Below are 56,724 nucleotides of genomic sequence, written 5' to 3'. Positions count from 1 at the left end.
CGTTTTGCTTACTTTTGCGCTCAAAAGTGAGGCGCCGTAAGGGCGCAACCAATATTAGCCCTTACCGCTGCAACGGATATGTACCCAAACCTTCAAATCAACGATATGTAATACCTATGCCGATGGCGGGGTAGAAGCAGTCAGCGCATACCGAACCCGCCCTCACGCACATCCTTGCTGTTCTCTTTGGTCACCAACACACAATCCACCGATTGCTTCTCGGGTTTATCAGTCTTACCCGTGCGCAGAAACTGATCGGCCTGTTCTACAGCCATGGCCGCCATTTGCGTCGCCTGCTGCAGTCCGGTCGCAACGATCGGGCCATCCGCAGCGATCTGACGTACCACATCCGGATTGCCGTCGATGCCAACCACGATCACCTCACTCTTGCCCGCGTTTTTCAACGCGGCCGCAGCCCCCAGCGCCATGGTGTCGTTACCCGCCAGGACACCGACGATATTCGGATTGCCCTGAATGATGGTTTGCATCACGTTGTAGCCTTGAGTCTGGTCCCAGTTAGCCGATTGCTGCGAGACCATTTTCAGGTCCGGTATCTGGTCCAGCACCCGGTGAAACCCTTCGGAACGTACGTGAGCGTTGACGTCCGAAGTGCGGCCGGTCAACTCCACATACTCACCCTTGAAGCCCACCTGATCGGCAAAAAACTCGGCCACCGACGTCGCACATTGAGAATTGTTGGAGACGATCTGCGCGGTGGCAACGCCATTGGCGTTGATCTCACGGTCGATCAGAAACGTCGGGATTTTTGCCTCTTGGGCACGTTTCACCGCCGCAATGGACGCGTCGGAGCCAGCGTTATCGAGGATGATCGCGCTGGCGTTATCACCGATGGCGGTTTGCACAAGCCGCAGCTGGATGTCCGGGTCATCCTGATGCACCAGGGCTTTGGTCCGATAGCCGAGTTTTTTCGCGGCGGCCTCCGCCGTGTCCGACTCCGCTTTGTAAAACGCGTTGCTGGGCGAGGGGGTGATGATCACGATCAAATGATCGGCAGGCTTGAAGTCGGCGGCAGTAGCGTGGGCGGCGCAGATCGAAAGCGACAGCGCGGCCAGTGAAAAAATATGACGAGAGAAGCGGATTTTCATTGTTATTGTCATCCCTTGCTGATTAAAGGTTAGCGACTGCCTTCCCCCTGTCTTCCTGGGCCTTGGCCTCGCGTTCAGCGCTGGATTTCTCCACGCGCCGCTGCAACTGGTCGACAACCACCGCCAGCACAATGACCGCGCCGGTGATGACCGTTTGCCAGAAATCGGAAATCCCTACCAACACCATGCCGTTGCTCAGCACCCCGAGCACGAAGGCACCGATGATCGTGCCGCCGATGGTGCCGACTCCGCCGAACAGCGACGCTCCGCCCAGCACTACCACCGCAATGGCGTTGAGTTCATAAGAAGTGGCGATGGCCGGGTTGGCTGCACCGAGACGCGAAGCAATGATCAGACCGGCCAGCGCGGCGCAGAAACCGGAGATTGCGTAGGTGTCCAGTTTGACCCGGTTGACCCGCACGCCAGATAACTCGGCAGTGCGCTCATTGCCGCCAATGGCGAACACCTGGCGACCGAATACTGTTTTGCGGCTGACGTAAACAGCGACCAGTCAGGATGATCATGAGCCAGATCGATACCGGTACCGACAGTACCCGAGCCGTGCCCAGCAGCAGAAAGCCTGTGTTGTTTAGTTCGGCCTGACCACCCAGATCGCCGTAAGTCGCGCCGCCGGACACCAGTTGTGCGGCACCGCGTGCCATGTAGAGCATGCCCAGGGTCATGATGAACGGCGTGACTTTGAGGCGGGTGATGAACCAGCCATTGACGGCACCTACCAACGTGCCAAGCGCGAGAGTCACCATGCACACCACCGGGATGCTGCCGAACACGGCGACTCCCAGCCATGGCAAATGCAAGCCCTCGGCGATCAGGCTACCGGCAACCATCGCCGCCAACCCGGCAATTGCACCTACTGACAGGTCGATACCGGCGGCCAGAATGACGAAGGTCATACCGATACCGAGGATGGCAAACACTGCGACCTGTTCGGCAACAATCACCAGGTTGCGCGCGGAAAGAAACGACGGCGCAATCGAGGCGAACAGAATCACCAGGAGCATCAGTGCCAGATAGGCGCGTAGCTTGAGCAGCAGCAATGGCAGCGAACGCAGACTCAGCGCGTGAGGTTTGCGGGCCTGCAGTGACAGTGACTCGGCCATCAGGCGATCTCCTTCTTATTCTGGTTGGGCGCCGCCGCCGAGTCTTTGCGTACCACTTGCGAGAAAGCGACAAGGCTTGCTTCGCACAGTTGCCCGCGGGGCAGGTTGGCGGTGATCCGTCCCTGGCACATCACCAGAACACGGTCGGCACCGCCGAGGATTTCTTTCAGATCACTGGAAGCGTAGAGAATCGTCAGACCGCTTTTTGCCAGCCGGTCCAGTACGTCGAACAACTCGCGGCGGGCCTTGATATCAATGCCGCGGGTTGGCTCATCAAGCAGCAGCACATGCGGTTCGGTCAGCAGATTCTTGCCCACCACAACCTTCTGCTGGTTACCACCGGACAGTGAAGAAATGGCAATGCCAGCGTTCTCGGTCTTGATGTGCAGCTCGCTGATCATGCGGGCGACGTCAGCATCCATGGGCGGGTTGGCCAAACCGTCGAAGCGGCTATATCTGGAGAGATTGGCCAGCAACAGGTTATCGCGCACAGAAGCGCCGCTGACCAGGCCCAGTTTCTGGCGGTCTTCCGGGACCAGAGCAATCCCGGCCTTGATCCGCCCGGCAATGTCCTGAACCAGCGGCAGGCTGTGACCGTTGACCTGAATCTGGCCACCAATGGCCTTGCGCAAGCCGATCAGGGTTTCAAACAATTCCGTACGCCCGGCACCCATCAGTCCATAAAACGCGACGATTTCGCCGCGTTTGACGCTGAATGAAACCTTGTTGAGCAGCAATGAACCTCGTTCGCTTGCCACCTCAAGGTCGCTGACCCTCAGCATTTCCGGCTGATTTTCGTGAACCTCGGGCCCACAACCTGCGCGTAATTCTGTGGTCATCTGGCGGCCAATCATGCGCTCCACCAACCAGTCAACGGTGACCTCGTCGCGGGTGCCCGTGCCGACCAGCGCGCCGTCACGCAGCACGGTGAAGTAATCGCCGATTTCGATCAGCTCTTCGAGGCGGTGCGAGATGTAGATGATCGACACGCCTTGCTGCTTCAGCTCACCGATCAGCGAAAACAGAATTTCGACCTCGGCTTCGCTCAACGAAGAAGTCGGCTCATCCAGAATCAACACACGGACGTCACTGACCAGCACCTTGGCGATCTCGACGATCTGCCGTTTGCCGATACTCAGGTTCTGCACCAGCGCATCGACATCAATGTCCTGACCCATCCGTTTCAGCGTGGTGTGGGCCAGCCGCCGCTGTTCGTTATGGCGAACCCGGCCAAAGCTGGCCCGCAGCTCTTTGCCGATAAACATGTTTTCCGCCACGCTAAGGTTCGGGCACAGGTTCAGTTCCTGATGCACGATGCCGATGCCCAGCGCCATGGCCTGGCGTGGATCGCTCAGTGTCAGCGGCTGATCACCACTGAACAGTTGGCCTGAGGTGGGTTTTTCGATACCGGCCAGAATCTTCATCAGCGTTGACTTGCCCGCTCCGTTTTCGCCGATCAGCACATTGACTGCGCCATGCACCACGTCGAAGTCCACAGCCTTGAGCGCGGTCGTGCCTTGATAGACCTTGCTGATTTGCCGGGCGCGCATTTCCAGACGCGACGTCGAGGCAGATTGAGCCTGGGAAGCGATCAGCATGATCTATTCCTCCACCTTGAGGCTGATCGGCACAATGCGTACCGAAGAGGGCGACTGCAGGTTGAACACGCCGGTGAATTCGATGGTTTTACCCGCCAGCCCGGCGACGGGGGCTGCAGCATAAGCCTGTGCCAGAGCCTTCTTGTTGAGTGCCGCGGCCACATCCGCATACTGCGTCTGATTGGTGAAGTTGTTCAGCGACATATTATTGGCCACATCGCGCAACACCGTGCTGATGACCAGAGGCCCGGTCAGCAACTGGATTTTTGCCGTGCTGGTCAGCGAGCTATCGAGTAACTCCAGACTCAGCAGCCCCATCGGCGACTTGGTGTTCACCTCTGTAACGCGAGCGCGGCCACTGACGATGTAATTTTTTGATTGAGTCTGGTGAGGCACTGCATAGCGATTGCTGGCCTCGCTGGCGTTCTGATTGATCGCGTTAAGTACCTGAGCCAGATCTGCGGTGTTTTTTGCCACGACACTTTCGACATCAGGCGACCACTGCTCAGCCACAAAGTGTTCGGCGTCAAAACTTGCGAGGGCGAATTTCTGGTTTTGTCCCTGCGCGTTGGCAGAGCGGGCATCGTTAAAGATGACTTTGCCGGTGAGGGGGTCAAGAGGGCGGACGCTTAACAGCGGGCCGTTGAGGACCGACGTCGTCAGCAATAAGGCTACCGCCGTAACCAACAGAATGATGGCCGACAGGTTGCGCGTAGATACAGTCGGGTTTTTGCCAGACGACACTAAGCTCATGCAACGCTCCTCGCTTTATAGCGATTTTTTTGTATTTGTCAGGAGGTTCTGTCATCACTATATATCATCATCATACCAGTGCTGCTAGTCTAATTTGAGTGTCACCGATCACCGTGAATCTGCCGGTGTTTACCTATAACAAGAACAATGGAGCGCCCCCGATGGCAGCATCAAGTTCGCTCTCCAGGCGTCTGTACGGCACTGATCAGCCTGATGTCGAGAGCGTGGAAACGTCAGCGGGAGCTTTTCGCTTTCGCGTACAAGGCCCTCAATTACGTGGCGTGATGCTGGGTGATACGGAAGTTTTGCGCAGCGTCGGCCTGGTGATTCGCGATGAGTTCTGGGGCACCCATCAATTGCATCAACGTGCCTGCGAAACCTTTGCCGACGATCAGGACTGGCGACAAATCGTCGACGGATACGTAGCGGGTATCGACGGCGTTCCCTTGCTGGAGTGGTGGGTCGATATGCATATCGGCTTGCGGGGCATATCGGTTTGCGCGCGCTTGCGAGCCTTGGAGGATTTCGTGACGTGTCGCGCAGGTCTGATGCTGCTGCACCCGCTGAAGGGCGTGGTTAACTCCCCGGTCAGCGTGACCCATAGCGACGGGAGCATTGAGCGCGGTACGTTCCCCGACCTGATCGCGCCCGCGCAGCCGTTCCTTGATATCCGGCGGCTGGTTCACTCACCCACGCCTGGTTTGACCCTGCAATGGGATTTCAGCGGTGACGTGTTCGAGATGGAGGATCAGCGCAATTGGTGTGACGCCTCTTTCAAGACCTACAACCGGCCGCTGGCCTGGCCTTGTCCTTATCGATTAGGTAAAGGCGAGCACATTGAACAAAGCATGAGCCTGTCATTGCTTGACGACTCCGGGGTGTGCGCATGAACCTGGTTTCTGTTCGTTATACAGGCCCCGCCGACTCCCCGTTCCCCGCGTTAGGGCAGGGGTTGTGGGTCAACAATCTTCTGGACGATGCAGACGCCGCAATAAAGCTGATCGAGCAACTGCACAGCGCGCATCTGGAGTTGCTGGTTGACCTGCGCAGTGCGGCTGCTTTTGATCAACTGCGCAGTGCCTTGCAGTTGTGCGCCAATGCAGCCACAGATGTGTGGCTATTGGCGGTGGTTGACGATCAATGGCCGCAGGCGCAGCTTTCGAAGCTGGCTGAACTGATGCGCGACAGCTCGGCAGCGGTGCGCGGCATTCTGCTCACGCCTGCGGCGTATCTTGAGAGTTATCAACCTGGCGGATGCTGGCCAGAGGGCCTGACGCCGACTCAGGTCGCGGTACTGGCGCGGGAGTATTTGCCGGAGATGCTGATCGGTGGTGGCTTCCCGACGTTCTTCACAGAGCTCAACCGCTGCAGACCGGCCAGCGACAGTTTTGATTACCTGACCCACTCCACGTCGCCGTTGGTACATGCTGCTGACGACTATTCACTGATGCAGTCACTGGAGGCATTGCCCGACGTATTCCGCTCCGGTTTGCAACTGGCATCAGGCAAGCCCTATCGCATCACCACCAGTGCTATCGGTGCCTGGCGTAATCCCTACGGCGGGCAACTCACCCCTAACCCGAAGCGCGAACGATTGACCCTGAGCAATCAGGATCCCCGACAAACCAGCTTGCTCGCTGCGGCCTGGACCCTGGCGCATTATCAGGCCGCACACCTCGGCGCAGTGAACGCAATTGCCTTGTGGGCGGTCAATGAGCCATTCGCGGTCGCACACGCGCATCAATACTGGCCGGTGTTTCACGTGCTCAAAGGTCTCGCTCGGGCGCGGGGCAAACAGGCCCTGAGCTTTCACACATCCGTTGCGCAGGTCATTGCCTTCGGCTGGTTGGAGGGCGCGCAGGGTAACGTGCGACTATGGCTGGCCAATCTGAGCGCAAAACCTCAGAAGGTTACGCTGGACGCGATGCGAGTGACGGGTTCAAGGTTGCTGGATGAACAGACCTGCCAGCAGGCACTGTCCGATCCCGATTTTTTCAGTGCGTTGCAACCGATCGATAACGAAGCAGCGTTGGTGCTGAGGCCATGGACGGTGGCGTTAATCGACTGCCACCTCGGCCGCGAGCCTGGATTATAATCGCGTCATCGTTGCCGTTTTTTTTATGCATTTCACGTGATGCATTCCATGGAGCCACCTTCAGTAATGCCAGAGATCAAGAAACGCCTGATTCAACGCAAGAAGCTTTCCGACATCGTCTTTGAGCAACTGATCGATCTCATTGAAGAGGAAAACCTTCAGCCGGGCGATCAGATGCCTGCTGAGCGCGAACTGATGGAAACCTTCGGCGTGGGCCGCCCGGTCGTTCGCGAAGCCATGCAGCGCCTGGCTGGCATGGGCATGATCAGTATTCAGCATGGCGAGCGAGCCAAAGTCGGGCGGGTGGACATGCATTCGATGATCAGCCAGATTGATCTGGCTGCGCGTCACTTATTATCGAGTTCGGCGAAAAACGTCGATCATCTCCGACAGGCGCGTACTTTCTTCGAGACCGGGTTGGTCAAAATGGCGGCTGAAAAAGCCACGCCTGCTGATGTCGCCCGGCTGGAGTCGGCGCTGGCAAAAATGCACAAGCACCGTGAGACCGATGAGTTCATTCCGGCCGACATGGAATTCCACGGCGAAATCGCGAAAATTTCCGGCAACCCGATTTACGTCGCCATCTCTCGGGCGATTCTCGAATGGATGGCGGATTACCGTCAGGACATGCTGCGATTCAAAGGCCGGGAAATGACCATCAAAGAACACGAAGTCATTCTCGGTTTCATCAAAGCCAATGACCCGGCAGGCGCCGAGCGCGCCATGCATGATCATCTGGTCAAGCGCGCCGAAGAGTAACTCTCTCCCGGGATGCGGTTTCTTCAGGCGTCCCGGTCCGCCCCCCCCAATCAAATCCAGCTTTCGACCCACATCCAGATCGGCATGGTCACTGCTGAAACCAGCGTCGACAGGCAAATGGCCGAGCTGGTTTTTTGCACATCCTCCTGGGTGCGTGAAAAGCCCAGCACGTTCAAACCGCAAGGCGTCGCCGCCATCAGCATCAACACCGCTCGCGGCGTACCACTGATGCCGATGATCATGCAGGTCGCCAGTACCAGCACCGGCATGATCAGCAACTTGGCAAAGGTAATACCGACGGCCTCGATACTGGGGCGCAGGCGGTAACCCGCAAGATTGCCGCCGAGCACGATCAGTGCGCAGGGCAGGGCGGCCTGGGCCAGCCAGGTGGTCAGGTGATCGGCCCACAACGGCATCGTCAGGCCCGAGAGATTGAGCAGCACGCCGAGCAATAAACCGATGATCATTGGGTTGGCCAGACTGCCAACCAGGGTTTTGATGCTGAAAGGCTCATCACCAGCGAGGCTGTTGTATAGGCTCTGGAAGCTGAACAGCAACAGGCTGTGCACCGCCAGGATCGTGAATAGCAGCACCAGACCCGCGTTGCCAAACAGACTGGCCACCAACGCAATGCCCATCAGCCCGTTATTGCCGAACGCGGCGGTCAGACCAAAGGGCGTCGGATGCCCGATGCGCCAGTGAGCAACCAGATTGACCCCGGCAAAGACGATCAGCGCCGGTATGAAATAGGCCGCCAGAATCGTGGTGTTCAACCCGTCATGCAATGGCGCCTTGGCCATGCCGATGAACAGCACCATAGGCATGAAAAGCTTGAATGCCAGTTCGCCAAAGGCCTTGTTGCTCTCCGCCGACAATGTGCCGCGACGGCGCAGGAAGTAGCCCAGAACAATCAACAGAAAAATCGGCAAAATAGCTTGCGGAACAGCCACGGCAGAAGGCTCCGGCAGAAAGTGTGCGGGCATTATTACCGCGGATGGTCTGGTTTCCTACCTTGAGGGTGCGATTGATCCTGTCACCACGTTTTCGCGCGGCAAACGCAGGCACTGTAGGAGCTGCCGAAGGCTGCGATCGCGGTAGTCGAGGATGAAATACTTCGCAGCCTTCGGCAGCTCCTACAGAAATGCGGCCCGCATAAGGCTTTGTCTGCTGTTCGAGTCCGGCATAAGGCATGGACAGTCGCGATCTTTTTGGTTTTTATTATAAAATCTTCTATTTAGTTTATTTGTTATTCATTTTTGTTCTATCTATAAAACCATTTCCATTACTCTTTCGCCGAGCCGATTTCCATGAGCAAGCAAGATCGACACATGCGTCTGGGCCTGTTCATTCAGGCTGCCGGTCACCATTCCGCTGGCTGGCGATACCCTGGCGCGCAGGCGGGTAGTGAGAACTTCCCGTTGATCCGTCAACTGACCCTGGCGGCTGAACGAGCCAAATTCGACATGGTGTTTTTTGGCGACAAACTGGTCACCAACGGCAAGGAACATCCGTCGATGATCGTGCGCCTGGAGCCGGTAGCTCTGCTTGGCGCGCTGGCGTCGATTACCGAGAAAATCGGTTTGGCGGCGACGGCCTCCACCACTTACAGCGAGCCTTACACCATCGCCCGGCAGTTCGCCACGCTCGATCATTTATCCGCCGGGCGATCTGCCTGGAACGTCGTGACCACTGGCTACGACAGTGCCGCCAACTTCACCCGCGCTACCCATCCGGATCATGCTCAGCGCTACGCCGTCGCCGAAGAATTTGTCGATGTGGTGCGGGGGCTGTGGGACAGCTGGGAGGATGATGCCTATGTACAGGACCGGGATTCCGGCGTCTTTCTTGATCCCGCGAAACTGCACGGGCTTGATCACAAGGGCGAGTACTTCTCCATCGCCGGGCCGCTGAACGTAACGCGCGGGCCACAAGGTCATCCGGTATTGATTCAGGCCGGTTCGTCCGGGCCCGGCATGGCGTTGGCCGCACGGATCGGTGAAGTGGTCTTCACCGCTCAGCAGGGCTTGGCAGAGGCTCAGGAGTTCTATCGGGACCTCAAAGGCCAGGTCGTCGCTCATGGTCGCAGGCCGGAGCATTGTCTGGTGATGCCGGGCGTGATGCCGATCCTTGGCGCGACGGCCTCTGAGGCGCAGGCGCGCTTTGATCAACTGCAAAGCTGGACGGATCAGGAGGCCGCACTGTTGATGGTTGCTGATCGTCTTGGCCACGACCTGTCCGGTTTCGACCTTGATCAGCCGTTACCTGACTTGCCGCTGCCGCAGAACATGAAAAGTCGTGCTCAGTTGCTGCTGGATCTCTCCCATCGCGATGGCCTGACCCTGAGGCAGATCTGCAATTTGGCGGCGGGTGCCCGCGGGCACAAAATTGTGGTCGGTACGCCGCAAACCGTCGCCGATGAATTGATTGCCTGGTTTGAAGGCGAGGCCGCTGACGGTTTCAATCTGATGCCGGCTTACTTCCCTGAAGGCCTGGAGCATTTCATCGACGGCGTGCTGCCGATCCTGCGCAAGCACAAGTTGTTTCGCGAGGAATACACCGGCAGCACCCTGCGCGAACACCTTGGTTTGCCAGTTCCGGCTAATCGGCACGGGTAGTGGTTGCCGGTTGCTTGCCGCTGTCGTGAAGCAACCAATGGACTTTGTAGGAGCGCACGAGCAACGCGAGGCCGCGATAGCGGTGTATCAGACAGTCCGCCATCGCGGCCTCGCGTTGCTCGTGCGCTCCTACAGAAAAGCATTCCAGATCAGTTACGCGGTTTGTCTGACACTCCGCTATCGCTGGCCTCGTAACCTCGTTGAGCGCCTACAGGAATGAGGTCAGGTCTGAAGATAATTCTATGCTTTAAGCTGATATAAGATTCGGTAGTAATAATAAAAAATAATATTAGGTTAGATCGCATTGGCATTTCACAGGCCTGCATTCAACGCTTATGTTCATGCTCAATCCGGCCTCATGGCCGTCGACCATGAACGGGTGGCCATGCGTGCCACCCTGCGTTTAAGTCACGAGGTCTTCATGACACAAATCGTAATCGCCACTCAGCATGACGAAGAGGTCAACGAGCTGATGCGCCAGCGTCTGCATGAGTACATATTTGTGCCGATTGGCACCGGTACGCCCGACTCTATTCCTGCCGAAGCGACTATTTTGCTGGCGCGCCCGGTGTTCCGCGCGGGCAGCGGCGAGAAACCACCACGTCCTGAGGGCTGGCCATTCAATCTGCAATGGATTCATCTGTCTTCGTCCGGCATCGACACTTACCCGGAGTGGCTATTTGAAGTACCGCAGGTCACGTCGGCCCGTGGCACGTCTGCAGTGGCGGTAGCGGAGTTTGCATTGGCGGCGATTCTTGCCAGTGCCAAGCGTTTTCCCGAGGTCTGGATCTCCGAGGCAGCGCAGTGGCAGCGACATTCCTTGCAGTTGGTCAGCGGCAGCGTATTGGGGATTGTCGGCTTTGGTGCGATTGGCAGTGCGCTCGCTATTCGAGCCCAGGCATTGGGCGTGAAGGTGATTGCGACCAATCATTCAGGCAAGCCGTTTTATGTGCCGGGTGTTGAGCGTACGAAGACTCTGCAGGCACTGTTTGCGGCGTCTGATCATGTGGTCGTTGCTGCACCGGCTACGGAGCAGACCCGACACCTGATCAACGCCGAGCTGTTGAGTCACGCCAAGCCGGGCCTGCATCTGATCAACATCGCGCGGGGTAGCCTGGTGGACGAGGAGGCTCTGGTGGCTGCACTGGATGCGGGGCAGTTAAGCCGGGCAACGCTGGATGTCGCGCAGAGGGAACCATCGCCAGCTGATCATCCGTTCTACAGCCATCCGAAGATTCGCCTGTCGCCACACGTTTCTCCTGCCACCGGCGACCTGTGGGGCAATGTGATTGATCAGTTCGTAAGTAATCTGTTGCGCTTCCACAAGGGCGAGCCATTGGCTGAGCAAGTGGATTTCAAGCGGGGGTATTGAGGAGGACTACCGGACACTTGTATCGCAGGTGTGTTTTTTGTATTGCCTGCAAGATCGCCATCGCGAGCAAGCTCACTCCTACAGTTGGAACGCGGTCCTGTAGGAGTGAGCTTGCTCGCGATAGCGTCGGTTCAGCCACCTCAAACCGCGATCTGTACCTCGCGTTCACCCAGTACTTCGCTGACCGCCTGTACGATCACTTCAGCCTCGGTACGCACCAGCCAGTCCGGGCTGACTTCAGCGAAGATCACTTCGCCGTGCTGACCAATCACCACCACCGCCGGTTGCGGCAGTTCCCAGGTGCCTGTCCCCGTGACTTCACCGATACCGCCACCGCCCTTGCTCAATGCTGCCTTGCGCGAAGCTTCGTCGAAGCTGTAGAGAATGCCCAGCTGTCGCGCCAGGGTATTGTCTTTGTCGGTGGCGACAAGAAACTGCAAATCATGACGCTGCTTCATATCGATCAGCCGCGCCGGTATTTGCGGGCTGACGGCTACGAGCGGCACACCCAAGGCTTGCAGTTTCGGGAACAACTGGCGCTGGTAATACGGCAGGGCAATGTTGCACGCCGGGCACCCCGCGAAGCGAAAGAAAATCAGCACTGCGGGGCCGTAGGCGCTGAGCTTTTCACGCGTCAGGGTGCCGCCCTCGACGTCCAGTAGCTGAAAATCCGGAACCGGATCGCCGCGTTGCACAAAGCGTGCATGCTGTGCGGCATCCACCAGGGTCTGACGCTGGTTGATGTTGATCTGCAAGGCTTCCGGCGCCCAGCTGGCGAGGCGTTCGGCATGCAGGTCTGCCAGCAGTTGGTTCAATGATTCGCTCATGGTCGATGCTCCTGATGTCAGTTTATTTAGTGGGGAGAGGGTTCGCTTTTATGCATGACAACGGCTTCCTTGGGACATGCGGGTGTTGCCTGCGCGCACGTCTGTGGGAGCATGGCTTGCCAGCGATAAATTCACCGCAGTCTGAAGTGAACCGCGTCCAGCCTTATCGCCGGCAAGCCGCGCTCCCACAGGGAGTCACCTGGCTTGAATGTTTGGTTCAGGCGTTAACCGCACGCCGCACCCGATGCGGGATGTCATCGTCGGCAATCAGCACGCGCTCCATGCGTCGCGGATAGTCGCCGTAGTTGTAGACCGGGTAATGCAGGGTCGAGCGGTTGTCCCAGAAGGCGATGGAATGTTCGCGCCATTTGAAGCGCACGTGATGCTCGGGCTTGTTGAATTCCTGATGCAGGCGTTCAATCAGCCGCTTGCTGCGCTCAGGTTCCCAGCCGATCACCGAAGGGTTTTGCGAGAAGTTGATGAACAGGCTGTCTTCGCCCGTTTCCGGGTGGGTACGCACCAGTGGATGGGCGAGGATCGGATAGTCGTAGCCCACGGCGTCCAGAGATTTCTTGAAGTCATGAACCACGAACAACGTATCGATTTCTTCGCGCAGCGCGTCCGGCAGCGCCCGATATACCGCACCCGCATCGGCCCAAACCGTATCGCCACCGACCTCTGGCAGATCCACCGCCCGCAGTACCGCACCGAATGTAGGTTTCAGTAGCCAACTGGTGTCGGTGTGCCAACGCCCCGTGGTTTTTGGCCCGTACAACTCACGTGCATCCTGAGCCTGAATCAGGTGTGCATAGGGTTTGCTGGCATCGTTCTTTTCCGTGGTCGGGTGCTCGTACAGCTCGCCGAAGGCCTTGGCAAAGGCGATTTGTTGCTCGGTGCTGATGTTCTGATCACGGAAGAAAATCACCTTGTGTTCCAGCAGCAGCGCGCGAATTTCGTCGCGTTGTGCAGCAGTGAGCGGCTGGGTCAGGTCGACTCCGCTAATCTCGGCACCGATGGTCGGTTCCAGGCGGGTGACTTGCAGTGATCTTACTATCTGGAGCGGAGGTTGCTGACGAGTTGGGGCTGGGGTCTGCTGTTCAAGAGTCGCGGACATGGCGGGTGGGACCTCTCTTTTGTTGTTAAGGGTTAACCTCCGCCTGGAGAGGGGTCGGGTAAGGACGTTGCTGGGAATGTCAAAACAGCTTGGGGCTATGTAAGCATAATGATTATTTTTAATATGCTACTTTTTTATGATTAACATAGAACAAAAATGCATTTGCTGATTTCAGTCGACCGACTCGATGTGCGTTTAAAAATCAGTAAATTTAATAATTAGCTTAGATTAAAATGTGCTTTTTAAATGCTTTCTTATGCGTTTAGGCTGCTCCCACACGTACCACATCTGTCGGTCCCGCCTTTTTACGGAGCAGCCCCATGAGCAATGTCAGTTCCTTGCCTCTTCAACCCCAACAGTCTGGCTCCGGCAGTGTCCGTGAGCGCGTATCGCCGGAGGAGTGGGAGGTACGGGTCAAGCTGGCAGCCGCTTACCGGCTAGCCGCGCAGAAGCGCTGGACTGACCATATCTACACGCACTTTTCTGCTCGTGTACCGGGTAAGGAGGAGCACTTTCTGATCAACGCTTTCGGTCTGTTATTTGACGAAATCAGTGCATCGAATTTGGTCAAGGTCGATATCGACGGGACTATCGTCGATGACCCGACCGGCCTGGGCATCAACTACGCCGGTTATGTGATCCACAGTGCGATTCACGCCGCCCGCCACGATCTGGTCGCGGTTTTGCACACTCATACCCGCGACGGCATTGCTGTTTCTGCACAAAAGGGCGGTTTGCTGCCCATCTCTCAACACTCGCTGGGCTTCTCGGGTCGTATCGCTTATCACGGTTATGAGGGCGTGGCGCTGGACCTGGATGAGCGCGAAAGACTGGTGGCGGATCTGGGAGACAAGAGCGTGATGATCTTGCGTAACCACGGGCTGCTGACCGGCGGTGTGAGTGTCGAGCACGCTTTCCAGCAACTGCATCGTCTCGAATACGCCTGCAATATTCAGGTGGCGGCGCAATCGGCGGGCAATGATGAACTGATCTATCCACCGGCTGAAGTAGTGGCCCGGGTCGAAGAGCAGGCCAAGGTCTTCGCGGATGGCCATGGCCCAGGCGTTGCCCGTCACTGGAATGCCCTGATTCGTGAGCTGGAGCGCAGCGATACGTCTTACAAGGAGTGATACGCGCGGTATCTCTCGGCAAATATTGAACCTCATGCGCACCGACGTGATCGTGATCTGCCTGTTGATCTACAGCATTCTGGGGCTGGTTATCGATGCAATCATCCGCACGCTGGAGCGCTATGCGCTGGCCTGGCGTCCCACTTTCGCAAGGAATTGACCATGGCTGCTCTGGACGTTTTACACCCTTATTCGAACCCCGCGTCGTCAGCGGAAGCTGCGCCGGTGCAACTGCGAAATGTGATTCGCCAGTTTGGTCGGCATAAGGTGATCGATGAGCTGAACCTGGACAGCGCAGCGGCTCACGACGCTGTAGAAGCGCCTGCGGTGCAGGATAATCTGCGCCGGTTTGCGAATGTGCGTTGAGCCTATTCCAGACTGTGCTTGTGAATACATGACCTCTGTGGGAGCGAGGCTTGCCCGCGATTGGGTTTGCAGATTATCGCGGGCAAGCCTCGCTCCCACAGGGGATTGCAGCTCAGCGGGAAACCGCATTCCTCAAATCACATGCGCCTGCTGCAATTCTGTCAGCGACAGAGCCTTGAGGCTCGCCAATACGGTGTCCCGTCGATCCCTCGGATGGGCGAGTTCCACGGCCAGCTCCTGACGGATGTTGCTCGGCCGGTTGCCCATTACCAGCACCCGATCACTCAGATACAGTGCCTCGTCCACGTCATGGGTCACCAGCAACAAGGCGATGGCATGCCGCTGGGCGAGCTGCAGCAGCAGGTCCTGCAGCTTCATGCGGGTGAAGGCGTCTACCGCGCTGAACGGCTCGTCCAGCAGCAAGACTTTGGGATGTGAGTACAGCCCGCGAGCAATGGCCACCCGTTGCGCCATGCCACCGGACAGCGCCTTGGGCAACGCGTCAGCAAACCCCGCAAGACCGACCTCTTCGATCAACTGCGCGACCCAGTCCTTGTCGTAGTGCTTGTCGTCGCTGAAACCGATGTTCTGCTCCACCGTCAGCCATGGCATCAGGCGCGGCTCCTGGAACACAAACGCGACTTCGTCAGCGGTTCGATGCAACTCACCCTGATAGTCTTTTTCCAGCCCGGCGACGATCCGTAAAAGTGTGCTCTTGCCGCAGCCACTCGGTCCCAGCAGGCTGATGACTTCCCGGTCGTGCAGCTTTACATGCACGTTGTGCAGCACCGTAGTGCTGCCGAACGATTTGCGTTGAACGTTGATATCCAAAAGCACTTCAGTCATCTCTCAATCTCCGGTGCCCTGGCCACTGAACGTGTCGCGCCAGGCCAGGAAGCGTTTTTCAAGACCTGCCAGAACGCCGTCGCTGATTTTGCCGAATACTGCCAATACGATGATGGCTGCCAGTACGATGTCTGGTCGCGAGGTTTCCCGGCCGTCACTGAGCAGATAGCCGAGGCCTTTGGTGGCGGCGATCAACTCTGCGGCAACGAGGAACATCCATGCCAGGCTCATGCCGCTGCGTAAGCCGGTAAACAGTCCGGGCAGTGCGGCCGGTAAAAGAATGCGGCGGGTCAGGCGACCACGGCTGAAGCCATACATTTGGCCGACTTCGACCAGCTTGCGGTCGATATTGCGAATCGCGGCCACGCCGTTGAGGTACACCGGAAAGAACGCGCCGATTGCGATCAGGACAATTTTCGAGGTTTCGTCGATACCCAGCCATAACAGCAGCAGCGGCACCCAGGCCAGACTCGGGATTGATCGCAGGCCGGCGAACGTTGGCTCCAGATAGGCTTCAGCCTCACGGCTCAAGCCGACCCACGCGGCGAAAATCAACGCCAGGCTCGTGCCGATGGCGAAGCCGATCAATACCCGCAACAGGCTGGCGCTGATGTGTTTCCACAACGGCCCGTCAGCAAGGTCGCCAAGGGTCAGAGCGATCTCGCTGGGCGCTGGCATCTGGTACGACGGCAGCCAGCCGATGCGCACGATTATCTCCAGAAAAACGATGATCAGGAGCGGCAGCACCAGGCCTTTGCCACGTCGCTTCCATGCAGCGCCGGATGTCGGATTAGGCAGCGCGAGCGGCGCTGGCAGGTCTTTGCTTTTGCTGTTCATGGGGGTTCTCTAGCTAAACATAACCATCTGAACTGGAATGCATTCGCCCTGTGGGAGCCGGGCTTGCCCGCGATAAGGCTGGACGCGATCTAAAGTGAATCGCGTGCAGCTTTATCGCGGGCAAGCCCGGCTCCCACAAGGGGGAATGAAGCAGCTCTGGGTTTTACTGACTCGCCGTCAAGGTCTTGCTGAAACCCGGATCGATCAGTTGATCAATTACCTGGTCAACATTCACACCACGGCGAACCAGTTCTTCAGACACCAGAATTGGCGCTGCACCCTTGGAAGACGCGACGTCCTTGCCGCTCAATTGCGGAGTGCTCAGGTCGGTGCGGGTCAGTTGCAGCTTGGCAACGTCCAGCGGCAGGCCGGATTCCTTGGCCAGCAATTCGGCCAGTTCATCCGGGTGCTTGACCGACCATTCACGGGCTTTTTCGTAAGCGCTCAGCACCGTTTCGATGGTCTGCGGATGTTCCTTGGCAAATTTCTCGGTAACGCTCAGCACACCGTAGCTGTTGAAGTCCTTGTTGCGATACAGCAGGCGCGAACCGGCCTGGACTTCGCTGGCAGCCATGTGTGGATCAAGGCCGGCCCACGCGTCGACATCACCTTTCTCCAATGCGGTGCGGCCATCCGGATGCTGCAAGTGCACCAGTTCCACGTCGTCTTTTTTCAGACCTGCCTGTTGCAGGGCGCGCAAGGTGAACAGATACGGATCAGTGCCCTTGGTGGCGGCGATTTTCTTGCCTTTAAGATCGGCGATGGTTTTGTACGGTGAGTCCTTGCGCACCAGCAATGCGGTCCATTCGGCGCGGCTATAGACATACACCGACTTGATCGGGCTGCCGTTGGCGCGGCTGAGTACTGCTGCCAGGCTGGCCGAGGAGGCGAAATCCACGCCGCCGCTGTTCAGGTATTCAAGCGAGCGATTACTGCCCTGACTTAACACCCAACCCACTTTGCTATCCGGCAGGGCCTTTTCCAGCCAGCCGAAATGCTTGAGCACCAGGCTTACTGGCGAGTAATAGGCGTAATCCAGCTTCACTTCCGCCGGGGCGGTTTCTGCTGCGAAGGCCAAGGGATTCATGCCCAGAGCCAGCACACCGGCGCCGATCAACAGCTTTACGCGAGTAAAGGACAACAGGGTTTTAGCGTTCATTTGGAACAGCTCCAGGCAAGGCGATATCAGAGATTTTTCTTATTCACAAAAATGGCAGTAGGCTTATTGCTTTCCTGCTTAAAAGGAATATTGCAGGCTCTGTGCCAAATGGCCGGGAGTTGAAATACGGGGGCTGGGAAGGGGCGGGACAAGGTTTTGCTGTCGGTGGGGAAACAGTCTGTTGAGCGACTGTTGCTGGGGCAACAGTTGTCAGGCGGACCATCGAAAATCTATGGGCTGGCGTAGGACCTGTGGGAGCGGTGCTTGCCCGCGATGCATGAGACGCGGTCATAAGACACACCGCGTTATCGTTTATCGCGGGCAAGCACCGCTCCCACACAAGCACTGCTCCTGCATGAGTTTGGTATTTAAGGCTTCCAGATTTCCACGTCTTTGGCATCCACCGCTTTGGGCAGCAAGCCTGCAGCAAAGAACGCGTCGGCGATTTTCTGTTGTTCGCCGAGTTGATCCGCTTTCACCGGACGCACTTCATACGTGCGGTGGCTGTTGGCGATTTCAACGGTGGCCGGATCAAGGTTGCCCCACAGCGGGCCGAGCAGGGCAGCGGCTTCTTTGGGGTTGCCTTTGACCCAGTGGCCGGCTTTCTGCAACTGATCGAACACCAGCTTGAGCACCTCCGGATGGGCCTTGGCGTAAGGCGTGCTGGTCAGGTAATAGCGCTTGTAACTGGCCAGGCCCGTGCCGTCCGCCAGAGTGCGGGTGGGCAACTGGCGCTGCACGCTGGTCAGGAAAGGTTCCCAGGTCACCCAGGCGTCAACCTTGTTGTTTTCGAACGCAGCACGCCCATCAGCAGGTGTCAGATAAGCAGGCTGGATGTCAGAGAACTTCAGACCGCCCTTGGCCAAGGCTGCGATCAGCAAGTAATGCGTGCCGGCTGCTTTGGTCACGGCGACTTTCTTGCCCTTCAGATCGGCCAGTTCCTTGATAGGCGAATCCTTGGGCACCACGATGGCCTGCGCAGAGGGCGACGGGGTTTCTTCGGCGAAGTAGGTCAGCCGGGCCTGAGCCGCCTGAGCAAAGATCGGCACGGTATCGGCGACATCTGCGCTGATGTCGACGTTGCCGATGTTCAACGACTCCAGTAACGGCAATCCGCTGGGGAATTCATGCCAGCTGACGTCGATGTTGGCATCGTTCAGGGCTTTCTCCAGCGTGCCTTGGGTTTTCAGTACGGTGATCAGCGTCGAGGATTTCTGATAACCGATGCGCACGGTTTCCCGAGCCTGGGCTGGCAGCATCAGCGTCCATGCGGCGGCGATGGCCAGGCCTGCAAGCAGCGGGCGACGCAGGCGAATATTCAATAGCGGTTTCGACATGGCACTCTCGAAGATGGATAAGTATTTGCAGACGAAGAAGAGGGCGCTATTGCGCCCTCTGGAAGTTTTGCAGCGTCATCAGGCGACTTTTTCCTGAGCCTCACGCTCGCGCTTGGCCACCAGTTCACGGGTCAGCGGAATGAGTTTCTTGCCGTAGTCGATAGCGTCGTCCAGCGGATCAAAACCGCGAATCAGGAAGGTGGTGATACCCAGGTCGTAGTAATCGAGCAGTGCCTCGGCGACCTGCTCTGGCGTGCCGACCAGTGACGTCGAGTTGCCCTGCGCGCCCAGCAATCCGGCTATGCCTGTCCACAAGCGTTTGTCTAGACGCGAGCCTTGAGATGCAGCGGCCAGGAGGCGGCGAGAGCCTTCGTTTGGCGGCTCGCGACGCACAAAGCCATTCCCTTCGGCGATGGCTTTGGCGCGTTCCAGAATGCTGTCGGCACGGGCCCAGGCTTTCTCTTCGGTTTCCGCCAGGATAGGGCGAAGGGACAGGCTGAAGCGCACCGTCCGACCATGCTTGGCTGCTTCGGCGCGGACTTCCTTGACGACTGCGCGAACCTGCTCGTAAGTCTCGCCCCACAGCGCGTATACATCGGCGTGCTTGCCTGCGACGGCGATGGCCGCAGGCGAAGAGCCGCCGAAATATACCGGGATGTGCGGCTGTTGCGGGGACTTCACCAGCGAGTGCGCGCCTTCAAACTGGTAGTACTCGCCTTTGTGATCAAAAGGTTTTTCGCTGGTCCATTCCTGACGCACAACGCCCAGGTATTCATCGGTACGCGCGTAACGCTCGTCCTTGCCAATATGGCTGCCGTCGGCGCGCAGTTCCTTGTCGTCACCACCGGTAATGATGTGGATCGCGGTGCGCCCGCCGTTGAATACATCGAGCGTCGCAAACTGACGCGCCGCCACGGTCGGCGAAATGAACCCAGGTCGGTGAGCGATCAGGAATTTGAGTTTCGTCGTGATGCTGGACGCGTGGGCTGCAACAAAAGCACTGTCCGGGCTGTTGGAGTGGTAAGCCACCAACGCGCGGTCAAAACCAGCATCTTCATGGGCCTTGGCAACTTTCGCCACGTACTCGGGCTGGATAGTAGGGCCGCTGCGCGGGTGGATTTCCGAGCCGGGCTGGGTGGCGATGTAGCCGATGAATTCGATGCTCATGAACAGCTCCTTCTTGTATTCATAACGTATAGGGGGGGAGGCTCCGGGTTGGGTTATCCCGAAAACTGAATCCGTACCTGCAACATATGGCTATAGAAGTGAGCTGTGAAATTCTATTTTGACCTAAGGTTATTATAAAAATATTGCATGTGTATTATTCTGGTTAATGAGGATTTATTATCACGAATGCGGCCGCTGAGTATTGGCCCGGACGGCGTTCAGGTGGGAATGGCACCGCGCCTTCGCTTAACAAATATTGGACCTGCAGGAGCTCACCGAGGTTACGAGGCCAGCGATAGCGATTTGTCTGACACTCCGCCATCGCTGGCCTCGTAACCTCGGTGAGCTCCTGCAGGAAAGGCGTTTCTGTAGCCTGACGCTCAAATTTTCAAACCGGTACGTCGCCCAGGATCGTCGCCCGATGCATGACTCTGCGTTGCGGCCGGTAGTCGTCCACTGCGTAATGCTGGGTGACGCGGTTGTCCCAGAACGCCACATCATCGGCCTGCCAGCGCCAGCGAATGGTGAACTCCGGCGGGTCGCGTGGCTGAACAAAAACGCCAGAAGCGCTGCACTTTCCGCCTCGCTCAGCTCGTTGAGGCGCGACGTGAAGCCATCGTTGACGAACAGTGACTTGCGACCACTTACCGGGTGCGTGCGGATCACTGGATGCGAAATCGGCGGGTACTGACGGCGGGTCTGTTCCCAGCGGGCGATGTCTTCCGGTGTAGTGCCGAAGCGTGTCAGTGGAAACGAGCGGGTGAAATCATGCGTCGCGGTCAGCCCTTCGAGTAGCGTTTTCAGGGGCAGTGACAACGCTTCATAGGCCGCGATGCCGCTGGCCCACAACGTGTCCCCGCCGTATTCCGGCAGTTGTTTTGCACTGAGCACGGCACCCAGCGCCGGAGTCGGCAGGAACGTCACGTCGGTGTGCCAGATCGCGTTATCGCGTACGTCGGTAACCGCCGTATCGAGGATCAATACCTCGGGTTGCTCTGGCACATTCGGGTAGATCGGGTGCACGTGCAGTTCGCCAAAACCGGCGGCAAACCGCGCCTGTTGTTTGGGTGTCAGTGGCTGATTGCGAAAGAACAGCACCTGGTGTTTCAGCAGCGCTTGTTCGATGGCCTGGCGCTGTTCGTGGGTCAGCTCCTGGCTCAGATCAATGCCGCTGATCTGTGCGCCGAGGGCAGGGCTTAGGGGTGAGATTTGGATGGTCATGATTGGTGTCCGAGTTGGTGCGCAGATCTAATGTGGGAGCGGTGCTTGCCCGCGATAAGAGCGACGCGATCTAAAGTGAACCGCGTCCAGCCTTATCGCGGGCAAGCACCGCTCCCACACAGAGCATCATTGTCGCTTTGGATCTCAATGACTCTGCCCATGCCACGGCACCAACTTGCGCTGCAGGGCTCGCAAACCCATCTCCATGGCGAAGGCGATCAGGGCGATGACGAGGATTCCCAGCACCACCACATCCGTGACCAGAAACTGCGCCGCTGACTGAACCATGAAGCCCAAACCGCTGGTCGCCGCGATCAGTTCTGCAGCCACCAGCGTCGACCAGCCGACGCCCAGCCCGATGCGCACGCCAGTGAGGATTTCGGGCAGGGCACTGGGCAGGATCACGTGGCGAATCAACTGCCAGCGAGTGGCACCCAACGATTGCGCAGCACGCAATTTCGTCGGGTCAACGGTGCGCACGCCGGTCGCGGTGGAGATAGCGATGGGGGCGAAAATCGCCAGGTAGATCAACAGCACTTTGGAGAACTCGCCGATGCCACACCAGATCACGATCAGCGGCAAATAAGCCAGCGGCGGGATAGGGCGGTAGAACTCGATCATCGGGTCGAAAATACCTCGCGCGATGCGGTTGTGGCCGATGGCGATACCCACCGGAATGGCCGTGAGTACGGCAAAAAACAGTGCCAGACCGATGCGCTGCAAACTCGCCCCGAGGTGCTGCCAGAGGGTGGAATCCATGTAGCCGCTGGTCATCAGCAGCCAGGCTTTTTCCAGCACCGCAGAGGGCGGTGGCAGGAACAGCGGTTCGATAAGTTCTGCGGCAGTCACTGCCCACCACGCTGCCAACAGCACCACCAGTGTCAACACGCTGATTGCACGCGTGCTCAGTTTCCAGCGCACAGGGGCGGGGATAGTTTCAGGGGCGGCGGTCGTGCTGCCCGGCAATTCGTAGCTGCTCATGCGTACTGCTCCCGAGAGACGCCGCGCTGGGAAAAGACGCTGGTCAATACATGTTCCCGGGTGTCGATAAAGCGCGGGTCAGACTTGATCGAGCGGGCCGACTCTCCGGCGGCATAACGCTGCCCGAAATCCAGTTGCAGGCGTTCGGCGATGTGTCCCGGATTTGGCGCCAACAGAATCAGGTCGGTGGCGAGAAACACGGCTTCTTCAATGTCGTGGGTGATCAGGAACACCGGCTTGGCAGTACGCTGCCAGACTTGCAGCAGCAACTCCTGCATCTGTTCGCGGGTGAATGCATCCAGTGCGCCGAAAGGTTCATCCATTAGCAGTACACGTGGATCCGCCGCCAGTGCGCGAGCCAGGCCAACACGCTGCCTCTGGCCACCGGACAGCTGCCAGATCTTGCGTTGGTCGAAACCGGTCAGGTCGACCAGTGCGAGCATTTCCCTGGCTTTGGCCTCACGCCGATCGCGCGGTACACCCGCCAGTTGCAGGCCAAACGCGACGTTGCTCAACACGTCCTGCCAGGGCAGTAATGCATCGTCCTGGAACACCACGCCACGTTCTGCGCCCGGGCCATTGACCGTCACACCGTCCAGGCTGATGTTGCCAGCACTGGGCGGTACGAAACCGGCAATCAGATTGAGCAGGGAGGTTTTGCCGCTCCCCGAGGGACCCAGTGCCACCAGCAATTGCCGAGGGCCGAGGCTGAGGGAAATGTCCGCCAGCACCGGTTCGGTCGCGCCGGGATACTGTGCGCTGATGCGCTCCAGTTTGAGCAAAGCCATGGGCTGAAACTCCGCTTATTGGGTGATGAATTTATCGCTGACGTAGGGTGCGTAATCAGCCAGTACCGCATCGACCTTGCCTTGCTCCTTGAGGAACGCAGCGGTCTTGGTCACAGCATCGATGGTTGGCGCACCGAGCAGTGCGCTCTGATCTGCGGCCAGCGGGTAGACGTTGCCTTGCAGCAGGCCCGGGATGTCCGAGGTTTTGGCGCCGGACAGCTTCACCAGCTTGTCGACGTTGCTGGATTTTGCCAGCCAGGCGGCTGGGTCCTTTCGGTAGTCGGCGTAGGCGTCGAGGGTGACTTTGGCGAAGGATTTGACGATTTCAGGGTGCTTGTCGGCGAAGTCCTTGCGCACGATCCAGGCATCAAAGGTTGGTGCGCCGACCTTGGCCAGCTCCCCGGAAGTGATCAGCACTTTGCCGTTTTCCTTGGCGACACCCAGGGCCGGGTCCCATACGTAGGTGGCGTCGATATCACCGCGCTTCCAGGCGGCGGCAATGGCCGGTGGTGCGAGGTTAAGAATGGTGACTTTCGACGGATCGATGTTCCAGTGTTTCAACGCGGCCAGCAGGCTGTAGTGACCCGTGGAAACGAATGGCACGGCGATTTTCTTGCCGATCAGATCCTGCGGTGAATTGATCCCTGAACCATTGCGCGCCACCAGCGCTTCAGCGGCTCCGATCTGAGTGGCGATCAAGAAGGTTTCAACCGGCAGCTTGCGAGTGGCGGCGGCGGTAAAAGGGCTCGAACCGAGGTAACCGATTTGCACATCACCGGAGGCGATGGCGGTGATCACATCGGCACCGTTTTCGAATTTGCGCCAGGAGATTTTCGAGTCAGTGGCTTTTTCGTATGCGTTATCCGCCTGGGCGACTTTGGCCGGGTCGACGGTGGTCTGGTAGGCGACGGTAAAGTCGGCTGCTTGAGCCAGATACGAAGCGCCAGTCAACGACAGTGCCACCAGAAGGCGAAGAGGGAAGTGCAGTTTCATCATGAAGCTCCGAATCAGGCTGGCCGGGGACTGGCTGAGGCTGGAGACTAAATGATCTAAGAAAATCTAAATAAATAACCTTTTAGAATTAGCTTATGAGCGAAGCTCGCGTGGATTGCAAAACAGTTGTCGGTGACGCCGGCCCTCAATCCACCGGTTTTATTGGGGGAACGCTCTGGTTAAAGGGTTGTAACGAGACTGACACAATTTGACACAATCTATCGCCGGAACTTTTTGAGAATAGCTAACGCAAGTTAATGGTAATCACTACTATTCGCGCCAAATTCAATCTCTCCTTTGGATGCGCTCCAGATGTCTGTTCTTTTGCGTTTTACGCCTGCTGCCCTCGGTTTGTGCTCAATTCTGACCGCGGGTGGCAGCTTTGCAGCTACCGCGGTTTTGCCTGAAACCTCCATCGATGCCGAAACCGAAGCTGAAAACGACGATCCACGCGTCAAGGAAAGCAGCACCGCGACGCGTACTGCCACTCCCGTACGCTATGTACCTCAGGCTATTGATTCGGTGAAAACCAACAGTGTCGCGAGTTACGGGACCAACGATCTGGGCAGCGCCTTGAGCGGTATTCCCAACGTCAGCAGTGGTGCCGATACGCGTTTTGATAGCTTGCGCATCCGTGGTTTTGATGCGAGCAACGACTTCTATCTCGACGGCATCCGCGATGACAGTCAGTACGTGCGCGATTTGCACAACATTGAAAGCATCGAAATCCTCAAGGGGCCTGCCGCCGTGCTCTACGGGCGTGGTAGTCAGGGCGGGATCGTCAACCGGGTCAGTAAACAGCCGCAAGCCGGACGCCGCTCAAGCATTGAAGCGCAGGGCGGCAGCGATGATTTGCGCAGCCTTTACGCAGACCTGAGCACCGATCCGAATGACACGATCAGCCTGCGGCTGAACATGGGCAACATGGATCAGAACAGTTTTCGCGACGGCGTCAGCGGCAACCGTCAGTTGTTCGCGCCGTCCATGAGCTGGCAACTGACTCCAGATCTGAACTGGCTGGTGCAGTACGAATACAGTCGCTACAACCGTACCCCAGATCGTGGCATTCCCGGCATCGGCGGGCGCCCTGCGGATGTGGGCCGCGATACCGCCTATGGCAGCGAGCACGACTACATCGACGACAAGTCGCAATCGCTGCGCTCCAGGCTCAGCTACGAACTCAATGACAGTTGGCAGCTTCGGCACACTCTGGGCGTGTTCAAGCTCGACAGCGATTTTGATAACACCTACCTGACCGGTTTCATCCCGGCCACTAACAGGGTCACGCGCCAGCATTGGCAGCAGGACCTGACCACTCGCAATGTATTCAATAACCTTGAGCTGGAAGGTGCGCTGGAAACGTTTGGCCTGGAACACCGTCTGCTGACCGGCGTGGAGACAGGCAGCCAGCGTCGGGATCCAAAGCTTTACACGGCGGCGACATCAGGAGCTGGCTTCTCTGCTGTGCCGTCTTTGGACCTGTACTCTCCCAACCGCGATTTGCGTCACACGGGACGTATGCAGGTATCGAGCGACAATCACACTGAGGTGGAGAGTCGTGGCCTGTATGTGCAGGATCAGTTGCGCCTGAATGATCAATGGCAGGTACTGGCAGGGCTGCGTTACGACACCTTCGATATCGAGTCGACCAACCGCCTTCGAGGCTTGACCGAGGAGCGTGACAGTCATAGCACCAGCCCGAGAGTCGGCCTGGTCTGGACGCCGCTGGAAGATCATTCGTTTTACGCTTCCTGGACCAAAACGTTTTCGCCTGTCGGCGGCGGCCTGATTGGCATTACTCCAGGCGCAGCAGGCAACACCAACGACCTGAGCCCGGAGCTGACCAAGCAGAAGGAAATCGGCGTCAAGAGCGACTGGCTGGATGATCGCTTCAGCACGACATTCGCAATCTACGAGCTGGAGCTTTACAACCGTCGTACCAGTGACCCGAATAATCCGACAGTGACCCTGCTCAGCGGTTTGCAGCGTTCTCGCGGTATTGAGCTGACGGGCACCGGCAAGATCGTCGGCAACTGGTATATACGCGGTGGTGTCGGTGTGCAGGACGCGACCGTAGTGAAAGACAACAACGGCTTTGAAGGCAATCGCATCAGTAACGTTGCCAAGCGTAACGGCAGTCTGTTCCTGACCTGGAAACCCGAGATGGGCTGGTATGCAGAAACCGGTATGACCTTGGTGGGCCAGCGCTACGCCGACAACCTGAACACTACTGTGCTGCCAGGTTACGGGCGTTGGGATGCGTTGGCCGGGTTCCGTCAGAAGGACTGGGATCTGCGCGCTGCGCTGAACAACATCACTGATCAGACCTATTACTCGTCGGCGACCAGTGCCGCGCAGATCCAGCCCGGTGCGCCGCGCAATCTGGTGGTAACCGGTACGTATAGTTTCTGACGGGTTATTTCCACACCGCCTGTTCGACGTTGATCTTTTTCGGGAGCAATTTGTTCTCGAAGAAGAGGTCGGCCGTCGCCTGCTGAGCGGCCAGGATTTTTGCGTCCACCGGCAGGATTGGCGACGGTGGCCGGTTATCCAGGTAGCGGGTGATCACTGCTTCCGGCAGGCCCATTGAGCCGGTGAGGATGTCGATACTCTGTTGGCGCTGGCTGCGTGTCAGCGCTTCGGCAGCAGTGAGTTCTGCAAGCACGGCGTGAATAAAGTCCGGGTGTTGATTGGCGTAGTCGCGACGTGCGCTGTAGATCGGGCCAGACAAACCTAACCCCGTGCCATCGGCCAGCAGACGACTGTGCCCTTCGATCAGGGCCAGTGAGGCATAAGGGTCCCAGATCGCCCAGGCATCGACGCTGCCTTGTTCAAAGGCGGCACGGGCGTCGGCAGGGGTGAGGTAGATCGGCTGGATATCCTTGAAGCTCAAGCCGGCCTTGTTCAGCGCTCGCAGCAATACGTTGTTGGAACTTGAGCCTTTCTGGAAGGCGACTTTCTTGCCCTTCAGGTCGGCGACGCTTTGCAGCGGGCTGTCCTTACGCACCAGGATGGTTTCTGCGGCGGGCTTGGCAGGCTCGGCGCCGACGTAAACCAGGTCTGCTCCGGCCGCCTGAGCGAATAGTGGCGGGATATCGCCGGTGGAACCCAAATCCAGCGCGCCGATGTTCAACGCTTCCAACATTTGCGGACCGGCGGGGAATTCGATCCACTGGATTTTGGTGTCAGCGAAGCGTTTTTCCAGCAGGCCTTTTTCCTTGGCGATCACCAGGGCGATGGAGCCTTTCTGGTAACCGACGCGCAGGGTTTGAGGGTCTTCTGCCAAGGCTGATTGTGCCGATGCCAGGCCGATCAGACCTGCGAGTAGTGCGATGGATTTCATTTTTGCTCGCTTATCTCTGACTGCAAATAAATCGTCAGGCTAATGAAGATCCCTTTGTGGGAGCGGTGCTTGGTCTGGGCGGCATTCCGACGATACATGAGACGCGCATTGACGACATACCGCGTTATCGTTTATCGCGGGCAAGCACCGCTCCCACAAGGGAGGTTGCATTCCACAGTGGAATTGCATTTGTTGGCTTTGGATTTCACTCCGCCAACGACGGTTTCTCCCACAGGTTGATACCGCCTTCCTGGGCGAAGCGGTCGATTTCGGCCAGTTCTTCCGGGCTGAAGTCGAGGTTTTTCAGCGCTTCGACGTTCTCGATGATTTGCTCCGGACGGCTCGCACCAATCAACGCCGAGGTCACGCGTGGGTCACGCAGGGTCCAGGCCAGGGCCATTTGCGCCAGGCTCTGGCCGCGACGCCTGGCGATTTCGTTCAAGGCGCGAACGTGAGCGATGTTGGCTTCGGACAAATGTGAGGCCTGCAACGAACCGCCCCCCGGACGATTGACCCGGGCATCCTGCGGCACGCCGTTGAGGTATTTGTCGGTCAGTAAACCCTGAGCCAATGCAGTGAAGACGATGACCCCTGCGCCCAGTTCATCGGTGGTGTCCAGCAGGTCCTTCTCGACCCAGCGATTGAGCAGGTTGTAGGCCGGTTGGTGAATCAACAGCGGCACCTTCCACTCTTTCAGCAGCGCGGCTATTTCACGGGTTTTGCTGCCTGAGTAGGAAGAAATACCGATGTACAGCGCTTTGCCTTGCTGCACGGCAGTCGCCAGGGCGCTGGCAGTTTCCTCCAGTGGTGTGTCCGGATCGAAGCGGTGTGAGTAGAAAATGTCCACGTAGTCAAGACCCATGCGCTGCAGGCTCTGATCGAGGCTGGCCAGCACGTATTTACGCGAGCCGCCACCCTGACCATAGGGGCCAGGCCACATGTCCCAACCGGCTTTGGTGGAGATGATCAGCTCATCGCGATACTGCTTGAAGTCCTCGCGCAACAGCTTGCCGAAGTTACTCTCGGCGCTGCCATAGGGCGGGCCGTAATTGTTGGCCAGGTCGAAATGATTGATGCCCAGATCGAATGCCGTGCGCAGCATGGCGCGCTGGGTGTCGATCGGCGTACTGTCGCCAAAGTTGTGCCAAAGACCCAGCGATAACGCGGGCAGTACCAACCCACTGCGGCCAGTGCGGCGATAGGGGATTTTTTCGTAGCGGTTTTCGGCAGCGGTATAAGTCATTGTGGCTCTCATTCGGTAGTCGAAGACGGGGTCGTTTGCGCTGGCCAGTGATAAAACTCCAGGCCCAGAGCGCTGCGATTCTTGAAGCCTTTCCAATAGCTGTGATCAGGTTTTTCACGTCCGGTTTCGTCCGTCGACCATTTGCCGTCGGCGGCCCGTGGTACCAGGGTCAACCAGGGCTGACGGTCTAGGCTTTTGAGGTGCTGATCGAGAAAGGCCAGAACAAAGTGCTGATTGATGTTGTTGATCCGGCTGCTGTCCCAGACCGGCTCAGCATAGGCGGAAAAATCATCGGGATGGCTGCTCGCCGCCGCAGGGGGCGGATTAGGCGCAATGTTGTGGCGGGCATTTTCGTAGACGAGCAGGTAGCGGTCAGCGTTTTTAGCGCCTTCTGCCAGGCGTCTGACGCCGTCAGCATAACCGGCGACATCATCCTGATCGCCCGCGATGAACAGGCTGGGTACGCGCAGTCCTGCCAACCCTTTCTCATCCAGCAGACCTTGCTGTCCGCCCCAGGGTGCGAAAGCGATCAGTGCTTTGATGCGTGCGTCTCGGACCGCTTCGAAGTCGGGGTTACCCGCTTGTCTGGCCTGTAGTGCAGTACCTGCCACAAAGCGTGATGCCACCGCGCTGGTGCCAACGCCTGCTGCATTCAGTACGCCATAGCCGCCCATGGAATAGCCGAGCAGGGCGGTGTGGCGGGTGTCTATTTTTCCAGCCAGCGGACTGCCACTGCCTGACTTCGCCCAGTCAGTGATCTGGTCCAGCACGAACAGAATGTCCAAGGGACGGTTGAGCAATGTGCTGGCAAAACCGGCCTTGTCGGCGCGGGTTGATTCCGTGTGATCGATTGCGACGACTGTATAGCCGTGAGAGGCGAGGAACTCGGTCAGGTAACTCATCTGCAAGCGTGAGCCCGGATACCCATGGGACACAATCACCAGCGGAAACTTCTTGTCTTTTAGCGGCTGCGCATCGCGTACGGCACGGCCTTCGAACGTGAACGCGGTGTTGGGCCGAGCCGGGTTGCTGGCGCCTGCGCCGAGCACATCGGTGTAAGTGCCGAGCTCGGCCTGGCCAGCTTTCAACTGCGCCGGATACCAGACTTCCAGACGCAGTGGACGGTCGTAACGCGGGTTACTGTCGGTACTGGTAGCCGCGAGGATGTTGAGTTGATCGCGATGGATCACGTCAATGGTTCGCACACCCACCTGATAAGCCCCGCGTGCGGCCAGTTCCGGTGCATCCGGGCGTGGATCGCCATTCAGCGCAAACGCGCTGCACGACAGGCTCCATACCAACAGCAGGCTGGCGACTCTCAAGGGGTTGCAGCTCACTTAGAATCCTCCGGCAAAACGATGACGTGGCCGTTGCAGGCCAAGGTTCTCCCGCAGCGTGCTGCCGGTGTACCCGGTACGAAACAGGCCACGGCGCTGTAGCTCAGGCACGACGTAATGAGCCACGTCCTCAAGACCGCCGGGCAGATGCGGTACCAGCACATTAAAGCCATCGGCAGCGCTTTCTTCGAACCAGGCTTGCAGTTCATCGGCGATTTGCGTTGGCGTCCCGATCAGGCTGTAGTGTCCGCGACCTCCGGCAATGCGGCGGCCCAGTTGGGCAAGGGTCAGGTTCTCATCCCGGGACAGCTGGGTCAGCAGTTTCTGGCGGCTCTGCTGGCCGCTGTCAGTCAGTGGCAACGGCGGCAACGGTTCGTCGAGGGCGTAACCGGACAGGTCGAAATTGCCCAGCATTCGGCCGAGCAAGGCCACGCCGACTTGTGGTTCTACCAACTCCTGAAACGCTTCGAATTTTTCCCGGGCCAAGGCTTCGCTGTCGCCGACCACGACGAGCACGCCGGGCATCACTTTCAGGCTTTCGGGGTCACGGTCGAAGCGTGTCATGCGGCCTTTGATGTCAGCATAAAACGCTTGGGCATTGGCCAGTGACGTTTGCGCAGTGAACACCACTTCGGCGGTTTCAGCTGCCAGGTCACGGCCGACTTCCGAAGAGCCTGCCTGAACGATGACCGGCTGGCCCTGAGGCGAGCGGGCCACGTTCAGTGGGCCTTTGACCCGGAAGTGTTCGCCCTGGTGATCCAGCACATGCAGTTTGGCCGGGTCGTAATACTCGCCGCTGGCTTTGTCGCGCACAAAGGCGTCGTCTTCCCAACTGTCCCACAGACCGGTCACGACCTTGTGGAACTCCCGAGCGCGGCTATAGCGTTCAGCGTGACCGATGTGTTCTTCGCGGCCGAAGTTTTGCGCTTCGGCGGCAGCGTCGGAGGTCACCAGATTCCAGCCAGCACGCCCGCCAGACAGGTGATCCAGCGAAGCAAACTTGCGCGCCACGTGGTACGGCTCGTTGTAACTGGTGGTGGCAGTGCAGATCAGACCGATGTGTTCGGTGACTGCGCTGAGCGCTGACATCAGGGTCAGCGGTTCAAAATGATCGGAGCGTGCCATGTGACTGGCGCTGGGGCCTGTTGCTGCGGCGACGCTGTCAGCGACGAACAGCGCGTCGAACTTTGCTGCTTCGGCCACTTGGGCCAGATGTTTGTAATGCTTGAAATCCAGCCCGGCGTTGGCCGGCACATCCTGGTGACGCCAAGCCGCTACATGGTGCCCGGTGGCCATGAGAAAGGCGCCGAGCTTGAGTTGGCGAGGTGTGTTGCTCATGTGTTGTTCCTTGTTGAATCAGATCTTTTGTAGGAGCTCACGAGCACCGCGAGGCAGCGATGGCGGTCTGTCTGATACACCGCCTTCGCGGCCTCGCGGTGCTCGTGCGCTCCTACAGGTTCCCGTTTACTTAGCGACAGCGTGGTGTCAGGGGCGCCGAGCTACCTCCTGTCAACATGACAATCTGATTTGAAATGAGGTTTCTGTAGGAGTGAGCTTGCTCGCGATGGCGTCCGTTCATACGATAAATGCGTCGACCAGGAAATCGAATCGCGAGCAAGCTCACTCCTACAGGTCTGTGTTTACTGCGCGGCAGCGTGGTGTCAGGGATGCCGAGTACCTCCAACTGCTATGCATCAAAAATCCTTACGCAACTGCACACCAAAATAGCGCTCGTCATCACGCGGTACGGCGCGGGTGATGTAGTTGCCGCCGGTGGCCAGGCCGGGTGAGTAGGATTTGTCGGCCAGGTTCTTGGCCAGTAACGCGACGCGCCAGCCGTTGCTGTAGTCGGCGAGTGCGACGCTGGCGTTCCAGATGCCGTAGGCGCCTTGTTTGGTGTCCGGGTTCTGACTGATGTCGTACTGCACTTCGCTTTGCCAGCTGTAATCGGTGCCCAGTTCTACATCCAGACCGTTTTCCAGCGGGATGCTGTAATCGGCCCGCACGTAGCTTTTCCAGTCAGGCGAGAAGGGCAGGGTTTTGCCGTCCACGTTGCAGGATGCGGCCGCGCCCGCCGGGCAGGCGAAGGTGTCGATGCGCGCTCTGGTGTAGGCCACTGCGCCGGAAAACTTCAGGTTCTGCGTGGCCTGCAAGGCAAAATCGGCCTCGACACCTTCGGTGGAAACGCTGCCCGCGTTGATCAATCGCGTTACGACGCTACCCGCGACGGTATCGAAGAAGTTCGCCTGATAGTTGTCGTAGTCGCTGTGGAATACCGCAACGTTGGTGATCAGACGGTTGTTCCAGCTGGTGGCTTTGACGCCCAGTTCCCAGGTGTTGGAAGTCTCCGGTTTGAGCGCGTCGGTGTCTCGCGGCTGCATGTTGAAGAACACGTTGTAAGCCGGGCCTTTGTAGCCGCGCGAATAGGTCAGGTAGGTCATGACGTTATCGGTCAGGTCATATTGCAGGCCCAGGCGTCCGGACCAGCCATCTTCATCCACCGATCCGGAGCTGCTGGTCGCGGGATTGATGCCCGCCACTTGAGTGGCCGAGGTCGAGACCCGGCGGTGATCGTATTCCAGCTCGTCGTGGGTCCAGCGCAAGCCGGCGATCCCGCGAAAGTCCGGGGTGAAGTTCAGGGTGCTTTCGCCAAACACCGAATAGCTGTCGCTGGTGGTGCTGTAGTCCGCTACACCCACGGCACTGGCGGTTGGCGTGACCAGCGTGCGGCGATAGGTTTCTTCATCCTTGCCGTGCATGTAATACAGGCCGCCGACGTATTCCAGAAACTGACCTTTTGGCGAGGCCAGACGCAGTTCCTGCGAGTACTGATTGAAGTCCAGGTCGCCCTTGTCTTCAGTACCGGGGAATGCCGCCGTGATGTTCGCCAGGCGATCGCCGTCCTGCCATTGAGTGTTGTTCCAGCCGCGCCAGGCGGTAATCGACGTCAGGGTGTAATCGCCCAGATTCCAGTCCAGTTGCGCAGACAGACCTTTGTTGATGTCTTCCACGTGGCTGCGGTAATCGCTGACGATATCGCGGTTGTGATTACTGGCAGCGGCAGGCGCCAATGCACCGGCAAAGGCCGGGGTCAGCGCTGAACTGACCACGCCGTTCGGTGCGTCATCGTGGGCTTGCATGTAGTCGGCGATGACGGTCAGTTTCACGTCATCGTTGGGGGTGAACTCCAGCTTGCCGCGTGCGCCCTTGCGGTTGTATCCGTTGACTTCCTGGCCATTGGCTTTGTTATCGACGTTGCCGTCGTAGCTGCCGAACAGCGTCGTGATGGAGGCTTTGAGGGTATCCGGGATCAGGCTGCCGCCAATGCCGAAACGCGTACGGCTCTCGTTGCCGCTGTAGTACGACTGATCGATGTAACCATGGGTTTCTTCGGTCGGCGCCTTGCTGATCACGTTGAGCACGCCCGCCGAAGCGTTCTTGCCAAACAGTGTGCCTTGCGGACCGCGCAGCACTTCAATGCGCTCCAGGTCGAGCAAGTCCAGCGTCGCCTGACCAGGCCTTGCGTAAACCACGCCGTCGACAACGGTCGCTACCGTCGGCTCGACACCTGGCGAGGTGGAAATAGTACCCACGCCACGAACGAACAACGAGGTGTCCTTGTTCGAGGCGCCGGTCCGGAAGTTCAGGCTGGGGATCTGCTGGACGATGCTGGATACGCCGTTACGGTTGTCGCGTTCCAGTTGTTCGCCTTCAACCACAGAGACCGCCACCGGTACTTTCTGCAGCGATTCTTCGCGACGAGTAGCTGTCACGGTCACGGCTTGCAACGTCGCGGTCTGGCCTTCGTTCGTAGTGGTTGTGTTGCTGTCGGCGGCGAGGCCCTGCAGCGAAGTCAGTGCCAGTGCTGCCGCGATGGCTTGTGCAAGACGGGCCGGTTTGATGATGTCCCCATAAGTGTGTTGCATGTCGATGCTCGCTTGAAAGATGCCCTGACTGCCGTGACTCTTCGGTCACTGCTCCTGATGTAGGCGTTGGCTGTTCCGCGGCATTCGCTCAAGCGAGTAGCTGACAAGATCATTCCGTTAGCGCTAACATCGCCAGTATCAGGAAGTACGAGATAGATCGTCCAATACTCAAAAATTACTTTTATATTCCTTTTTGTTAGAAGGGCATCAGCCTTGAGCGATCAAAAAAGTCCGCCGCGCAAACGTCGTGGGGCAGGGCGCATCACGCTGGATACGGTGGCTAAACACGTGGGTGTTTCGACGATGACGGTCTCGCGTTATTTCAATCAGCCGGATCAGGTGTCGGATGAGCACCGCGAGCGTATTGCGACCGCAGTGGCCGAACTGGGTTATGTGCCCAATCTGGTGGCGGGTGGTCTGGCATCGGCGCGGGGACGGATTGTCGGCATGGTGGTGCCCAACATTTCCGGGCCGATCTTTGCCAATACCATTCAGGGTTTCAGTGACACGCTTACGCGTCATGGCTATCAGCTGCTGCTGGCGTCGAGTTACTTCTCGGCGGAGCAGGAGGAGAGCGCTGTTCGTGCCTTTCTCGGCTGGTCGCCTGCGGCGCTGGTGGTGACCAGTCATTTTCACAGCGCAGGTACCGAGAAGATGCTCGCCGACACGGATATTCCACTGGTGGAAACCTGGGATTACCAACCGGATCGGGCGCCGATTCAGATCGGTTTTTCCCACTACGAAGTGGGTGTCACGGCAGCGCGCTACCTGCACGGCAAGGGTTACCGACGGATTGCTTTTGTGCAGAACAGCGCACCGGGCGACTTCAGTGCTATCGAGCGTCGTGACGGCTGCGCGGCGGCGCTGATCGAGCTGGGGCTGACGCCGATCCTGTTTGCGCCGGATCCGGATCGAGCGCCGTTCGAAGCGGGGAAACAGGCCATGCAGGCCTTGATGAGCGCGGCTGAAAAGCCCGATGCCATCGTCTTCGCCAACGACAACCTGGCGGCGGGTGGTTTGCTGGCGGGGCAGCGCGCCGGGATAAGTATTCCGCAGGATTGTGCGGTGCTGGGGTTTGGTGATTACGCCTTCGCCGAGATGCTGTTGCCAAGTCTGAGCACCATCAAACCACCGGCGCTGGAAATCGGCGTGCTGGCCGCTACGCGGTTATTGCAGAGCCTTGGGGTAATCGAACTGGAAGGCGAGTTGCAGCGCTTGAATCTGCTCAATTGTGAAGTGATCGAGCGGGAGAGTACGTGATTCCGAGCTGGGGTATTTTCCCTGTGGGAGCAGAGCTTGCTCGCGATAAGGCTGGGCTCGGTTCACTTTAAATCGCGTCCAGCCTTATCGCGGGCAAGCCCAGCTCCCACAGGTCAGCATTCGCAAATTGAAATCGGATGTTATGCAATTAAAGAATAACCATCTGAGAAAATATTCTTTTAAGAAATATATCCTCTCGTGGATTATTTAACCTAGGCGTCGTCGCAGAGCTAGCCGCTCTGCCTCGGGCTTTTCATTTGTAGGTTTTGCAGGAGCACACAATGGGCAATGTCCAAAGCGCCAGCGCACTTGATGTGCTGTGGCGTCCGGCACCGAGTGGCGAGTTGCTTGATCTGGGGCGCATCTATCGCGGTCCCTTGGCGCTGTCGCGTCTACACAGCACGCCGAAACGGATTTTGAGCCGTCGTGAGGCCGTATTGCTGGGCGTATTCGCCTTGGTGTTGCACGGTGCGGTTATTTACTGGGTCAACCAGAACCCACCTGCACCGCTGCCGGTAGCACCACCCGAAGTCCCACCGATGACCATCGAGTTTTCTCAACCTGCGCCGCCGGTTGTTGAGGCTCCGCCACCGCCGCCCGAACCAATCGTGCAGCCTGTGATCGAGGAACCACCACCGCCCGTGGAAGACGAACTCGCGGTCAAACCCCCACCGCCAAAGCCGATTCCAAAGCCCAAGCCAGTCGTCAAGCCTGTGCCTAAGCCGATCGCCAAACCCGTTGAACAACCGCCAGCACCACCGGCACCGCCACAACCGGTCGCAGCACCTGCGCCGCCAACGCCACCCGCACCGAAACCAGTAACGCCTGCATCTGCCAACGCCGGTTACCTGAAAAACCCGGCCCCGGAATACCCGGCTTTGGCCATGCGTCGCGGCTGGGAAGGGACGGTGTTGCTGCGCGTGCATGTACTGGCCAGCGGCAAACCGGGTGAGATTCAACTGCAAAAAAGCAGCGGACGCGATCAGCTCGACGACGCGGCCCTGGCAGCAGTGAAGCGCTGGAGTTTTGTACCCGCCAAGCAGGGTGATGTCGCCCAGGATGGTTGGGTCAGCGTGCCCATCGATTTCAAAATTCGTTAACGTCCATTCGTTTTGACTCTGCGAGCTACCTGAACAAAAGGCGCATCGCTACACCACACATGCCTTGTTCAGAGAGAGCCGTGCCATGAACCTACTTGCTTCCCCTTTCGAATCCGTCGAGCACGCCGTCATCTGGCTGCTGGTCCTGTTTTCCGTTGCGACCTGGGGCCTGGCCCTGCTCAAGGGCGTGCAGTTCACCCGCCTGAAAAATCAGGATCGCAAATTCCACAAGCAATTCTGGGCCGCATCGAGCCTTGATTCCGCCGCTCAACTGGCTCAGGAACAACCGGGCGCTGCCGCTCGTGTGGCGTTGGCCGGTTATGCCGCGATTCAGGTGCCGGAGGGCGCGCAAGCCACTGACCTGAGTCAGGCGATCAATCATCAGGACCGTCTGGAGCGTGCCCTGCGTCAGCAAATCGTCCGCGAACGCCGTTCGCTGGAAACCGGTCTTGCGGTAGTTGCCAGTATCGGCAGCACCTCGCCGTTTATCGGTCTGTTCGGGACGGTCTGGGGCATCATGTCGGCGTTGAAAGGCATCAGCGCTGCGGGCTCGGCGAGCCTTGAAACCGTTGCTGGCCCTATTGGTGCTGCACTGGTCGCTACCGGTGTCGGGATCGCGGTCGCCGTCCCTGCGGTGCTGGTTTACAACTACTTTCTGCGTCGCCTGAAACTGACTGCCGCTGATCTGGACGACTTCGCTCACGACTTCTACAGCCTGGCCCAGAAGAACTCGTTCCGCGTGCTCTTGCACCCGGTGCTGAACAAGCATGGTGCACCTGCTGTTGGCCATAAAGTGCAGGAGGCGTCCTGAGATGGCTTTCTCCACACAAGACAGCGATGAAGTGCTGAGTGAGATCAACGTCACGCCGCTGGTAGACGTGATGCTGGTGCTGCTGGTGGTGTTCATTGTGACTGCGCCGCTACTGACCAACTCGATCCCGATCAACCTGCCAAAGACCGAATCGGTCGCCCCGGTGGAACAGAAAGATCCTTTGGTGGTGAGCATCGACGGGCAGGGCAAGCTGTTCATCAACAAGGATGAAATCCAGCCGGACCTGTTGGAAACCAACCTAAAGGCCGCCAGGGAAAAAGCACCTGACGTACGCGTGCAATTGCAGGCCGACAACGGGGTGAACTACGGCGAAGTGGCGCGCGCCATGGCGTCCATCGAGCGGGCGGGGATTACCAAATTGTCGGTGATCACCGCCAAGTGACTGACTGAAAGCTATTCAAAAACTTCGTTGTTTTTACAGGCTGTTCCTTTGGCATGAGGGCAGCCTGTTTTTTTATGGGGATTACGCCTATCCCTGTGGGAGCCGAGCTTGCTCGCGATAAGGCTGGATACGGTTCAATTTAGATCGCGCCCAGACCTATCGCGGGCAAGCCCAGCTCCCACAGTTATGTGAACACTCGTCCATAGTGTTTCACCCCTTTGGCCAACCACCACCCAGTGCGCGGTATAGCCTGATCCGGTCAATGGCGGCCGCCGTCGAGCTATCCACCAGCGCACTTTGGGTATCCAGCAACGCACGTTGCACATTCAGCACGTTAATGAAGTCTGCTGCGCCTTGGGTGTAGCGATCGCGCGCAGTGCTCAGCGCGATGTTGTTCTGGCTGACGGCTTCCTGCAGGGCAGTGTGCTTTTGTTTCTCGGCTGCGTAGTCGGTCATGGCGTTATCGACTTCATGCCAGGCGCCCAGCACCACTTGCTGATAATTCAGCGCGGCCTCCTGTTCCTGACGCTTGCGCAATTCCAGGGTGCCGGTCAGGCGTCCGCCCTGGAAAATCGGCAGGTACAGGCTCGGGCCGTAGGTCCATTGGCGAGCGCTCCACGCGCCGACATCCGAGCCGTCCAGCGCTTGTGTGCCGAAGCTGGCGCCAAGGCTGATGCGTGGATAGAAATCCGCTTGCGCAACGCCAATTGCCGCCGTTGCCCGATGCAGTGCCGCCTCGCTTTGTTGAATATCCGGGCGCCGCTGAGCCAGTTCCGAGGGCAGGCCCAGCGGTACGTCAGGTGCCGGATGAGGAATGCTTTTCGGTTCGAGCAGTTCAGCGCTCAATGCACGCGGTGGTTCGGCGAGCAAATAACTCAGGGCGTTGATCAGGCGATCCTGTTCGGCACCCAGCGTCGGGATGACAGCCTCGATGGTCGCCACCTGCGCAGCCGCGTTGGAGGTATCAAGATTGGTGGTCACGCCATTGTCGAAGCGTGCCTGAGTCAACTGTCGGCTTTGTCTGGCGATCTCCAGGTTCTGCCGCGCGACCCCGAGCTTGGCCTGGACGCCGCGCAGGCGAATGTAGTCGGTGGCCGTTTCGGCAGCGATGCTCAACAGCACGCCGTCACGTTGAGCCTGGGTCAGCTCGATCTGCGCATCGGCCGCTTCGACGTTGCGCCGTACATGGCCCCAAAGATCAAGTTCCCAACTGGCATCCAGCGTACTGCTCCACAATTCAAACGGCGCCTGACCCTGTTCGCCGGAAGGATCATTCAAGCCTTCAGCGCTGTTACGCGCCCGGCGATAGCTGCCATTGGCCGCAACGCCGGGCAGTTGCTGACTGCCGGTGACCTGACGCATCACCCGGCTTTGCTCAAGCCGATTACTCGCTGCGCGGACATCCAGATTGGCCTTGGCGGCACGCTCAACCAGTGCAGTCAGTTGTGGGTCACCCAATTGCTGCCACCACTGGCTGTCAGCCGGGCTGCCAGGAGCTGTACCGGGGCGCAAGGTGTTTTGCCAGGTCTCTGGCAACTGCGCTTGTGGGCGCTGAAAGTCGGGGCCGACCGAGCAGGCACCCAGGCTGAGCATGGCGGCAAACAGCAGGCAGCGCTTCATATCAGTGCTCCTGCGCGGTGTCGATACGCGCCACGACCGACATACCGATCCGCAGCTTCTGCAGATCCGGCTGATCGGCATCGAACCTGATTTTCACTGGCAGACGCTGGGTCACTTTAGTGAAGTTACCCGTCGCGTTATCCGGCGCAATGGGCGAGAACGAGACGCCGGTTGCCGGGGCAATGCTGTCGATGTAGCCGCTGAATGGATGGTCGGGGAAGCTATCCACCGTCAGTTCGACTTTCTGCTGCGGCTGCATGTGAGCGAGCTGGGTTTCGCGAAAGTTGGCCACCACGAAGGCGTCCTGCAATGGCACCACGGCCATCAGCGCCTGGCCTTGCGAAACATAGGCGCCGACGCGTACCGAGCGCTGGCCAATCATGCCGTCTTGCGGTGCTGTGATCCGCGTATAGGACAGGTTCAGGTCAGCCTGTTGCAAAGCCGCTTCGTCTTTGGCCAACGCTGCCCGGGCGACTTCCAGTTGCGCTTTGAGCACATCCAGGCTTTTCGAGGCGGCGACTCGCGAGGCTTCATCGCGGTCACGCGCGGCCTGCCAGCCGAGCAACTCTGCATCTGCTTTCTGACGTTCCTGCTGAGTGCCTGCACCGGCGTTGGAGAGGTTCAGGTAGCGCTTGGCGTTTTCCTGGGCAAATTTGAGGGACGCAGCAGTGGCGCGGGTGGTCGCAGCGGTCTGATCAATGACCGCCTTTTGGCGTTCGATGCTGGCCTGCAGGTTCTGGATCTGCGCGGAGGCGGCTTCGACGTTGGCTTTGGCCGACAGTTGCGCAACCCGATAATCAGCGCTGTCTATTTCAGCCAGCAAGTCACCGGCTTTGACCCGCTGATTGTCCTCTACGGCAATCCTGATGATCTGCCCGGAAAGACGTGGCGAAACCAGTACCGAGTCGGCGCGGATATAAGCGTCATCGGTATGTTGCACGGTACCGCCGCTGATCAGGCGATAGCCGATGTAGGCCACGCAAACGATGACGGCGACGCAGGCCAGGAAGAGGGCGGTTCTGTGCTGTTTCATGACGGTACCGGAGGTTGCGGTGGATAGGCGCGCTTGGGCAGGGTCAGCAGAATGACCAGCAAAACGCCGATGACGGCCAGCAATGCGAGAAAGGCATCGCTGAAACTCAAAACGTAGGCTTGTTCCTTGACCTGCCGGGCCAGCGCAGCGGTGCTCTGCATGCTGTGCAAGGGCTCAAGGCCCTGCAGCCTTGTGCCCACGCCGTCCAGCAGGACGTTGGAGTGGAAGTGCTCACGATGGGTGACAAAGTTTTCCAGCGCAGCCCCGGCAATCACCGAAAACAGCCCGCGCAGCGTGTTGACCATGGACGATGCGAACGGGCCTTCAAGGGGTTGAATCACGCCGGTTGCATTCATCAGCAATGGCACTACCACCAAAGGCTGGCCAAAGGTGTGAAGCAATTGCAGCAGGTAGAAGTCATCGCGAATCCATTCGCTGGTGATCTGCGAGCCGCCAAGACAGGCGAGGGTCAGCAACCCGAGGCCGAAGGCAATCACATAGCGCGAATCGACCCAGTTGCGGTTGATTACCAGCGCCACCAGCGGGGCAATCAGCAGTTGCGGCAGGGCGATGATCAAAGCAGTCGGCATGGTTTGCAGCGGGCGATAGCCTTGGATCTGAGTCAGGTAAGACGCTGGAATTGCGCTGCCTGCCAGCCCGACGAATAGAAACAGGCACAACGTGATCAGGCCATAGCTGAAGTTGCGACGCTTGAGCAATTGCAGCTTGAACAGCGGCAGCGGATGAAACCATTCGTTGATCAGAAACGCGGGCAGACACACCGCAGCGCCCAGTAACAGAAAGCTGATCAGTGGCGAGTTGAGCCAGTCCAGACGCTCGCCCTGCGTCAGGGCGATGATCAGCATGGAGACGCCGCTGACCCCCAGCAATGCTCCGCGCCAGTCAGCTTGCCTGAAGCGCTCCAGACGCAACGGGTCTTGCGGCAGTCCATACGCGATGAGCGCCGCACCGATTAGCCCGGAAGGGATGATCTGCCAGAACACCATTCGCCAGTCGACGCCTTCGGTCCAGAGTGCAGCCAGTGGCATGGCTAGATTGGGGCCGAAAGTCGCCGTCAATGCGTAGGCTGACAAACCGTACAGCTTGATATGCCAAGGGAGAAATCGCAGTGCTGCCGTCATCAGCAACGGAGGTAAAGCACCGCCCGCAATGCCCTGTAAAAGACGCAGAGTCACCAGGCTTTCCAGATTGGGCGCGAAGGGAATGATGGCGCCGAAAAAGGTGAAGGCGACCGTCGTGACAATGGCAAAGCGGCGCAGGGAAAAGGTCACCGCAAACCAGGGGGCAAGCATCATCGCCGAGACTTCCGCCGCCGCGTACACCGAGCTGACCCATGTGCCGTCATCGTGTCCCAGGCCATACACGCCTAGAATGTCGGCCAGCGTGATATCAGTGACGCGGTCATTGATCCCCGAGGTCAGCGCAGCAATCAGCACGCCAACCAGGCCTAGTGCCAGACGGAGCGTAAAGGGAGCTGGAGAGGGCGGAGGGGAAGGCGCTGACACGTAAAAAATCCTGCTGAGGTGTTTCAGTTGTTAACTGCAAGGCGGTACACTGTATCAATCAGTGGTACTTATGACAAGGTGTGTCCATGACGACAACGGATTCAGATCGCGGTGGCGTGCAGGTTATTTCCCGGGCAGCGGCGATCCTGCGCAGCCTCGAAGGAGAGCCTGCCGGCTTGAGCCTTGGGGAAATCGCCAAGCGCTGTGAGTTGCCTCGTTCCACGGTGCAGCGCCTGGTGGACGCTTTGGCGCTGGAGGAGTTACTGGAAGTGCACGGGCGAGGCGGGATTTGCCTAGGCCCGGCGTTGATGCGTCTGGCTTCTCATAGCCATGTAGACATTGTGCAAAAAGCACGGCCATACCTTGAAAAGCTGGGGGTAGAAACCGGCGAGACGATCGTACTGTCCAGCGCTGCGGGAGCTGAGCTGTTGATCTTGCACACCGTGGTGTCGAGCCATTCCCTGAGGGTTTCTTCCGGCCCCGGCGGCATCCTCAACATCTATGGCATTGGCGGCGGTAAAGCCTTGTTGGCCCGAATGGACAATGAGTCAGTGGTCAAATTGATCGGCCGCAAGATCAAACCGCTGACAGCCAATACCCTGACCTTGCCGCTGCTGCTTGAGCAACTGGATGAGATCCGGCAAACCGGGATCGCGTTCGGCAATGAAGAACATACCCAGGGCGTGGCGTCGGTGGCCGTGAGTCTGCAGACGCCGCAGGGTTTCTACTCTATTGACGTGGCAGGCCCGGCCTGGCGAATTGCCCAGGCCAGGGAAAGCATCGAGAAAGCGCTGCTCAAGTGCCGGGAGGAGTTGATGAGTGGGTTGCGGGGGGTCGAATAAGAGCGTCTACCAAAGACTTGAGCTGGACCCTGTAGGAGCTGCCGAAGGCTGCGAAAGCGATCATCCTGAAACACCGTCATCGCAGCCTTCGGCAGCTCCTACAGGGAACATCCAGACTCCTTAACTCCCCTGCAACGGCTTGGCATCCTGGAAGAAGTAGTCCTTCCATGACGCAGGCTTGTTCTTGATCGCGCCGACGCGGTGCAGGAATTCGGCCAACGGGTAAGTGTTCTTCGGCGTGATGGTGAATTCGAAGTCCTTGTTGTCGATGATTTTCAGCAATGCATCCCGATCAATTTTGGCTTTGGTGACGCGGATGTAAGTGTCTGCCGCAGCGCCTTTGTCTTTACGAATGAAGTCTTCAGCTTCGCTCAGCGCCTCGATGAACGCTTTGTAGGTCTTCGGGTTCTCGTTGCGGAATTTCTCGGTGGCGAACAGCAGTGTCGGCGAGTTCGGGCCGAGCAGGTCGTAGGTGTTAAGCACCACATGCACGCCTTTGGCCGCTACTTCCTGCTCCTGGAATGGCGGGTTGGAGAAGTGCCCGGTCAGCTCGGTTCCGCCCGCAATAATGCTTGCGGCGGCATCAGGGTGCGGCAGGCTGACGGTGTATTTGTCCAGACGGGCATATTCCGCATCGCCCCACAGCTTGGCCGACGCATATTGCAGATAACGTGACTGAACCGAAACGCTCACCGCAGGCACTGCGATGCGATCCTTTTCAGTGAAGTCAGCGATGGTTTTCACGTTCGGATTGTTGCTGACCAGGTAGTAAGGGAAGTTACCCAGCGACGCCACGGCCTTGACGTTCTGCTTGCCGTGGGTTCGGTCCCAGATAGTCAGCAACGGCCCGACACCCGCACCGGCAATGTCCACCGCGCCGGTAAGCAGTGCGTCATTGACGGCCGCGCCGCCCGACAATTGGGTCCAGTCGACCTTGATGTCCACGCCATCCGCCTTGCCGTGTTTCTCGATCAGGTTCTGATCGCGCACCACGTTGAGCAGTAGATAAACGATGCCGAACTGCTCGGCGATACGCAGCTGGCCTTCGGCCTGGGCAGCGGTCGGCATGGCAAAGCTGCCGGTCAGCAGCGTGGCGGCCAGGCCCAGTGAACTGGCCAGCCGGGAAAGTCGAGGGCGACGCGTCGAGGTTTTGGTCATGCCGTGCTCCAGCGTTGAACAAAGAAAGATGTAAACGATGGGCAGACGATATAGGTATAAGAAAAATTATTTAAATAACATTAGCGAATAACGTTAGGTCGACATTCCCCGCTAGCCAAGGCAAATGCCCGGAGTAATTGTCTTGAATGTTGATATAACATAACATCGGTGGCCATTTTCAAGGTCCGCGGCATCCAGGCAACTGCGGTTTGCTGATTCGTTTTGGCACCAATCTCTCACCATGAGCTTTTCAATGACGACCCATCTCCTGAAGCCGTTGGCTTCCACTCGATTGCAATCGATCGACGCGTTGCGCGGCCTGATCATTTTGTTCATGTTGCTCGACCATGTTCGTGAAACCTTCCTCCTGCATCTGCAGGTTTCAGACCCGATGGACGTGACGACCACGCCGCCCGAATTGTTTTTCAGCCGAACACTGGCGCATCTGTGCGCGCCGCTGTTCATCTTCCTGACCGGGCTGTCGGCTTACCTCTATGGCGAACGCCACGGGGCGAGCGAGGTGTCTGGCTTTCTGTTCAAACGCGGGCTGTTCCTGATTGCTCTGGAAGTCACGCTGGTGAACTTCGCCTGGACCTTCCAGTTCCCGCCGACCACGGTTTACCTGCAGGTCATCTGGGCCATCGGCTTGAGCATGGTGGCGCTGGCCATCCTGGTAAAACTGCCAAGGCCCGCGCTGGCGGTGATCGGTGTGGTGATCATTGCCGGGCATAACCTGCTGGATACGCTGCACTTCACGCAGGAGTCGGCGATGTATGTGCCGTGGGCGATCCTGCATGATCGCGGTTGGCTGGTGCCTTGGGATGGCCTGCGTCTGCGCACCTCATATCCGCTGCTGCCGTGGATCGGTGTTATCGCATTGGGTTACGCGGCGGGTCCGTGGTTCGCATCAGGAGCTGATGCTCGCAAGCGTCAAAACCGGCTGATGTTGGCAGGCCTGGGTCTGCTGGTGCTGTTCTTCCTGCTGCGTCTGGTGAACGGCTATGGCGAGAAGCCTTGGTCAGTCGGCGAGACTGGCGTGCAGACGGTGATGAGCTTTTTCAACATCACCAAGTACCCGCCATCGCTGCTGTTCCTCAGCCTGACGCTGGGCATTGGTATGTTGTTACTGGTTTGGTTCGAAAAGGCGGCAGGGCGGGCGTGGTTCAAGCCGTTGCTGGTGTTCGGTGCTGCGCCGATGTTCTTCTACCTGCTGCACCTGTATGTGCTGAAGATTCTGTACCTGATTGCCGTGGCGATATGGGGCACGAACAAGGGCAATTACTTTGGCTTTGATTCGGTGGGCGCGGTGTGGCTGTGCTCGGTGTTGCTGGCGGTGGGACTGTTCCCGGCTGTGAAGGCGTTTGCCAGCTTCAAGGCGCGGCGTAAAGATATTGCCTGGTTGAAGTATTTCTGAGAGTTGGTTCCACTGGGGGCAACCTCGGTGGAATGAAGGAATGCAATACCTCTGTGGGAGCCGGGCTTGGTCTGGGCGGCATTCCGACGATAAGACTCGACACGATCTAAAGTGAACCGCGTCCAGCCTTATCGTCGGAATGCCGCCCAGACCAAGCCCAGCTCCCACAAGGAATTGCATTCCAGTTCAAGCTGTCACTCGTGATGCGCCTCACCCACAAACGTCAGCGAAGTAAACAACCCTTGCTCATCAATGTCTGGATTGCCGCTGACTTTCACCACGGTTTCGGCGGCGATGATGTTCAGGCCCTCGTTGCGCACCACAACATTGGCCCGGCCCTGAGCGTCAGTGGTTGCGCTGACTTCGTCCGGCTGGCTGCGGTAGTCGCCGAACAATTTGATCCCTGCCAATGGCTTGCCATCCAGCAGTACTTGTACCGGCAGCGCTTTGCCTAGGCCGACGCTCAGTGGGTCGGCCAGTGGAATGATGACCAGTTTCAAGCCTTTCAGTGTCGGCAACTTCACGCCCGGTTCGTAGATCGCCAGGCTGTACTTGAAGGTCTGCAAGGCTGTGACTGCACCGGGGATTTTGGTGCGGCCTTCATTGGTCCACTTCTTGTCGGCGGTCTGCGACCACATGCCGTTGTTCAGCGCCACGGACATCACTGCAGGCCTGCTCAACGGTTGTAGCCGCGCATGGTCGGCAAGGCGTTCGACGGTCACGGGGATCATCTTGCCGTTGATGTCGTAGGCCCAGGCGCCGCTGACTTTTTCGGCCTTGAACTTGCTGTCCTCGGCGCCATGGCCGTAAACCACTTCGATGTTGCCGCGACGTTCTTCAGTCCACAGGCCATGGGCACTGGCCTGTTGAATGGAGAGGGCGCCGAGCAGGCTCATGGCCAGAATAGTTTTTGTAACGTGCATGGTAAGTCCTTGTTGATCAGAGGCTAAGGGTCAGGCTGACGGTGAAATTGCGGGGTTCGCCGGGGGCGACCCAATAGTTGCTGTAGGAACGCTCGTAGTATTTCTCGTCGAACAGGTTGTTCAGGTTCAGGCCAACCGTGACGTGTTCGGTCGCCTTGTAATGCGCCAGCAGGTCGACGGTCTGATAAGCAGGCAGTTCGAAGCTTGTGCCTGCCTCGCCGGATCGATCACCGACATAAGTAAACGCGGCGCCCACGTCCGAGCCTTTCAGCAGTCCATTCTGGAATTCGTAGACGCCCAGCAGGCTGCCGCTGCGTTTGGCCACACCAAGGATGCGACTGCCTGTCGGGATCGCCGTATCGCCTTTGGTGACTTCGGCATCGATGTAGGCAAACGCGCCAATGACCCGCACCGCGTCGGTGACTTGTCCGGTGAATTGCAGGTCGACACCTTGGCTGCGGGCCTTGCCCATGGCCTGGCTTGAGTCGGTCCCCGGCTCAAGCGCCAATACGTTTTCCTTTTCGATATGGAAGGCGGCGACGGTGGCGCTCAGTCGGTCGTCAAACAGTTCGGTCTTGACCCCGGCCTCGTAGCCAACGCCTTCTTCGGGCTTGAAGCTCTTGCCTGCGGCGTCTATTCCGTTATTGGGCTTGAACGAGGTTGAGGCGTTGGCGAACAGGCCGATCTGCGGCGTGAGCTGATAGAGCAGGCCGGCGCGATAGGTCAGTTCGTCATGCCGCTGCTTATTGGTGACGTCGCGGGTGTAGTCATCGGTGCTTTGCTCGATGTGTTCGAACCGCGCACCGATCATGCCGCGCAGTTTGTCGGTGAAGACAATCTGGTCTTGCAGGTTCAGCGCCTGGCTTTCGACGTGCTCAAAGAAATCCGTGCCGGAGCGCACACCATTGGGCTTGGGCTGGCCGTAAACCGGCTGGTAGATATCAACGGCATACGGACCGCCTGCGGTGTTGGTCACGCGCTCGTTCTTGCGGTAGTTCTCGTACTCGGTACCGATCAACAGTTGGTGTTCCCAACTACCGATGTCCACCAGGCCACGCAGTTCCAGCTGGGTGATGCTGTCGTGCCAATTCATGTCGCGTTCGCGATAACGGCGGTTGACTGTCTGACCATCGGCATTCAGTGCGCGGCTTTCCGAGGCGTAACCGGACAGCTCACCTTCCTTGTAATGACTGGCCAGGCGCAGAGACCAGAAGTCATTCAGGTGATGCTCCAGCGCCGCCTGGATCATGTTGTTGTCGTTATCAATGTCGCCGTCGTTGGGTTCACCGAGGAAGGTTCGCCTGGACATGCCGCTCCACTTGTTGTTGGGCGCAACGATGCCGCGGTCAAAGGTCGAGCTGTGACGGACAAACTCGGTCTCCACCGATAGAAACGTGTCTGGACTCAACTGCCAACTGAACGTCGGGGCAACGAAAACCCGCTTGCTTTCGACGTGATCGCGAAAGCTGTTGTTGTCTTCCACCGCGAGGTTCACCCGGGAGAGCACGCTCTTGTCGTCGTTGAGCGGGGCGTTGACGTCCAGTGCGGTGCGATAGCGATCCCAACTGCCTGCGCTGGTTTGCAGGGTGGTGAAGGCGTCGGCCTGAGGTTTCTTGGTGACGATATTTACTGTGCCGCCGGGGTCGCCACGGCCATACAGGCTGGCAGCGGGGCCTTTGAGCACTTCGATGCGCTCGACGTTGGCGGCATCCGGTGTGCTCGGATAACCACGGTTGGCGCTGAAACCGTCTTTGTAGAACTCGGACGTAGTGAAGCCGCGAATGCTGTATTCGTAGAGGGTCAGGCCGCCGAAGTTATTCTGTTTCGATACGCCACCGGCATAGTCCAGCGCGCGCTCCACGTTATGACTGCCCAGATCCTTGAGCACGCTGGCGGGGATGACGCTGATCGATTGTGGAATGTCTTTGATCGCGGTATCGGTTTTAGTCGCAGTGGCGGAGCGGGTGGCCCGGTAGCCGCTGACCGGACCTGTTGCCGTTTCATAGTTTGAATCGGCATTGACGGTGACGGCGTCGAGTTCATAGGTATTCGGTGTTTGTTGTGCGTAGCTGGCGTCCGCCAAAAGACCAAAAGCGAGGCCTGCGAATGAGGCCATTTTGCGAGGGGGCATTTCTGACATTCCTTATAGATTCGTTATAGTATAACGTCTCTATCAGGAATTATTTCTATTTGTGTTTATGTCTGGATGTTTCTGAGTGTTGCGGCAGGTCGAAGTGCTTATCTCGACCCGCCGCTACCCATCAAGTCCGGAAACGTTTGACCAGACCGTCCAGCTCACTGGACAGAGCGGCCAGACTGCGTGAGTCGGCACGGGCTGACTCGGCAAGCTCGGCCACCAACTGCGCATCGCCATGGATCTGGCTGATGTGCCGGTTGATGTCTTCCGCCACGTGGTGCTGCTCTTCAGCCGCGGTTGCGATCTGGGTATTCATGTCGCGGATCACGTCTACCGACTCACGGATCTGCCCGAAGCTGCTGCGCGCCTGGCCGATTTTCTCGACCGATTGCTGCGACACGGCAAGGCTGGCATTCATCTGTTGCGTCACGGATGAAGTCCGGCGGGCGAGGGTGCCTAGCAGGTTGTCGATCTCGGCGGTGGAGTCCGCAGTCCGTTTGGCCAGTGCGCGGACTTCGTCGGCAACTACCGCAAAACCACGACCTTGCTCACCGGCACGGGCCGCTTCGATGGCTGCGTTGAGGGCCAGCAGGTTGGTCTGTTCGGCAATGGAGCGAATGGTGTCCAGAATCGACTGAATGGCGTTGCTGTCTTTTTCCAGCTGCACCATGGCGGTGGCCGATTGGGACAGTTCAGAACTCAACTGATCAACGCTGCTCACCGCATCGTCGATCTGCCGCTGGCCTTCACGGGCCTGCCGCTGGCCGTTGTCTGCCGAGTCTGCGGCCTGGCTGCAGGAGCGGGCGACCTCGTTGGCCGTGGCGACCATTTCGTGGAATGCAGTCGACACCATGTCCACCGCTTCACGCTGACGACCGGCCGCGTCGGCCATGTTGTTCGACACCTGAGTCGAGCTGGTGGAGGTGTCGAGAATCTTGTTGGCGGCCAAACCAATATGCTGAATCAGGTTGCGGATCGCGGCCAGGAACTTGTTGAACCAGTTGGCAAGCTGGGCGGTTTCATCGTTGCCGCGCACATCGAGGTTATGAGTCAGGTCGCCTTCACCCTGGGCAATGCCTTCCAGACCGCTGGCCACACTGCGGATCGGACGCACGATGAGCGAAGCGAAGCTTGCTCCTACGATCGCGAAAATCACGGCTAATACGGCGGCGATAACAGCGATCAGCCAGGTTAGGCGGGTGGCCGAGCCCATGACTTCTTCCTGTTTGATCAGACCGATGAAGTTCCAGCCCAACTGATCGGAAGGGAACACGTTGGCCATGTAGCGTTCGCCATCCAGCGTCACTTCGACCAGTCCGTTGCTGACTTTCGCCAGGTCCGCATAACCGTCACCCAGCTCGGTGATTTTCTTGAAGTTGTGTTCGGGTTTGCGCGGGTCAACCAGGATATTGCCGTTCTTCTCCAGGAGCATCAGGTAGCCGCTTTCGCCAAGCTTGATCTGCTTGACGATGCTGGTCAGTTGCTTGAGCGTCACATCAATACCCACTACACCGCCGGGGTTGCCCAGTGCGTTGGTGATGGTACGTCCGGTATTGACCATGACGGCGTCGTCAGCCGCCCAGTAATAGGCGTCGCTGCGCACCACCTTGCCAGGGTTGGCCAGGGCCGCCTTGTACCACGGGCGGACGCGTGGATCGTAGTCGCCGAATTTCTGTCCCTCAGGCCATGGCACATAACTGCCGTTGGCCAGACCGTAGGAAATATAGGAGTAGGCCGGGTGGCTGACGCCCAGGCGGTTGAACAGGGCAATGATGCTTTTGTCGATCTCAGACTCGGGAGCATTCTGCTGATCAGCGGTCATGTAGCTCTTGAGGCCATTGCCTGCACCGGTCAGCAGAGGGTTGGCCGCAAGGTATTCGACGTTTTGGCTGATCCCGTCGAAAAACAGCTGCATCGCGTTGGCGACCTGGCGTATTTCGCGACCGCTGCTGTCGGAGAAGTCATCGGTCGCGTCGCTGCGCAGGTTGATGATGACGATGCTGGCCACGACGATGATCGGCAGAGACGCGATCACCGCGAATGCCCACGTCAGTTTCTGTTTGATGTTCATCCATGCTCCGATTGCAGTTCTGGCTCACGTCCCGAGTGAAACCCCGGGTCAGTTTTGGCAGGCACGCAGTAGTGTTGCGAATTTATTGTTGTGGTAACCCGGCTATCGGCTAGGCGCAGGGGTTCTTGAAGGTCTTCACACAATATGTCGATAACCGACTCGCGCATTTCGTCGGCATTGATTCGCAATGGTCTGAGGGTCTCTCATGCGGACTACTCCACCTAACTGACGGTTGCGTCATTCAGGTGTTTTCGCAGCGGTTTACGTCCGCAAATCCAAAGACGATCCATAACCGATTGACGAGGTGCCGACATGGCCAAGACAAACACCAGAACGACCGTTGCCGACTTGTTCATTCATGAGCTGTCCGACGTTTACAGCGCCGAGAAGCAGATCACCAAAGCCTTGCCGCGGCTGGCGCGGGCTTCCACCAATCCGCTGCTCAAGGAGGCGTTTGAAGCGCACCTGGAGGAAACCTACGGGCAGATCGAACGTATCGATCAGTTGGTAGAGCAAGGCGAGCTCAAGCTTAAACGCATGAAATGCGCAGCCATGGAAGGGTTGGTCGAGGAAAGCAAGGAACTGCTTGAGGAGATCGAAAAAGGTGAGGTGCTGGATGCGGCATTGATTGGTGCTTGCCAGAAGGTCGAGCACTACGAAATCGCTGCCTACGGCACGTTGATTGCCATGGCGAAACAGCTGGGCATGAAAGACGCGGCCAAGCTACTGGCCGAGACGCTGGCAGAGGAAAAGTCTGCGGATGAAAAGCTGTCGGCCATTGCCGAGCAGGGCGGGAATCAGGCGGCGACGATAGCGTCGTAGAGCGCGTCGTCTCGCAGGAAACGAGCATCTGTAGGAGTGAGCTTGCTCGCGATAACGATTAATCAGGCGAGTTTCTTTTGACTGATCAATTGCAATCGCGAGCAAGCTCACTCCTACAGGGCGGGTGTTTCAAGTCAGTTTTTGATGAGATACATCCTCTATCAAGCGATGCTGTAACCCTCAAACGCCTTGCCCTGTTGCAGCGCAGTGACGACATTCTTGCGGTTGACCGGCAACTCGTTGCCTTCGTTATCGGTGAATGTCTCGCTCTGCAGGGCAGCTTCGTCGCCTTCGCCAACAAAAGTGAAGCCGAGGAATTCAAAGGCTTCACGGTCGACATTCAGGTTGGAGCGCGGGGTACGCAAAGGCAGGCTGACGCTTTGGCCGTCCTTGCTGATGGTGTAGACCTCGGCTTCTTTCTTGGCGCGGGCCACCTTGGTTTTGCCAGTGCTCGGGTTGCTGATTGCCTGATGAGTCTGGTTCAGCACCTTGAGAGCCAGGCTGTAGACCAACTCTTGAAAGGCAGGATCGTCTTTATAGCTGGACAGGATCCGGCTGATCGGGAACTGCGTGCTCAGGTCGGCCAACGCTGCGCTGTCGGCCGCCTCGGCGTCCTTGAGACGTTTCAGTTCGCCCATCAGTTCGTAGGCTTTGTCGTCGTCGAAATCGTCCTGGGCCTGGCGGATCGCGGCCCGCAGCTGACGGATTTCGTCGCTTTCCTTGGCGGTCTGGAATGCATCAAGCACCATCTCGCTGATGGTCTTGGCCTGAGGCACATGCTGTGAAAGACCGATGGAGTTTTCGTACTCCAGCTTGGAGGAGATCACGGATTCAGTTGTCTGGGAATCAAGCATTGAATTTCACTATTTCAGGTTTGAGGCGCGAAAAGTCACTGGCCTTTCGGGGCGCTTAATCTAGTGGACCCAAGCCCGGTTGTCACGGACCAATGCCCGAGTGGTCTATTTCGCGCGTTTTAGACAAGCATTAGCAAAACCGTACAATGCTGTACTTGTGTTTTCCCCCGCGGCTGTTGATCATCGCGCCCTTGAATCACTGACCAACAGAGAAAGTTGCACATGAGCACAGGCTTGACTGAAGACGATATGCGCAGAGCGCTGGGGCTGGATGTTCCATCACCGGCGACACCAGCACCTGTAGAACAAGAGGTCAAGCCCGAACCGGTTCAGACGCCTGTGCCTGCGCCAGTTGCCAAAGCACCGTCCCCGGCGCCGCGCCCGAAAGCCAAACGCTTGTCCCCGGCGTTGCTGGTGACCTTGAGGGTGACCAAAGAGTTTGAAGGCGAGGAAACACTGTTTGTCCACGAAGCCAAAACCTTGAGCACCTTTGACGCCGAGCAAGAGGCCCGCAAGGCGGCTGCGAAAGAGAAATACAAGTACTTTGAAGTGGTATCGATCAAGCGGGTTGAGTGACAGCATTTTCAGATGAAACACGTTACTGGTAGGAGGCAACTTGTTGGCGAGGCGTTAGTCGAGTTAACACAGGGTAAAAAGCCTCGCCAACAAGTTGCCTCCTACCGGTTATGCGGCGGATAAAGATAACTGTCACCCCACTGCACTCAACCCGTGATATCCCCGATCAAAGTAGACCAGCGCCGCGGCATCCTGCTGTCGACTCAGCGCTACAACCTCGCAGAAAAGAATGTCATGAGTGCCGACACTGACGGTCTGGCTGACCTTGCAATCAAAGGAAGCGGCAGCACCTTCAAGTACCGGCGAACCGGTGACCCAGGACTCCCATTGCGCCGCAGCAAACCGCTCGGCCATCGGCGTTTTACCGCCAAACAGACTGGACAGGTCTTGCTGCTCACAGGTCAGGGTGTTAACGCACAGTGTGGCGTTGGCCGTCAGCGCCGCGTGGACCGACGCCGAGCGGTTCAGGCAGACCAGCAGCGTCGGCGGGGTATCGGTGACGCTGCACACTGCGGTAGCGGTAAACCCGAAGCGGCCATGCGGGCCGTCGGTGGTGATCACATTGACGGCTGCGGCCAGGCCGGCCATCGCATTGCGGTAATCCTGTTGAGGGATTGGCAGCAACGTCTGGGCGACCGCGAGAAGTTCGGATGCTTGCATGGGATATCTCCGCTCAGGCCTGTCTGGCCAGATAGTCGAGAAGAACACGATTGAATGGCTCGACGTCGCTGACACTGGACGCATGGCCGCCATATTCAAGTAACGCCAACTGCCCGGCGGGCAGCGTATCGGCGAGGTGTTGCGAGCGCTGCCAGGGCACCAGCATGTCGTCGCGGTTGGCGATCAGCAGCGTGGGCGTGTTGATGTTCGCCAACTGACCTTCGACATCAAAGGCCTGAAGCGCGGCAATTCGGCGTAGCAGGTTATCGGTATCGGGGAAGTGCGCCAGTGCGTGAGCTTCGTCTTCGGCCAGTTGGGCACCGTGCCCGGCGATCCAGTCTGCGGGATAGAGAAACAGCGCCTGGGCCTGAACGTAAGCCGCCGGGCCACTGTCGCGTAATAGATTCTTGCGCACCGCGAAGCAGCGCTCGCTGTGTGGGTTTGGACTGCTCCAGGCGTTGATCAGTACCATACTTCGCAACAGTTGCGGCCGTTGCAAAGCCAGTTCCAGTCCGACCAGTCCACCCAGCGCATGGCCGATGAAGTGACAGTGCTGTACGGCAATACGGTTGAGCAATGTGAGCAATTCGGTGGCCATGGTCGCAATCGAATAATCCTCGGCAAGGGTCGCCGGGCTGCGGCCAGTTCCGGCCTGATCGTAAACCACCACCCGATAGCGCTCAGTCAGCACCGGCAGTTGCGGTGCCCAGAACCGGGCCGAACCACCCAAGCCTGAACTCAGTACCAGTGTCGGCGCGTCAGCTGCCTGATTGCCGAGGATTTCGTAATGCATGCAAGGCTCCAATTCAGACGCTCATGTGCCTGTTTGTTATGGGGAGGGGACTCATCAATGTTGAGCCTCGATTTCGCGGCAAACGTCGGACCTGTAGGAGCTGCCGAAGGCTGCGATCGCGGTATGCCTATATGAATGCTTCGCAGCCTTCGGCAGCTCCTACAGGTCCAATGTTTGCCATCCGATACGGCCTGCTTTACACCCGGAGAAATCAGCCGATGTGGGCGATGCTGGCAATCTCGATCAGCGCTTCGGGCTTCACCAGCCCGCACTGAATGCAATAGCGCGCAGGTTTTTCCCCGGCGAAGTATTCGGCGTAGACCTCGTTGACCTTCGCGTAGTCGGCCCAGTCCTTGATCATGATCATGTTGAACGTAACGTCGTCCATGGTGCCGCCTGCGGTTTCAATCACGCTCTTGATGGTCTCCAGCACATGGCGGGTCTGCGCGGTCGCGTCGCCGACATGCACGACGTTGTTGTCCTTGTCGAAGGGCAGGGTGCCGGATACATACAGCACTCCGTCAGCCATGGAGCCTGGAACGAATGGGGCGATTGGCTTGGTGGTGCCAGCAGGAATGATCGCTTTCTTGGTCATGGGTTTTCCTCAGAGAGTGGTCGTTTGTGGGGTGAAGGTGCTGCAGAAATCTTCAACGCTGGACACCCAGCCGAAAAATGTTTCGATGTTGAACAGCGCCGCCTGCTGAGCGAACGCAGGCCCTGCCTGATGCGTGGCATCGGCCAGCACTACACCGAAGTATTCAAGGAAGAAGCCGTCGCGCAGGGTCGATTCGACGCAGACGTTGGTAGCGATTCCGGTGAACACCAGATTGCGAATGCCACGGCTGCGCAGCACGCTGTCAAAGCTGGTATTGAAGAAGCCGCTATAGCGAGTTTTCGGCAGTACGATGTCACCCGGCTGTGGTTGCAGCTCGTCCACCAACTGATAGTCCCAGCCGCCTTTGGCCAATAGCTGGCCTTGCAGCTCGGGGCGCCTGCGCATGGTTTTCAGCGCGTTGGATTTGTGCCAGTTGGGTGAACCCGGGCCGCCTGCCTCGACGTATTCCGGATCCCAGCCGTTCTGGAAGAAAATTACCGGCATGCCCGCCGCGCGTGCAGTGATCAACGCTTTCTGAATGCTGGCGATCACCGGGCCGGTAGTGCTCACATCGAACCCGGCCAGGTCCAGATAACCGCCCGGCGTCGAATAGGCATTCTGCATATCAATCACGATCAGAGCTGTTTCACTGGCCTTCATGCTCAGCGGTTCCGGGCTTGCCTTCAATTGGCGGGCGGGCTCGTTGGTGTCTGGCGATAGATAGCCTGAAACGGGAGCGAGGGCATTCATCAGGCAGATTCCTTGAGCAGATTGATGTGTTGGCGACTGGTCATCAGCGGCTGGATCTTCTGCCCGAAATCCTCCACGCCCTGGACGAAGTCATCGAAGGTCAGCATCACGCCTTGGGTGCCCGGCACGGTCGCGACCTCGTCGAGCATGCGTGCCACCGAGGCCCATGAACCGACCAGCGTACCCATGTTGATATTCACTGCTGACGTCGGGTCGGCCATCTGGCGCATGTTCGAACCGGGGCTCTTGTCGGCGGAGCCTTTATCGCTGAGCCAGGCAATCGCCTCCTCGTCGGCACCCGCCTTGATGTGCTCCCAGCGGGCGCGGGCGGCTTCATCTGTGTCATCGGCGATGATCATGAACAGTGGGCATGAGGTGACGTTGCGGCCGGTTTTCTCGTTGGCCTCGATCAGCTTTGCAGCGGTCGGCGCATAGGCCATCGGGGTGTTCACGCCTTTGCCGAAACAGAAGTTGTAGTCGGCGTATTGCGAAGAAAAGGCCATGCCCGCTTCGCTCTGGCCTGCACAGATCAGCTTCATCTCGGCTTGAGGTTTAGGGCTGACGCGGCAGTCGTTCATGGTGAAGTACTTGCCTTTGAGATCGCTGTGCCCGGTGCTCCACAGGTCCCGCAGCACTTGGGCGTACTCGGCCAGGTATTCATAGCGGGTCGAGAAGAAGTCATCTCCCGGCCACATACCCATCTGCTCGTATTCCGGTTTTTGCCAGCCTGTCACCAGGTTTACGCCAAACCGCCCATTGGAAATCGAGTCGATGGTCGAGGCCATGCGCGCGACGATGGCCGGGGGGATAGTCAGGGTCGCAACGGTGGCGAACAGGTGGATGCGGCTGGTAACAGCGGCGAGTCCCGCCATCAGCGTGAAGGACTCCATATTGTGTTCCCAGAACTCGGTCTTGCCGCCGAACCCACGCAGCTTGATCATCGAGAGGGCGAACTCGAAGCCGTAATGCTCGGCCTTCTGCACGATTGTCTTGTTCAATTCGAACGTCGGCATGTACTGCGGCGCGTTGCTGGAAATCAGCCAGCCGTTGTTACCGATAGGGATGAAGATTCCAATATCCATGTGAAGGCCTCTTGCATGCGGTGGCAATGACGGTGCGCCCGGCGAAGTCCGGCAGCACGCTACACAAGCCGTTTTGCATGAAGCAGGCCAGCTTTTGATTGTCGTTTTAAAACAAAGGGTTGGTTGGTGAGTGGTCGGGTTTTCAGACCATTTGGTCTGGATTAGAGCACTTGGTTTGTGCGTGGTGCACGCAGACGGGGCAGGGGCCTGGATTTAATTGTGCCGCGCTGTCTCGCAGTTAAAACCGGGCTGTAGCAGCG

Annotated in this window: 48 protein-coding genes and 5 pseudogenes; 17 read left to right on the top strand and 36 right to left on the bottom strand. The window is 58.3% G+C overall.

Going from position 1 to position 56,724, the window contains the following annotated elements; translation table 11 throughout:
* Window positions 1-140: 140 nt before the first annotated feature.
* From AUC61_RS22860 to AUC61_RS22845, 5 genes are read right to left on the bottom strand one after another with little or no spacing between them, the layout of a single operon-like run.
* Window positions 141-1,106: a D-ribose ABC transporter substrate-binding protein gene (locus AUC61_RS22860; protein WP_243248461.1), complete on the bottom strand. Its 966-nt coding sequence runs from the start codon at window positions 1,104-1,106 to the stop codon at window positions 141-143.
* Window positions 1,107-1,128: 22 nt separating this feature from the next.
* The gene (locus AUC61_RS26460; protein WP_340163304.1) at window positions 1,129-1,572 is read right to left on the bottom strand and encodes an ABC transporter permease; all 444 of its coding nucleotides are present in this window, start codon (window positions 1,570-1,572) and stop codon (window positions 1,129-1,131) included.
* Window positions 1,550-2,227 carry an ABC transporter permease gene (locus AUC61_RS26455; protein WP_279291156.1) on the bottom strand — a complete coding sequence of 226 codons (678 nt, stop codon included), beginning with the start codon at window positions 2,225-2,227 and terminating at the stop codon, window positions 1,550-1,552. The genes AUC61_RS26460 and AUC61_RS26455 overlap by 23 nt, the downstream gene beginning before the upstream one ends.
* Window positions 2,227-3,825: a sugar ABC transporter ATP-binding protein gene (locus AUC61_RS22850; protein ID WP_243248460.1), complete on the bottom strand. Its 1,599-nt coding sequence runs from the start codon at window positions 3,823-3,825 to the stop codon at window positions 2,227-2,229. The genes AUC61_RS26455 and AUC61_RS22850 overlap by 1 nt, the downstream gene beginning before the upstream one ends.
* 3 nt (window positions 3,826-3,828) lie before the next feature.
* Window positions 3,829-4,578: a DUF2291 family protein gene (locus AUC61_RS22845; protein WP_243248459.1), complete on the bottom strand. Its 750-nt coding sequence runs from the start codon at window positions 4,576-4,578 to the stop codon at window positions 3,829-3,831.
* Window positions 4,579-4,739: 161 nt separating this feature from the next.
* On the opposite strand from AUC61_RS22845, the gene AUC61_RS22840 reads away from it, so the two are divergent.
* The 3 genes from AUC61_RS22840 (at window position 4,740) to nanR (ending at window position 7,432) form a co-directional block, all read left to right on the top strand.
* Window positions 4,740-5,468: a D-apionate lactonase family protein gene (locus AUC61_RS22840; protein ID WP_243248458.1), complete on the top strand. Its 729-nt coding sequence runs from the start codon at window positions 4,740-4,742 to the stop codon at window positions 5,466-5,468.
* Complete coding sequence (locus AUC61_RS22835; protein ID WP_243248457.1) at window positions 5,465-6,673, top strand: D-apionate lactonase family protein; 1,209 nt, start codon at window positions 5,465-5,467, stop codon at window positions 6,671-6,673. The genes AUC61_RS22840 and AUC61_RS22835 overlap by 4 nt, the downstream gene beginning before the upstream one ends.
* Window positions 6,674-6,739: 66 nt before the next feature.
* Window positions 6,740-7,432, top strand: a complete 693-nt coding sequence (nanR, locus tag AUC61_RS22830; RefSeq protein WP_243248456.1) for a transcriptional regulator NanR — start codon at window positions 6,740-6,742, stop codon at window positions 7,430-7,432.
* Between the two features lie 50 nt (window positions 7,433-7,482).
* Here the strand turns inward: nanR and AUC61_RS22825 are convergent, their stop codons facing one another.
* A complete protein-coding gene (locus AUC61_RS22825; RefSeq protein ID WP_243248455.1) occupies window positions 7,483-8,382 on the bottom strand; it encodes an AEC family transporter in 900 nt (299 codons plus the stop codon).
* 357 nt (window positions 8,383-8,739) lie between these two features.
* On the opposite strand from AUC61_RS22825, the gene AUC61_RS22820 reads away from it, so the two are divergent.
* Together AUC61_RS22820 and AUC61_RS22815 are read left to right on the top strand one after the other, a co-directional pair.
* Entirely contained in the window at window positions 8,740-10,047 is a 1,308-nt protein-coding gene (locus tag AUC61_RS22820) for an LLM class flavin-dependent oxidoreductase (protein ID WP_243248454.1), read from the top strand.
* A gap of 421 nt (window positions 10,048-10,468) precedes the next feature.
* On the top strand, window positions 10,469-11,419 hold the full coding sequence (locus AUC61_RS22815; protein ID WP_243248453.1) for a D-isomer specific 2-hydroxyacid dehydrogenase family protein: 951 nt from the start codon (window positions 10,469-10,471) through the stop codon (window positions 11,417-11,419).
* 140 nt (window positions 11,420-11,559) lie between these two features.
* Here AUC61_RS22815 and AUC61_RS22810 read toward each other — a convergent pair whose 3' ends face one another.
* Window positions 11,560-12,246, bottom strand: a complete 687-nt coding sequence (locus AUC61_RS22810; RefSeq protein WP_243248452.1) for a peroxiredoxin-like family protein — start codon at window positions 12,244-12,246, stop codon at window positions 11,560-11,562.
* Window positions 12,247-12,463: 217 nt separating this feature from the next.
* The gene (locus tag AUC61_RS22805) at window positions 12,464-13,360 is read right to left on the bottom strand and encodes a TauD/TfdA dioxygenase family protein (protein ID WP_243248451.1); all 897 of its coding nucleotides are present in this window, start codon (window positions 13,358-13,360) and stop codon (window positions 12,464-12,466) included.
* 320 nt (window positions 13,361-13,680) lie between these two features.
* On the opposite strand from AUC61_RS22805, the gene AUC61_RS22800 reads away from it, so the two are divergent.
* The 3 genes and pseudogenes from AUC61_RS22800 to AUC61_RS22790 all read left to right on the top strand — a co-directional run.
* Window positions 13,681-14,490 (top strand): class II aldolase/adducin family protein, encoded by an 810-nt coding sequence (locus tag AUC61_RS22800; protein ID WP_243248450.1) that lies wholly within the window; start codon window positions 13,681-13,683, stop codon window positions 14,488-14,490.
* Between the two features lie 31 nt (window positions 14,491-14,521).
* Window positions 14,522-14,650: pseudogene (locus AUC61_RS22795) on the top strand (ABC transporter permease); the annotation flags it as partial.
* Window positions 14,651-14,652: 2 nt separating this feature from the next.
* Window positions 14,653-14,787 (top strand): annotated as a pseudogene (locus AUC61_RS22790) (sulfonate ABC transporter ATP-binding protein); the annotation flags it as partial.
* Window positions 14,788-14,988: 201 nt separating this feature from the next.
* On the opposite strand, the gene AUC61_RS22785 reads toward AUC61_RS22790, so the two are convergent.
* From AUC61_RS22785 to tauA, 9 genes and pseudogenes are all read right to left on the bottom strand, one after another.
* Window positions 14,989-15,702, bottom strand: a complete 714-nt coding sequence (locus AUC61_RS22785) for an ABC transporter ATP-binding protein (protein WP_243248449.1) — start codon at window positions 15,700-15,702, stop codon at window positions 14,989-14,991.
* A 3-nt stretch (window positions 15,703-15,705) separates the two neighbouring features.
* Entirely contained in the window at window positions 15,706-16,539 is an 834-nt protein-coding gene (locus AUC61_RS22780) for an ABC transporter permease (protein ID WP_243248448.1), read from the bottom strand.
* 163 nt (window positions 16,540-16,702) lie between these two features.
* Window positions 16,703-17,698, bottom strand: coding sequence for an aliphatic sulfonate ABC transporter substrate-binding protein (locus tag AUC61_RS22775; RefSeq protein ID WP_243248447.1), 996 nt, complete (start codon window positions 17,696-17,698; stop codon window positions 16,703-16,705).
* Between the two features lie 368 nt (window positions 17,699-18,066).
* A complete protein-coding gene (locus AUC61_RS22770) occupies window positions 18,067-19,035 on the bottom strand; it encodes an aliphatic sulfonate ABC transporter substrate-binding protein (protein WP_279291154.1) in 969 nt (322 codons plus the stop codon).
* A gap of 78 nt (window positions 19,036-19,113) precedes the next feature.
* Entirely contained in the window at window positions 19,114-20,202 is a 1,089-nt protein-coding gene (locus AUC61_RS22765; RefSeq protein ID WP_243248446.1) for an LLM class flavin-dependent oxidoreductase, read from the bottom strand.
* A 388-nt stretch (window positions 20,203-20,590) separates the two neighbouring features.
* Window positions 20,591-21,423: pseudogene (tauD, locus tag AUC61_RS22760) on the bottom strand (taurine dioxygenase).
* Between the two features lie 144 nt (window positions 21,424-21,567).
* Complete coding sequence (gene tauC, locus AUC61_RS22755; protein ID WP_243248445.1) at window positions 21,568-22,404, bottom strand: taurine ABC transporter permease TauC; 837 nt, start codon at window positions 22,402-22,404, stop codon at window positions 21,568-21,570.
* Window positions 22,401-23,192 carry a taurine ABC transporter ATP-binding subunit gene (gene tauB / locus AUC61_RS22750; protein WP_243248444.1) on the bottom strand — a complete coding sequence of 264 codons (792 nt, stop codon included), beginning with the start codon at window positions 23,190-23,192 and terminating at the stop codon, window positions 22,401-22,403. Before tauB ends, tauC begins: the two co-directional genes overlap by 4 nt.
* A 15-nt stretch (window positions 23,193-23,207) precedes the next feature.
* Window positions 23,208-24,185 carry a taurine ABC transporter substrate-binding protein gene (tauA, locus tag AUC61_RS22745; RefSeq protein WP_243248443.1) on the bottom strand — a complete coding sequence of 326 codons (978 nt, stop codon included), beginning with the start codon at window positions 24,183-24,185 and terminating at the stop codon, window positions 23,208-23,210.
* A gap of 312 nt (window positions 24,186-24,497) precedes the next feature.
* Here tauA and AUC61_RS22740 point away from each other — a divergent pair, with 312 nt between their 5' ends.
* A complete protein-coding gene (locus tag AUC61_RS22740; RefSeq protein WP_243248442.1) occupies window positions 24,498-26,597 on the top strand; it encodes a TonB-dependent receptor in 2,100 nt (699 codons plus the stop codon).
* A gap of 4 nt (window positions 26,598-26,601) precedes the next feature.
* On the opposite strand, the gene AUC61_RS22735 is transcribed toward AUC61_RS22740, so the two are convergent.
* From AUC61_RS22735 to AUC61_RS22715, 5 genes are all read right to left on the bottom strand, one after another.
* Window positions 26,602-27,528: a sulfonate ABC transporter substrate-binding protein gene (locus AUC61_RS22735; RefSeq protein ID WP_243248441.1), complete on the bottom strand. Its 927-nt coding sequence runs from the start codon at window positions 27,526-27,528 to the stop codon at window positions 26,602-26,604.
* Window positions 27,529-27,733: 205 nt separating this feature from the next.
* Window positions 27,734-28,771: an L-glyceraldehyde 3-phosphate reductase gene (mgrA, locus tag AUC61_RS22730; protein WP_243248440.1), complete on the bottom strand. Its 1,038-nt coding sequence runs from the start codon at window positions 28,769-28,771 to the stop codon at window positions 27,734-27,736.
* 8 nt (window positions 28,772-28,779) lie between these two features.
* Window positions 28,780-30,108 carry an alpha/beta hydrolase family protein gene (locus tag AUC61_RS22725; RefSeq protein WP_243248439.1) on the bottom strand — a complete coding sequence of 443 codons (1,329 nt, stop codon included), beginning with the start codon at window positions 30,106-30,108 and terminating at the stop codon, window positions 28,780-28,782.
* The gene (locus tag AUC61_RS22720) at window positions 30,109-31,446 is read right to left on the bottom strand and encodes an LLM class flavin-dependent oxidoreductase (RefSeq protein ID WP_243248438.1); all 1,338 of its coding nucleotides are present in this window, start codon (window positions 31,444-31,446) and stop codon (window positions 30,109-30,111) included.
* A gap of 356 nt (window positions 31,447-31,802) precedes the next feature.
* Window positions 31,803-34,034 carry a TonB-dependent receptor gene (locus AUC61_RS22715; protein WP_243248437.1) on the bottom strand — a complete coding sequence of 744 codons (2,232 nt, stop codon included), beginning with the start codon at window positions 34,032-34,034 and terminating at the stop codon, window positions 31,803-31,805.
* Window positions 34,035-34,247: 213 nt separating this feature from the next.
* On the opposite strand from AUC61_RS22715, the gene AUC61_RS22710 reads away from it, so the two are divergent.
* The 4 genes from AUC61_RS22710 (at window position 34,248) to AUC61_RS22695 (ending at window position 37,608) form a co-directional block, all read left to right on the top strand.
* Complete coding sequence (locus AUC61_RS22710) at window positions 34,248-35,294, top strand: LacI family DNA-binding transcriptional regulator (protein ID WP_243248436.1); 1,047 nt, start codon at window positions 34,248-34,250, stop codon at window positions 35,292-35,294.
* 281 nt (window positions 35,295-35,575) lie between these two features.
* Window positions 35,576-36,394 carry an energy transducer TonB gene (locus tag AUC61_RS22705; protein ID WP_243248435.1) on the top strand — a complete coding sequence of 273 codons (819 nt, stop codon included), beginning with the start codon at window positions 35,576-35,578 and terminating at the stop codon, window positions 36,392-36,394.
* A gap of 85 nt (window positions 36,395-36,479) precedes the next feature.
* Window positions 36,480-37,205, top strand: coding sequence for a MotA/TolQ/ExbB proton channel family protein (locus AUC61_RS22700; RefSeq protein WP_243248434.1), 726 nt, complete (start codon window positions 36,480-36,482; stop codon window positions 37,203-37,205).
* A gap of 1 nt (window position 37,206) precedes the next feature.
* Window positions 37,207-37,608: an ExbD/TolR family protein gene (locus AUC61_RS22695; RefSeq protein ID WP_243248433.1), complete on the top strand. Its 402-nt coding sequence runs from the start codon at window positions 37,207-37,209 to the stop codon at window positions 37,606-37,608.
* A gap of 210 nt (window positions 37,609-37,818) precedes the next feature.
* On the opposite strand, the gene AUC61_RS22690 is transcribed toward AUC61_RS22695, so the two are convergent.
* The 3 genes from AUC61_RS22690 to AUC61_RS22680 are packed head-to-tail and all read right to left on the bottom strand — an operon-like array spanning window position 37,819 to window position 41,787.
* Window positions 37,819-39,228, bottom strand: coding sequence for an efflux transporter outer membrane subunit (locus AUC61_RS22690; protein ID WP_243248432.1), 1,410 nt, complete (start codon window positions 39,226-39,228; stop codon window positions 37,819-37,821).
* A gap of 1 nt (window position 39,229) precedes the next feature.
* Entirely contained in the window at window positions 39,230-40,261 is a 1,032-nt protein-coding gene (locus AUC61_RS22685; protein ID WP_243248431.1) for an HlyD family secretion protein, read from the bottom strand.
* Entirely contained in the window at window positions 40,258-41,787 is a 1,530-nt protein-coding gene (locus AUC61_RS22680; protein WP_243248430.1) for an MFS transporter, read from the bottom strand. Before AUC61_RS22680 ends, AUC61_RS22685 begins: the two co-directional genes overlap by 4 nt.
* A gap of 86 nt (window positions 41,788-41,873) precedes the next feature.
* Here AUC61_RS22680 and AUC61_RS22675 point away from each other — a divergent pair, with 86 nt between their 5' ends.
* Complete coding sequence (locus AUC61_RS22675; protein WP_243248429.1) at window positions 41,874-42,629, top strand: IclR family transcriptional regulator; 756 nt, start codon at window positions 41,874-41,876, stop codon at window positions 42,627-42,629.
* A 120-nt stretch (window positions 42,630-42,749) separates the two neighbouring features.
* Here the strand turns inward: AUC61_RS22675 and AUC61_RS22670 are convergent, their stop codons facing one another.
* Window positions 42,750-43,787, bottom strand: coding sequence for an ABC transporter substrate-binding protein (locus tag AUC61_RS22670; RefSeq protein WP_243248428.1), 1,038 nt, complete (start codon window positions 43,785-43,787; stop codon window positions 42,750-42,752).
* A gap of 253 nt (window positions 43,788-44,040) precedes the next feature.
* On the opposite strand from AUC61_RS22670, the gene AUC61_RS22665 reads away from it, so the two are divergent.
* On the top strand, window positions 44,041-45,201 hold the full coding sequence (locus AUC61_RS22665) for an acetyltransferase domain-containing protein (protein WP_243248427.1): 1,161 nt from the start codon (window positions 44,041-44,043) through the stop codon (window positions 45,199-45,201).
* A gap of 194 nt (window positions 45,202-45,395) precedes the next feature.
* Here the strand turns inward: AUC61_RS22665 and AUC61_RS22660 are convergent, their stop codons facing one another.
* The 4 genes and pseudogenes from AUC61_RS22660 to AUC61_RS26770 all read right to left on the bottom strand — a co-directional run.
* Window positions 45,396-46,124: a DUF4198 domain-containing protein gene (locus AUC61_RS22660; protein ID WP_243248426.1), complete on the bottom strand. Its 729-nt coding sequence runs from the start codon at window positions 46,122-46,124 to the stop codon at window positions 45,396-45,398.
* Between the two features lie 16 nt (window positions 46,125-46,140).
* The gene (locus AUC61_RS22655; RefSeq protein WP_243248425.1) at window positions 46,141-48,255 is read right to left on the bottom strand and encodes a TonB-dependent siderophore receptor; all 2,115 of its coding nucleotides are present in this window, start codon (window positions 48,253-48,255) and stop codon (window positions 46,141-46,143) included.
* A gap of 130 nt (window positions 48,256-48,385) precedes the next feature.
* A pseudogene (locus tag AUC61_RS26775) lies at window positions 48,386-48,985 on the bottom strand (methyl-accepting chemotaxis protein); the annotation flags it as partial.
* Between the two features lie 258 nt (window positions 48,986-49,243).
* Window positions 49,244-50,176, bottom strand: a pseudogene (locus AUC61_RS26770) (HAMP domain-containing protein); the annotation flags it as partial.
* A gap of 468 nt (window positions 50,177-50,644) precedes the next feature.
* Between AUC61_RS26770 and AUC61_RS22645 the strand changes: the two are divergent.
* Window positions 50,645-51,154 (top strand): YciE/YciF ferroxidase family protein, encoded by a 510-nt coding sequence (locus AUC61_RS22645; protein WP_243248423.1) that lies wholly within the window; start codon window positions 50,645-50,647, stop codon window positions 51,152-51,154.
* A 161-nt stretch (window positions 51,155-51,315) separates the two neighbouring features.
* Here the strand turns inward: AUC61_RS22645 and AUC61_RS22640 are convergent, their stop codons facing one another.
* Window positions 51,316-52,008 carry a hypothetical protein gene (locus tag AUC61_RS22640; protein WP_243248422.1) on the bottom strand — a complete coding sequence of 231 codons (693 nt, stop codon included), beginning with the start codon at window positions 52,006-52,008 and terminating at the stop codon, window positions 51,316-51,318.
* 222 nt (window positions 52,009-52,230) lie between these two features.
* On the opposite strand from AUC61_RS22640, the gene AUC61_RS22635 reads away from it, so the two are divergent.
* A complete protein-coding gene (locus AUC61_RS22635) occupies window positions 52,231-52,584 on the top strand; it encodes a hypothetical protein (protein ID WP_243248421.1) in 354 nt (117 codons plus the stop codon).
* Window positions 52,585-52,716: 132 nt separating this feature from the next.
* Here the strand turns inward: AUC61_RS22635 and rutF are convergent, their stop codons facing one another.
* The 5 genes from rutF to rutA all read right to left on the bottom strand — a co-directional run bounded on the left by rutF (window position 52,717) and on the right by rutA (window position 56,464).
* Complete coding sequence (gene rutF / locus AUC61_RS22630) at window positions 52,717-53,244, bottom strand: NADH-dependent FMN reductase RutF (RefSeq protein WP_243248420.1); 528 nt, start codon at window positions 53,242-53,244, stop codon at window positions 52,717-52,719.
* 13 nt (window positions 53,245-53,257) lie between these two features.
* A complete protein-coding gene (gene rutD / locus AUC61_RS22625; RefSeq protein WP_243248419.1) occupies window positions 53,258-54,037 on the bottom strand; it encodes a pyrimidine utilization protein D in 780 nt (259 codons plus the stop codon).
* Between the two features lie 211 nt (window positions 54,038-54,248).
* A complete protein-coding gene (rutC, locus tag AUC61_RS22620) occupies window positions 54,249-54,632 on the bottom strand; it encodes a pyrimidine utilization protein C (protein WP_027898842.1) in 384 nt (127 codons plus the stop codon).
* A gap of 9 nt (window positions 54,633-54,641) precedes the next feature.
* Window positions 54,642-55,382, bottom strand: a complete 741-nt coding sequence (rutB, locus tag AUC61_RS22615; RefSeq protein ID WP_279291152.1) for a pyrimidine utilization protein B — start codon at window positions 55,380-55,382, stop codon at window positions 54,642-54,644.
* On the bottom strand, window positions 55,382-56,464 hold the full coding sequence (rutA, locus tag AUC61_RS22610; protein WP_243248418.1) for a pyrimidine utilization protein A: 1,083 nt from the start codon (window positions 56,462-56,464) through the stop codon (window positions 55,382-55,384). The genes rutB and rutA overlap by 1 nt, the downstream gene beginning before the upstream one ends.
* Window positions 56,465-56,724 lie beyond the last annotated feature (260 nt).

The organism is Pseudomonas maioricensis (assembly GCF_022790535.1).
In the GTDB taxonomy this organism is placed as follows: Bacteria; Pseudomonadota; Gammaproteobacteria; order Pseudomonadales; family Pseudomonadaceae; genus Aquipseudomonas; species Aquipseudomonas maioricensis.
The sequence above is the reverse complement of the archived record's forward strand: the minus strand, read 5'-3'. Positions and strand labels throughout refer to the sequence as shown.

What these genes read in the sequence shown, in the direction of transcription:
- AUC61_RS22670 (WP_243248428.1), bottom strand. Translation starts at nt 43,787, where the DNA reads ATGACCAAAACCTCGACGCGTCGCCCTCGACTTTCCCGGCTGGCCAGT.
- AUC61_RS22695 (WP_243248433.1), top strand. Translation starts at nt 37,207, where the DNA reads ATGGCTTTCTCCACACAAGACAGCGATGAAGTGCTGAGTGAGATCAAC.
- tauA (WP_243248443.1), bottom strand. Translation starts at nt 24,185, where the DNA reads ATGAAACTGCACTTCCCTCTTCGCCTTCTGGTGGCACTGTCGTTGACT.
- AUC61_RS22860 (WP_243248461.1), bottom strand. Translation starts at nt 1,106, where the DNA reads ATGAAAATCCGCTTCTCTCGTCATATTTTTTCACTGGCCGCGCTGTCG.
- AUC61_RS22770 (WP_279291154.1), bottom strand. Translation starts at nt 19,035, where the DNA reads ATGTCGAAACCGCTATTGAATATTCGCCTGCGTCGCCCGCTGCTTGCA.
- AUC61_RS22665 (WP_243248427.1), top strand. Translation starts at nt 44,041, where the DNA reads ATGACGACCCATCTCCTGAAGCCGTTGGCTTCCACTCGATTGCAATCG.
- AUC61_RS22640 (WP_243248422.1), bottom strand. Translation starts at nt 52,008, where the DNA reads ATGCTTGATTCCCAGACAACTGAATCCGTGATCTCCTCCAAGCTGGAG.
- AUC61_RS22690 (WP_243248432.1), bottom strand. Translation starts at nt 39,228, where the DNA reads ATGAAGCGCTGCCTGCTGTTTGCCGCCATGCTCAGCCTGGGTGCCTGC.
- AUC61_RS22815 (WP_243248453.1), top strand. Translation starts at nt 10,469, where the DNA reads ATGACACAAATCGTAATCGCCACTCAGCATGACGAAGAGGTCAACGAG.
- AUC61_RS22675 (WP_243248429.1), top strand. Translation starts at nt 41,874, where the DNA reads ATGACGACAACGGATTCAGATCGCGGTGGCGTGCAGGTTATTTCCCGG.
- AUC61_RS22840 (WP_243248458.1), top strand. Translation starts at nt 4,740, where the DNA reads ATGGCAGCATCAAGTTCGCTCTCCAGGCGTCTGTACGGCACTGATCAG.
- AUC61_RS22810 (WP_243248452.1), bottom strand. Translation starts at nt 12,246, where the DNA reads ATGAGCGAATCATTGAACCAACTGCTGGCAGACCTGCATGCCGAACGC.
- nanR (WP_243248456.1), top strand. Translation starts at nt 6,740, where the DNA reads ATGCCAGAGATCAAGAAACGCCTGATTCAACGCAAGAAGCTTTCCGAC.
- AUC61_RS22785 (WP_243248449.1), bottom strand. Translation starts at nt 15,702, where the DNA reads ATGACTGAAGTGCTTTTGGATATCAACGTTCAACGCAAATCGTTCGGC.
- tauB (WP_243248444.1), bottom strand. Translation starts at nt 23,192, where the DNA reads ATGGCTTTGCTCAAACTGGAGCGCATCAGCGCACAGTATCCCGGCGCG.
- AUC61_RS22780 (WP_243248448.1), bottom strand. Translation starts at nt 16,539, where the DNA reads ATGAACAGCAAAAGCAAAGACCTGCCAGCGCCGCTCGCGCTGCCTAAT.
- AUC61_RS22645 (WP_243248423.1), top strand. Translation starts at nt 50,645, where the DNA reads ATGGCCAAGACAAACACCAGAACGACCGTTGCCGACTTGTTCATTCAT.
- AUC61_RS22845 (WP_243248459.1), bottom strand. Translation starts at nt 4,578, where the DNA reads ATGAGCTTAGTGTCGTCTGGCAAAAACCCGACTGTATCTACGCGCAAC.
- rutA (WP_243248418.1), bottom strand. Translation starts at nt 56,464, where the DNA reads ATGGATATTGGAATCTTCATCCCTATCGGTAACAACGGCTGGCTGATT.
- rutB (WP_279291152.1), bottom strand. Translation starts at nt 55,382, where the DNA reads ATGAATGCCCTCGCTCCCGTTTCAGGCTATCTATCGCCAGACACCAAC.
- AUC61_RS22800 (WP_243248450.1), top strand. Translation starts at nt 13,681, where the DNA reads ATGAGCAATGTCAGTTCCTTGCCTCTTCAACCCCAACAGTCTGGCTCC.
- AUC61_RS22705 (WP_243248435.1), top strand. Translation starts at nt 35,576, where the DNA reads ATGGGCAATGTCCAAAGCGCCAGCGCACTTGATGTGCTGTGGCGTCCG.
- rutC (WP_027898842.1), bottom strand. Translation starts at nt 54,632, where the DNA reads ATGACCAAGAAAGCGATCATTCCTGCTGGCACCACCAAGCCAATCGCC.
- AUC61_RS22805 (WP_243248451.1), bottom strand. Translation starts at nt 13,360, where the DNA reads ATGTCCGCGACTCTTGAACAGCAGACCCCAGCCCCAACTCGTCAGCAA.
- AUC61_RS22775 (WP_243248447.1), bottom strand. Translation starts at nt 17,698, where the DNA reads ATGAACGCTAAAACCCTGTTGTCCTTTACTCGCGTAAAGCTGTTGATC.
- AUC61_RS22850 (WP_243248460.1), bottom strand. Translation starts at nt 3,825, where the DNA reads ATGCTGATCGCTTCCCAGGCTCAATCTGCCTCGACGTCGCGTCTGGAA.
- mgrA (WP_243248440.1), bottom strand. Translation starts at nt 28,771, where the DNA reads ATGACTTATACCGCTGCCGAAAACCGCTACGAAAAAATCCCCTATCGC.
- tauC (WP_243248445.1), bottom strand. Translation starts at nt 22,404, where the DNA reads ATGAGCAGCTACGAATTGCCGGGCAGCACGACCGCCGCCCCTGAAACT.
- rutF (WP_243248420.1), bottom strand. Translation starts at nt 53,244, where the DNA reads ATGCAAGCATCCGAACTTCTCGCGGTCGCCCAGACGTTGCTGCCAATC.
- AUC61_RS22685 (WP_243248431.1), bottom strand. Translation starts at nt 40,261, where the DNA reads ATGAAACAGCACAGAACCGCCCTCTTCCTGGCCTGCGTCGCCGTCATC.
- AUC61_RS22835 (WP_243248457.1), top strand. Translation starts at nt 5,465, where the DNA reads ATGAACCTGGTTTCTGTTCGTTATACAGGCCCCGCCGACTCCCCGTTC.
- AUC61_RS26455 (WP_279291156.1), bottom strand. Translation starts at nt 2,227, where the DNA reads ATGGCCGAGTCACTGTCACTGCAGGCCCGCAAACCTCACGCGCTGAGT.
- AUC61_RS22720 (WP_243248438.1), bottom strand. Translation starts at nt 31,446, where the DNA reads ATGAGCAACACACCTCGCCAACTCAAGCTCGGCGCCTTTCTCATGGCC.
- AUC61_RS22655 (WP_243248425.1), bottom strand. Translation starts at nt 48,255, where the DNA reads ATGCCCCCTCGCAAAATGGCCTCATTCGCAGGCCTCGCTTTTGGTCTT.
- AUC61_RS22765 (WP_243248446.1), bottom strand. Translation starts at nt 20,202, where the DNA reads ATGAGCATCGAATTCATCGGCTACATCGCCACCCAGCCCGGCTCGGAA.
- AUC61_RS22635 (WP_243248421.1), top strand. Translation starts at nt 52,231, where the DNA reads ATGAGCACAGGCTTGACTGAAGACGATATGCGCAGAGCGCTGGGGCTG.
- AUC61_RS22700 (WP_243248434.1), top strand. Translation starts at nt 36,480, where the DNA reads ATGAACCTACTTGCTTCCCCTTTCGAATCCGTCGAGCACGCCGTCATC.
- AUC61_RS22820 (WP_243248454.1), top strand. Translation starts at nt 8,740, where the DNA reads ATGAGCAAGCAAGATCGACACATGCGTCTGGGCCTGTTCATTCAGGCT.
- AUC61_RS22715 (WP_243248437.1), bottom strand. Translation starts at nt 34,034, where the DNA reads ATGCAACACACTTATGGGGACATCATCAAACCGGCCCGTCTTGCACAA.
- rutD (WP_243248419.1), bottom strand. Translation starts at nt 54,037, where the DNA reads ATGCATTACGAAATCCTCGGCAATCAGGCAGCTGACGCGCCGACACTG.
- AUC61_RS22735 (WP_243248441.1), bottom strand. Translation starts at nt 27,528, where the DNA reads ATGAAATCCATCGCACTACTCGCAGGTCTGATCGGCCTGGCATCGGCA.
- AUC61_RS22740 (WP_243248442.1), top strand. Translation starts at nt 24,498, where the DNA reads ATGTCTGTTCTTTTGCGTTTTACGCCTGCTGCCCTCGGTTTGTGCTCA.
- AUC61_RS22660 (WP_243248426.1), bottom strand. Translation starts at nt 46,124, where the DNA reads ATGCACGTTACAAAAACTATTCTGGCCATGAGCCTGCTCGGCGCCCTC.